Below are 47151 nucleotides of genomic sequence, written 5' to 3'. Positions count from 1 at the left end.
ACCGGGTTCAGGCTGCACCCCGGCACGAAGTTCGGGTTCTCCAGCAGCTTGAACTTGTCGATCGTGATGACCCACGCGGCGAGCAGACCGGCCGCGCCGGTGATCACCAGTAGCAGGGCGAACGCGCGGCTGCCTCCCGCGGTCCGCACCCTCGCGGCGCCGCCCGCGGTCCGTGTCATCAGCCGCGCAAACTGTGCGCGGGCAGGAGTACGTGGGCCGCGCTGAGCAGGATCTCCTCGTTACCCGCGAAGGCCGCCAGGCTCTCCGGCTCGACCGGCTTGCCGGGCTCGGCCTCGGGCCAGGCGCGGGTGGCGAACAGAAAGTAGGCGTAGCCCCGTTCACCGACCGCCGCGAGCCACTCGGGCGGCACGACGCACTGAGCGTTGAGGTACGGCATCGTGACGACGGCCTGGCCGGCCTCGACAAGAAGGGTGAGCGGCAGGCTCGGCTGCCGGGTCCCGTCGAGCAGCGAGTCGCCGACGGGCAGACCGTTGTTCCGCAGCAACTGCTCGATGGCGGCCGTGGCGGCCTCCGGGCCGCCTTCACCGTCGCCCAGGGAGTAGGCGAGGAGATAGGGCATGTCGCCGTCGGGCACTTCACCGCTGAAGGCAATGACGGCGAGCGTGCCGAGATCGGCGGCCCGGAAAGGGCGCGTATGGCTTGAGGTTGAGGTCACCGCGGAACCTTATCGACGCACCCGAACGGGCCCGGCCGATTTCTCACTCGAATGGCGGACGACCGACGGGCGACCACACGAATGGGGGACGCTCCTCGAACAACGCGAAGGGCCGACTCCGCGGGTACGGAATCAGCCCTTTCAGTCCGCGTGCGACGTCAATCGAGGAGACACGAGGTCACTTGTTGTCGCACACGTTCCCGAACGCCGGGTTCAACGCGCCGATGACGTTGACACTGAGGCCACAGGCGTTCACCGGAACGTCCACGGGGACCTGAATGACGTTGCCGGAGGCGACACCGGGGGAATTGGCCGCCGAGCCCTGTGCGCCGGCATCGGCGACGGCGCTGCCCGCGGCGGCACCCGCGGCCATTCCGGCGGTGGCGAAAATGAGAGCGGCCTTCTTGGCAAGGTTCATCGTCCGTCCTTTCCTTGGTGACTTGCTTCAGCCTAGGGATGAGTCCGCAGGCCTTTCGGGAAGACACGCGATGAAGTGAATCCATTTCCCTGAACCGACTGACTCCGGAGGGAACCGATCAGTTCCGGAGGGGAAGTCCGCCGAGGAGCCGCGCGGGGCCGCCGGCCGCGTTGAGCGCCTTCGTCGTGCCGCTCACGGCGTTGAGCACCGAACTCTTGTTCTCGGTGTCGAGCGCGTTCGACTGATGCTGCAGGGGCTGCACGTCCTTCAGGCTGAGCGAGCGCTGGCTGGCGATGGTCTCCAGTGCGCTGTTGAGACTGGTGGGCGTGAGGTCGGAGGCCTCGACGGCAAAGGCGGGCGCGGCGGCACCAGCGATGATCATGGACCCGGCAACGACAGCGGCAGCATTCAGGGACTTCATCGTGCTCCTTTCTTCGGTGACGGGTGCCACCGGAGGGAATTTCCGCTTTTTCCGGACTGACTAACGAGACCCGGACACGAAGGAAACCCTGTGCAGACGATTCCCGCACCCCACCCGGACGTCCGACCCGCAATGAACAGTGTGTGGTCGGCGGCTCCTCCAGGGCCGCGGCCCGGCGCGCCGCCCGGCTCGGGCTCCCCGCGCCAGGGCAGCCGGCGCACCCACTCGCGGAGGGCAGGGTGATTACGCATGGATGTTCCCTTCGATGGTGCGTCGGATCGTGTGCCCACCGTGAAAGCGGATGTCACCATCTGCAACCGGCGACACGCTCCATGTAACGGCCTGGTGTTCCTGCCACGGCGGTCGTCACTGACGAGGAGCCACGCAAGGGCCTTGGACCCGATTCCCCTGATCGGGACAACGCGGACCGGCCGCCCTCCCGTTGGGGAAGGCGGCCGGCAGAAGGGTTGGCGCTGACGTCAGCCGTTGGCGCAGGTGTTGCCGAACGCGGGGTTCAGCAGACCGATGACGTTCACAGTGTTCCCGCAGACGTTGACCGGAACGTGGATGGGCACCTGCAGGACGTTGCCCGACAGGACGCCAGGGGATTGGGCCGCCGAGCCGGTTGCGCCGCTGTCGGCGGCAGCGATGCCGGCGGTGCCCGCCACGGCAGCGGCGGCAACGGAGGTCAGGGCCAGGCCCTTCGCGATACGCGACATGGAGAAGTGCTCCTTGGAATCGTCACAACGTCCGGGCGAGATGCCCGGTGCTGAAATCAACGCGCAGGACACGCACGAGTTGCGCCTCCAAAGGAGTGATCTCACCATCACCGAACTCCACCATTCCGATACATTCATGAGATTTAACCGACAAACGCAGTGAGTGGCTGGAGCCGAAAACCTCCCGCAGCTCCTTGCCAAGGGGATGCAGAATCAGGCTCGGAATACCGACCTGGAATCCGACCTCGGCCATCCAGCGGGAGTCGGACACCGCGTAGGAACTGGCACGGTGTACCGGGCCACCTGGAGACCGGACGCCTCATCGCAGCCTTGGGGTTCGGGGCGGGCCGCGAGCAGCTCGGACTGTCGGCCGACGAACTGCGCAGGAGCCCGGCGGCGGTGGCCGACGGTTCTCGGGAGACCGGCCGAGACTTCGAGTCCTCGGTGCCGGGCCGCTTCATGTCGGCCACGCTCGTACGAGGGTTACGGCGGCGGCTGCGCGCGGGCCGGGCGGCGAGCGGGTCTCAGCGCCCGCGGACCGGCACGGGCGGGACGCGGCCATGCGCATCCAGGCCGGCGCCAAGAAGCGGAAGGACAAAGAAGACAGCACAATTGGGTGCCGGGCGCGGCGAAGCGTCCGGCACCCAGAGCGTCGTACTACCGGCGGGAGGCGACTCGACCCCGTCGGTACAGGACGGCTCCGCCGATCAGCAGCGCGGCGCCGGCGGCCGAGGCCCCGAGCACGTTCTCACTGCCGGTGTGCGCCAGGGTGGGCGGGTTCCCGGAGGGAGAAACGGGCAGGATCGGCTGCCGGAGGGTCCTCGACGGGGTGACAGGCGTCACCGGCGGGACGGTCGGAGGCGTCACCACCGGGACAGTCGGAGGCGTCACCGGCGGGACGGTCGGAGGTGTCACCGGCGGGACGGTCGGAGGCGTGGTGCTGGGAGGTGTCACCGGCGGGACGGTCGGAGGTGTCACCGGCGGGACAGTCGGAGGCGTCACCGGGGGGACAGTCGGAGGCGTCACCGGGGGGACGGTCGGAGGCGTGGTACTGGGAGGCGTCACCGGGGGGACGGTCGGAGGCGTGGTACTGGGAGGCGTCACCGGGGGGACAGTCGGAGGCGTGGTGCTGGGAGGCGTCACCGGCGGGGTGTTGACGTTGCCCCCAGGCTCGTTCCCGCACCTGTTGCCGAACGCCGGGTTCAGCAGGGCGATGACGTCGACCGCGTTGCCGCACGCGTTCACCGGAACGTCCACCGGGGCCTGGGCATGGTTGCCCGACAAGACGCCGGGCGAGCCCTGGGTCCTGCCGGACGCCAAGGAGCCGGAGGAGCCGCCCTGTGAACCCTTGCCGTTGGTGCAGGAGTTCCCGAAGGTCGGGTTGAGCGCGCCGATCACGTTGACAGTGTTGCCGCAGACGTTCACCGGCACGTGCACCGGAACCTGAACGCTGTTGCCCGACGCGACGCCGGGTGAGTCCATAGCGCTGGCGTCCGCGTTCGAGTCCGCGAACACGGGGGTGCCGTACAGGGACAGGATGCTCGTCGTGGCCGCGGCCACGACCATTCCCCTACTCAGGTTCTGTCGCAATCTCGTTGTCTTCCTGCTTGAAAGAAGTGAGGAAAGCCGGCCTTGGAGCCGAAAGAGCGACCCAAGGCCGACCGGGATACAGCCGGGAAGGCTGGTGCTGTCGCGTCAGCCGTTGGCGCAGCTGTTGCCGAACGCCGGGTTCAGCAGGGCGATGACGTCGACCGTGTTGCCGCACACGTTGACGGGGACGTGAATGGGGACCTGAATCACATTGCCCGAGAGGACACCCGGCGAGCCGACGGCGGAACCCTGGGCACCGGCGTCCGCGAAGGCCGGGGCACCCATCCCCAAGGCCATGATCGCGCCGGCGACAACAACAGCGCTCTTCTTGTGCTTCACGTAATTTCCCTTCTCTGCGGCCATGGCCCTATGACGGCCGAAACCGAGCGAGCACACCTTGAGCGGCTCGCACCACGACCTGCAGTCTGTAAACGATGGAGGACCGTCCGAAGAAACTAAAGAACGTGCGGCGCTTGGGAATTCACTCGAATCGCCCTGTACTCGAATCGGCACCGAGGTGCACACGAACACCCATACGGGAAGGAACGGTTCCCTTAAATACGTTCTGCGGGGCCGACGGGACCGAACGGCTGCTTGACGTCGCGCCCACCGACGGACGTGGTGCCGCGGCCGTCACCGATGCTCTCGCATCAACCCGTCGGTCCTGGACCGGTTTCGGTTATTCACCCGATCGGCCCCATTGGGCCATCGGGGTGAATGGGAGCAACCAAGGGCGTCCGCGGCGGTTGAACCAAGACGCTCCGATGGACGGGGTTTCTTCAGAATGGATCCAGCCAGTGATCAAGAAGGTTATGACCGCCGCCGCGGTCACCGTTTGCGCCGTCGGCGCTTCCGCTGCTGCCGCGCCTCAGGCGCTGGCGATCGGGAATGACGGTGGGACGACGTCCGTCAGCGGCTCCGGCGCCACCCAGTCGTTCGGCAACTCGGCGACCACGGGGAACATGAGCCCGCAGATGGGGCTCATCCAGGGCTCGCTGAACAAGCCCTGCGTCGGCCTGCCCGCGAAGGCCAACGTGGGCTCGCTCGTCGGCGTCGTCCCGATCGCCGTCCAGGACGTCCCGGTCCTGTCGGCCCCGCAGAACCAGCAGTGCGTCGAGAACTCCACCCAGGCCAAGGGCGACGAACCGCTGTCGCACATCCTGGACCAGATCCCGGTCCTGTCCGGCAACGGCGTCGGCAACAAGTAGCACTCTTTCCGCCGACGGGCCGCAGAACTCTCGGCGGCTCGTCGGCCCATCTTCTTTACGTGACCATTCACTTGCCGGGTCACGTCACGAGTCACGTGTCGAAGAGAAGGCCCCCACCGTGTCCGGCGAAACCCAACAACGGGGTTCCTGGTCGCGGCGCTGCACAGGCCACGAGGCAGGCACGTCCTGACCGATGCGGTGGCGATGGCGCGGATCGGCCGCACACTGCTCGGCGCCGCCCGGACCGGCCTGGGTTTCCACATCGAGACGCTGATGGACCTGGCGCCCGTCTGGCAAGCCGCGCGAGGAGAGTGCGCCGGTCCCGCCCCAGGAGCGGCCCCGGCCGAACGATCCGCCACGCGCCGTTCAGACCGACCACTACGTGTCGGTTCAGAGGAGCTCACTGGCGTGTCGGGTGGCGGGGCGAACGCCCCGCATGCTGGGCCAAATGGGGCACTACCCGCAACCCCTGGGCGGTCTGCCCAGTTGATGATCATGCAGCTCCCCAAAAGGAGTCCGCTTTCCGAAGGGAATGAACATGAAGAAGCTGTGGGCAACCGCGGCTATCGCCGCTTCTGTCGCCGGTATCTCGGCCGCGGCCGCCCCCCAGGCCCTGGCGATCGGCGACGACGGTGGGACGACGTCCGTCAGCGGCTACGGCGCCTCGCAGTCGTTCGGCAACTCGGCGACCTACGGCAGCATGAGCCCGCAGATGGCGCTCATCCAGGGCTCGCTGAACAAGCCCTGCGTCGGCCTGCCCGCGAAGGCCAACGTGGGCTCGCTCGTCGGCGTCGTCCCGATCGCCGTCCAGGACGTCCCGGTCCTGTCGGCCCCGCAGAACCAGCAGTGCGTCGAGAACTCCACCCAGGCCAAGGGCGACGAACCGCTGTCGCACATCCTGGACGACATCCCGGTCCTGTCGGGCAACGGCACGAACAACAGCTGATCCCAGCACCGCGAGAGCGGGCCGCCGAGCACCTCGGCGGCCCGCTCTTCGCGTACTCGCTGGCCCTCTTGGTGTAGTCGGCGAACCACCCTTCGCCGCTCACTTCCCCAATACCGCCTCGGAGCGAACGCACGGACGGACTCGGCACGGAAGACCGCCTCCGGCCGCCCAGAAGAACGGCTTGAGCTTGCGGGCGACGGGGAGCCGGCGCTGATGGCGTTCTCGGGACGCGCAGGGACTCCGGAGCCGGCCAGTACGGCGCATACGGTCACCAAGTCCTTACGGCCGCCGCTATCCCATGAGTCCGCTCGCCCGCTCCACCGAGTCCGCCAGGTCGTCCACCGCCTTGTCCTCCGCGGCGGACGCCACCCGGTGTGCGCGGTCGGCGAGTTCGTTCAGCGGGAGGGCGCCGGGGAGCGGGCTCCCGTTGTCGTCGCCCGTGCGCAGGTCGTCGGCGAAGTACGCGGCCACGGCGTCGACCTGGAGGCGGGTGGAGGAGGTCCACAGGTCCTTGTCGAGGGAGCCGGTCTCCAGTTGGCCGGACTCCTCGTGCGGGGCGCGGGTGTCGGGGTCGAGCCAGCGGACGCTCGCGGTGGCGAGGTGGCCGGAGGCGCCGGGCCTGGTGCGGACCGCGTAGAGGGCGGTGACCGTGTGGCCGGGGCCGATCTCGCCGCCGTCCACCCGGTCGTTGCGGAAGTCCTCGTCGGCGACCTGACGGTCGTCGTATCCGATCAGCCGGAACTGCTTGACGGTCTCCGGGTCGAAGGCGACCTGTGCCTTGGCATCGCGGGCCGTGAGGTCGATGTTCTGCGGGAGCTGCTCGCAGAAGACCTTGCGGGCGTCCTCGAGGGTCGAGACGTACGTCGTGTGGCCGTCGCCCTTGTCGGCGAGGCGCTCCATGAGGGCGTCGCCGTACTCACTGCCCACACCGACGCCGAAGAGGGTGATGCCGTGTTCGCGTCGGGCGGTGGAGATGTTCTCGAGGATGGCGTCCGCGTCGGTCTCGCCGGTGTTGGCGAGGGCGTCGGAGATCAGCACGACGCGGTTGGTGGCGCCCTCGCGCAGACCCTTGACGGCCGTGGCGTACCCGGTGCGCACGCCCGCGCCGAGGTTGGTCGACTCCGTCGGTTCCAGTCCCCTGATCACGTCGTAGATGCGGTCGCGGTGGTGGCCGAGGCGGGTCATCGGGAGCACGGTCCGGGCCTCGTCGCTGAAGGTGACCACGGCTATCGAGTCGTCGTCGCGCAGCCGGTCCGTCATCACGCCGAGGGCGTCCTTGGCGAGGTCGAGTCGGCCGGGCTCGCCCATGGAGCCGGAGATGTCGATGACGAAGGTGAGGGCGGCGGGCGGGCGTTCGCCGCTCTGGGCGGCGATGGGGGTCCCCCCTGTTCGAGCGGAGTCGAGAACTTGGGGGCGGGTGGCGAGGCCGACGCGGACCAGCGACCAGCCCTTCTCCCGGGTGCGGGCGCCGTCGACGGTGACCGAGAAGCCGTTGCCGTCGGGGCGCCGGTAGTCCTGCCGGAAGCTGTTGACGAACTCCTCGGGGCGGACGGTCGACGCGTCGGGCAGCCGGCCGTCGGCGAGGGCGCGGCGGGCGTAGCCGTAGGAGGCGGTGTCGACGTCGAGGGCGAAGGTGGAGAGGTAGTCGGAGGACGGCGCGAACTCGCGGCTCGCGTCGCCCGTCGGCGTGTCCTTCTGTTCACCCTGGGAGGTGCTGGAGGTCCGGTTCGGGGCGGGCTGCGGGAACCCGCGTCCGCCGGACTTGTTCGAACCGTCCGTCGAGGAGCCGTTGCTCTCGCCCGCGCCGCAGCCGGTGAGGAGCAGGCCGCCCGCGAGGATCAGGCCGATCAGGATGGCGAGCGGTCGCCGCCGTCGCCCGGTCCTCGGCCGCCGCCGCGGTCGCGGTCGCCCTGTGTGCTCGTCGTTCCCCGTCCGTGTCATCCGTGCCCCCTCGGTGAGTCGCCTGTCTGCCGACGTCCTTGGGCCGACGTCTGTGACTGTGACGCCCGAGGGAGCCCGGATGTGCGTTACGGAGCGTTGCGGATGGATCTCGAAGCGGCCACGAAGGGCGGTCGTCGAGACCGGTAGGTGACGCTCCGGAGATCTACGACACGATGTCCTTGCGCCGGAAACCCCGGAAGGCCAGGGCGAACAGGACGAGGGCGTACGTTATCGAAATCGCGGTGCCCTGGATCATGCCGCCCCACTCCGGGTTGGGCTGGATGGCATCGGCCCAGGCGAACTGCCAGTGCGCGGGCAGGAAGTCGCGCCAGTGGCCGAGGGCGGTGACCGCGTCCAGGACGTTCCCCACGATCGTCAGGCCGACCGCGCCGCCGACCGCGCCCAGGGGTGCGTCCGTCTTGGTGGACAGCCAGAACGCGAGCCCCGCCGTCACCAGTTGGGACACGAAGACGTACGCGATGACCACGAGGAGCCGCTGGGCCGCGGTGCCCGCGGAGAGCGCGCCACCGGTGGGGATCTCCAGCGGCCCCCAGCCGTATGCCGCCGTGCCCACCGCGATCGCGACGATCGGCAGCAGCACCATCGCGGCGAGGCTGAGGCCCAGCGCGACGGTGAGCTTGGACCACAGCAGCCGGGCCCGCGGCACGGGGGCCGCGAGCAGATAGCGCAGCGAGGACCAGCTCGCCTCCGAGGCGATCGTGTCCCCGCAGAACAGCGCGACGGGGATGACCAGGAGGAAGCCCGCGGAGACGAAGAGGTTCACGGCGGCGAAGTTGGCGCCCGACGCGGTCGCCGTGTCCATCAGGGTGACCTGCCCGTTGCGCGAGCCCGGGTCACCGCCGATCGCGAAGGCGACGACGAGCACGAGGGGCAGCGCCGCGAGGATCGCGCCCATGACGAGCGTGCGGCGCCTCTTCAACTGCCGCAGCAGCTCGACGCGGAGCGGCAGCGTGTGCCGCGCCCGGTACCCGTCCGCCGTCTCGGCCCGTTCGACGAGCGTGCTCATGCGGCACCTCCGATCAGGGTGAGGAACGCGTCCTCCAGCCGTCGGTGGGGGCCCACCGACCGCACAGGGACTTCCAGTCGTACGAGCTCCACGAGCAGGCGCTCGGCGCTGCCGCCCTCTTCGAGGCGGACCAGCAGCCCGCCCTCTGCGGCGACGGCCGAGGCCACGCCGGGCAGCGCTCCGACCTTCTCGACGACCGGCTCCTCCACGGGCGCGCCCGTACCGACGAGGAGGGTGTCGCCGGAGCCGACGATCTCGCTCACCGGGCCGGCCTGGATGAGCCGGCCGCGGTCCATGACCACCAGGTGGGTGCAGGACTGCTCGACCTCGGCCAGCAGGTGGCTGGAGACGATGACCGTGCGGCCCGCGGCGGCGTAGCGGATCATGACCTCGCGCATCTCGCGGATCTGGGGCGGGTCGAGACCGTTGGTCGGTTCGTCGAGGATGAGGAGGTCAGGGAGGCCCAGCATCGCCTGGGCGATGGCCAGGCGCTGGCGCATGCCCTGGGAGTAGGTACGGACCGCGCGGGCCAGCGCGTCGCCCAGGCCCGCGATCTCCAGCGCCTCCTCCATGTGGGCGTCCTCGGCCGGACGGCCCGTCGCCTGCCAGTACAGCTCCAGGTTCTCGCGGCCCGAGAGGTGCGGCAGGAAGCCCGCGCCCTCGACGAACGCCCCGACCCGGGAGAGCACCGGGGCGCCCGGCCGGATCGCGTGCCCGAATACGCGGATCTCGCCGCCGTCGGGCTTGATGAGGCCCATCAGCATGCGCAGCGTGGTCGTCTTGCCCGCGCCGTTCGGCCCCAGCAGGCCCAGGACCTGGCCCTTCTCCACACGGAACGACAGGTCCCGTACCGCGTACCGGTCCGCCGACTTCGCGTACCGCTTGCTCAGGTCGGTGATCTGGAGCGGGACCTCGGCGAGCTCGGGGTCGGGCGCGACCGGAGCCGTACGACGACGGCCGGTCAGCAGGAGTGCGGCGGCGGCCAGCGCGCCGGCCAGGGGCAGCCACCACACCCATGAGGGCAGCGCGGCGGCGGCGGTCTTCACGCCGGGTGCGGTGGGCACGTGCAGGTCGCTCTTCAGGGAGACCGTGTACGTCGCCGGGGCCGCCGGTGAGGCGTAGCCGAGGTCCGTCGAGGCGAGGACCAGGCGCAGCCGGTGGCCCTTCTGGACGTCGTGGTCGATCGCGGGCAGCACGATCTCGACGTCCTTGCCCGCCTTCGCGCCGGTGACCCGCACGGGCGCCACCAGCTGCGAGGGCAGTACCTGCTGGGTGCCGCCCGGCCCGACGTCGTACACCTTCCCGAAGAGGACCGCGTCGTCGGTGCTCGACCGGACGTGGACGGTCACGGTCGGCGACCCGGTGATCCGCAGGTCGCCGCGGAGTGCCGAGGAGTCGAACTGCGCGTACTGGCCCGGGAAGTCGAGGGACACCCCGAGCCCGAGCGCGGACAGCTGGGACAGGCCGCCGGTGCCGCCGATCCCAGGGAGGGCGGAGATCGCGGGCGGACTCGCGCCCGCGGGATTCTGGAAGGTCTCCTCGTGTCGGCCGTCGCTCAGCGCGATGGTGTGCTCGCCGCTCTCCAGGCCGGGGTAGAGGTCCCCGCTCGCGCCCCGCAACTGCGCGGCGCCGTCGGTGGAGTCGATGCCGCCGGTGCGGGTGACGCGGAAGGCGGGACCGGTGTCGGCGTTCTTGTCGTCCTTCAGATAGCGGTCGAACCAGGAGCCGACACGGGCCTCGACGCGGCTCGTCTCCGGGTTGCCGCCGTCGTGCCCGCCGGCGATCCAGTCGACGTCCACGGGCGCGCCGTTGGCCCTGATCGCCTTGGCCATCGCGTCGGCCTGGCCGAGCGGGAAGAGGGAGTCGGTCTGGCCCTGCAGGATGAGGGTGGGCACCTTGATGCGGTCGCCGACGGCGGACGGCGAGCGTTGCTCCAGCAGAGCGCGCGCCTGGGCGTCCGGCTTCCCCGACTCCGCCACCCGGTTGTACATCGCGCACAGCTGCGCCTCGAAGTGGCCGCAGCCGCCGCCGGAGTTGATGAATATGCCGGCCCAGAGCTTCTTGAACACGTCGTTCGGGAAGAGCGCGTCCGCCAGGTTCCAGTACGTGATCGAGGGGGCGATCGCGTCGACCCTCTTGTCGTACCCGGCGGCCAGCAGGGAGATCGCGCCCCCGTACGAGCCTCCGGCCACTCCCACGCGCGGGTCGCCGCTCTTGTCGAGCCGGACCTCGGGCCGCTTGGCCAGCCAGTCGATGAGCTTGGAGACGTCGGCGACCTCGCCCTTGGGATCGTTCAGCCCGATCTTGCCGGTGGAACGGCCGAAGCCGCGCGCCGACCAGGTCAGCACCGCGTACCCGTCGCGGGCGAGTTGCTCCGCCTCCCGCCGCATGTCGTCCTTGCTGCCGCCGAAGCCGTGCCCGAGGAGCACGGCGGGGCGGCGGCCGGAGCCCGCGGTGAAGAACGACGTGTCGATGTTCACCCCGGCGCCCGTGGTCATCACACGGTCGGTGCTGTGGACGGCCGGCCCGTCGTCCGAGGCGACGGCGGTCCACGTACCGGCGCCGGCGAGCACGACGACGGCGGCCGCGGCGGCGAACCACCGTCGGCGTCCTCGCTGTGCGGGCCCGCGCAGTCGGGGCAGTCGAAGATCCATGTGTCAACGGTACGGGCCCCCACCGACAACGAAGGCAGCCGCCGGTCTGAACCCGCGCCCCTCCTCCGGGCGTACGAGGCCCTCCCCGCATACCGCGCCCGTGGTACGTGCCCTTTCGGGCATCTTCACGAGCGCGGTGGTGACGTGGGACTTCGTGTGAACCCCGGAGGGCTCAGGCCTGGGCGTCCTCCGGGATCGACACCAGCCAGCGGGTCTCGCGGCGCGGGCGGAGGTAGAAGGCCCAGTAGAGGGTGGCGACGGCTGTGATGCCGCCGGTCCAGAGCAGGTAGGTCATCTCCTGCCGGCTCAGGATGTAGGCGAGGACCGCGATCAGGAGCACCGGCATCGCGGGCCACAGCGGCATGCGCCAGGCCGGGGTGTGGCGGTGCTGGCCGCGCCGGGCGAGCAGGGCGGCGACCGCGACGAGCAGGTACATGGCCGTCACCGAGACGCCCGTGACGCCGTACAGGGTGTCCAGGTTGACGAAGCAGAGGAGGGCGCCGGGGACGCCCACCACGAGGGTGGCGACCCAGGGGGAGCCGAAGCGGCCGAGGCGGGAAAGGCCCTGGTTGATCGGCTCGGGCCAGGCCTTGTCACGGGCGGAGGCGAACAGCACCCGGGAGTTCTGGATGACCATCACGATGCCCGCGTTGATGATCGCGAGGGCGACGCAGAGGCTGACGAAGGTGCCGACGGCGGAGTTGGACCAGGCGGTCACCATGCTGCTGATGTCGCCGCCGGTGAGGGCGGACAGGTCCGAGGCGCCCATGGTGATCGCGACGACCGGGACGAGGATGATCACGGTCGAGATGGCGAGGGTGGCCAGGACCGTACGGGCGACGTTGCGGCGCGGGTCCTCCAGTTCCTCGGAGAGGTAGACCGCGGTCGAGAAGCCCTGGGTGATGAAGAGGGCGATCGCGAGTCCCGAGACCACCAGCATGGCCGTCACGGTGTCCGTGTGGCCGCCGGAGCCCGCCACCTGCATCGAGGTGAGGCTGCCGAAGCCACGCTGGCTGTGCGTGAAGCCCAGCACCGCCACGACGGCCGCCGCGATGACCTCCAGGACGAGGAAGACGCCGGTGATCCAGGCGTTGGCCCGCAGGTCGAGCAGGCCCGCGAGGGTGGCCAGGAGCATCACGCCCGCGCCCGCCATCGACGGGTTGAGATGCACGATCGGCGCCAGGTAGTCCGCGGTGCCCATCGCGATCACCGGCGGCACGATCATGACGACGAGGAGGGAGAGCACGAAGACCAGCCAGCCCGCGAGTCGTCCGGCCATCGTCGACACCATGGCGTACTCGCCGCCCGCGCTGGGGATGAGGGTGCCCAGCTCCGAGTAGCAGAACGCCACGGCGATACAGAGGAGCGAGCCGATCGCGATGGTGAGCGCGGTCGCCGTGCCGAGGGACGAGAACAGGTCGGGCACGACCACGAAGAGCGTGGAGGCGGGCGTCACGCACGAGAGCGTCAGCAGGGTGCCGCCGACGATACCGATGGAACGCTTGAGCTTTTGGGGGCTCCCGGAGGCCGTGGGGGCGGCGTCCGGCAGGGCCTGCTCGACAGGGCGGAGCGTGTCGGTCATGAAGCGGTTCCGATCGACTTGTGCGTCAGAAGACGACTCTTGCGTCAGGTGATTCGGGCGGGAGCGCTATCGCCTCCGGCGGCTCGCGTCGTTCATCTCGTCGTCCGCTCCCGACGTTGATGGAACCTTGACGGAAACCGTTGCGTCAATGGCCGTTTACCTACGGAATCCGCACCGGTCAAGCGACGCAGGTCACATCACTTTCCCAGGCCCCGACGCCTACATGTTGCAATCATCAAGACCCATCGGAATGTGACCTTGCTTTCGAAGGCATGGACGCCAAACAGCCTCCGCTATCCGTTTCATCACCTCATGACGAGAACCGCAGTCGAGACCTCGAAATTCACCAGGATTGGTCCGCACTCCGGGACGCTTCGCGAACAGTGGAGCCGAGCATGGCGGTGCCCCGCCCCCCGGGACGGAGGGCGGGGCACCAGGAGGTCGCTCAGTGGTTGCGCGGGAAGCCCAGGTCCACGCCCGTCGGGGCGTCGGCCGGGTCGGGCCAGCGGGTGGTGACGACCTTGCCGCGGGTGTAGAAGTGCGTGCCGTCGTTGCCGTAGATGTGGTGGTCCCCGAAGAGGGAGTCCTTCCAGCCGCCGAAGGAGTGATAGCCGACGGGCACCGGGATCGGCACGTTCACGCCGACCATGCCCGCCTCGACCTCCAGCTGGAAGCGGCGGGCGGCGCCGCCGTCCCGGGTGAAGATCGCGGTGCCGTTGCCGAAGGGCGAGGCGTTGATGAGGGCGACACCCTCCTCGTAGGTGTCCACGCGCAGCACGCACAGCACCGGGCCGAAGATCTCGTCCTTGTACGCGTCCGAGGTCACCGGCACCCTGTCGAGCAGCGAGAGGCCGATCCAGTGGCCGTCCTCGTACCCCTCGACCGTGTACCCGGTGCCGTCGAGGACGACCTCGGAGCCCTGCGCCGCCGCGCCCGTGACGTAGGACGCCACCTTGTCGCGGTGCACGGCCGTGATCAGCGGACCCATCTCGGAGGTCGGGTCGTTGCCGGGGCCGATCTTGATCTTCTCGGCGCGCTCACGGATCTTCTCCACCAGCGCGTCGCCGACCGAGCCGACCGCGACGACGGCGGAGATGGCCATACAGCGCTCGCCGGCGGAGCCGTAGGCGGCCGACACGGCGGCGTCCGCGGCCGCGTCCAGGTCCGCGTCCGGGAGGACCAGCATGTGGTTCTTGGCGCCGCCCAGGGCCTGCACGCGCTTGCCGTTCGCGGAGGCCGTGGTGTGGATGTAGCGGGCGATCGGGGTCGAGCCGACGAAGGACACCGCCTTGACGTCCGGGTGCTCCAGGAGGCGGTCGACGGCCACCTTGTCACCGTGGACGACGTTGAAGACACCGTCGGGCAGACCGGCCTCGGCGAGCAGCTCGGCGACCTTCATGGCGGCCGACGGGTCCTTCTCGGACGGCTTCAGCACGAAGGTGTTGCCGCACGCGATGGCGATGGGGAACATCCACATCGGCACCATGGCCGGGAAGTTGAACGGCGTGATGCCCGCGACGACGCCCAGCGGCTGCCGGATCGACGCCACGTCGACCTTGGAGGCCACCTCGGTCGACAGCTCGCCCTTCAGCTGCACGGTGATCCCGCACGCCAGGTCGACGATCTCCAGACCACGCGCCACCTCGCCGAGCGCGTCCGAGTGCACCTTGCCGTGCTCGGCGGTGATCAGCTCGGCGATCGCGTCCCGGTTCGCGTCGAGCAGCGCCCGGAACTTGAAGAGGATCGTGGACCGCTTGGCCAGCGAGGACTGGCCCCAGGTCGCGTACGCGTCCTTGGCCGCGGCGACCGCGGCGTCCACCTCGTCGACGGTCGCGAAGGCGACCTGGGTGGTCACGGCGCCGGTCGCCGGGTCGGTGACCGGCCCGTACGTACCCGACGCACCCTCGACAGTCTTGCCACCGATCCAGTGGTTGACGGTCTTCGTCATGGCCAAAAACTCCTTCACAGATGGCGGCGTCGGGCGGCGACGTGCCGGTCGTACTCCTCACGTGCCTTGACCGCCGACGATCGGGTCGCGGTCTCGGCCACAGGTACATCCCACCAGGCTTGGGCCGGGGGCGCGCCCGACACTGTGTCTGCCGTTTCGGTCTCCACGTAGACACATGTGGGAGTGTCCGCGGCGCGCGCCTCGGCAAGGGCCGCCCGCAGGTCACGGACGGTCTTCGCACGCAGCACCCGCATGCCGAGGCTGGCCGCGTTGGCGGCGAGGTCGACGGGCAGCGGCGCCCCCGTGTACGCGCCGTCCTCGGAGCGGTAGCGGTACGCGGTGCCGTACCGCTCGCCGCCCACGGACTCGGAGAGGCCGCCGATGGAGGCGTATCCGTGGTTCTGGAGTATGAGGACCTTGATCGCGACGCCCTCCTGCACGGCGGTGACGATCTCGGTCGGCATCATCAGGTAGGTGCCGTCGCCGACCAGCGCCCACACGGGCCGGTCGGGGGCCGCCATCCGGACACCGATCGCGGCCGGGATCTCGTAGCCCATGCACGAGTAGCCGTACTCGACGTGGTACTGGTCGCGCGACCGGGCCCGCCAGAGTTTGTGCAGGTCACCGGGGAGCGATCCGGCCGCGTTGATCAGGATGTCGTCCTCGGTGACGACCTCGTCGAGGACACCGAGGACCTGCGGCTGGGTGGGCCGGATGTCGATGTCCTCGGCCTCGTACGCCGCGTCGACGCGGTACTCCCAGCGCTCCTTGTCGTCCGTGTACTCGGTGGCGTACGCGGGCTCCACGCGGTGCCCGTGCAGCAGCAGCGCCTCGGTGAGCGCCTCCAGGCCGGCCCGCGCGTCCGCGATCAGCGGGATCCCCGACAGCTTGTGACCGTCGTACGGCGCGATGTTGAGGTTCAGGAAGCGGACGTTCGAAGCGGTGAAGAGGGTGCCGGAGGCGGTGGTGAAATCGGTGTAGCGGGTGCCGACGCCGATCACCAGGTCGGCGGTACGGGCGAGCTCGTCCGCGGTCGCCGTACCGGTGTGGCCCACGCCGCCGACGTCCTGCGGGTGGTCCCACTTCAGTGATCCCTTGCCCGCCTGCGTGGAGGCGACGGGGATGCCGGTGGCGGCGGCGAGTTCGGCGAGCACGTCCTCGGCGCGGCTGTGGTGGACCCCGCCGCCCGCGACGATCAGCGGGCGCCGGGCCTCACGGATCGCCGTGACGGCGGCGGCCAGCTCGGAGGCGTCGGCCGCCGGACGGCGCACGGTCCAGGTCCGCTCCTGGAAGAACTCCTCCGGCCAGTCGTACGCCTCCGCCTGCACGTCCTGCGGCAGCGCGAGCGTGACGGCACCGGTCTCGACCGGGTCGGTGAGCACGCGCATGGCCTGCAGGGCGGCCGGGATCAGCGCCTCGGGCCGGGTGACGCGATCGAAGTACTTCGACACCGGGCGCAGACAGTCGTTGACCGACACATCGCCCGCGTAGGGGACTTCGAGCTGCTGGAGGACCGGGTCGGCGGGGCGGGTCGCGAAGATGTCGCCGGGCAGCAGGAGCACCGGGAGGTGGTTGATCGTCGCGAGCGCGGCGCCGGTGACGAGGTTGGTGGCGCCGGGTCCGATGGAGGTGGTCACGGCGTGCGCCGACAGCCGGTTGGACTGGCGGGCGAAGCCGACCGCCGCGTGCACCATCGACTGCTCGTTACGGCCCTGGTGGTAGGGCATCTCGTCGGCGTACTCGATCAGCGCCTGGCCGAGTCCGGCGACGTTGCCGTGACCGAAAATGCCCCAGGTCGCGCCGATCAGCCGACGCCGCTCGCCGTCCCGCTCCGTGTACTGGGCGGCCAGGAAGCGCACCAGCGCCTGTGCGACCGTCAGCCTCGTCGTTGAGGTCATCGGTATCCCTCTGTGCTCGCTGTGTTGTCTACGTGTTCCGGGTGGAAGCAGATCCGCCACTCCCTGTCCTCGTCCGGTCCGGCCATCACGTTCAGGTAGTACATGGTGTGGCCGGGCTGGGCGATGGACGGGCCGTGCCATCCGTCGGGGACGAGGACGGCATCGCCGGTGCGGACCTCGGCGAGGACGTCGGATCCACCCTCGCGCGAAGGGAATACGCGCTGATAGCCGAATCCGTTCGGGCCGTCGATCTCGAAGTAGTAGATCTCCTCCAGCTCCGACTCGACACCGGGCCGGTGCTCGTCGTGCTTGTGCGGCGGATACGAGGACCAGTTGCCGCCGGGGGTGATGACCTCGACGGCGATGAGCTTGTCGCACTCGAAGGCGTCGGCGGAGGCGAAATTGCGCACCTGGCGTGCGCAGTTGCCACTGCCTCGGTCTTCGACGGGGACCTCCGGCGCGGGGCCGTAGCGGGCGGGGAGTCGGCGCTCGCACTTCGCTCCTGCCAGGGCGAAGCGGCCTCCCGCACCGGAGGCGATCTGGGCCCGGGCGTCACGGGGCACGTACGCGAAGTCGGAGACCCCCGCGAACACGCTTTCCCTGCCCAGGATTTGGAACTCTTCGTCCTCTGTGCGCACCGTACAGGCGCCGTTGAGCGGAAGCACGATCCACTCGCTGTCGCCAGTGGTGAAGGTGTGTGTGCCGCCGGGTCCGAGTTCGACCACGCGCAGGCTGCTGTGGGTCCAGCCGGCGTACTTGGGGTCGATGTCGACGGCGTACAGCCCGCCGGCGGTGGCCCCCTTGGGCACGTACAGGCCGCTGCTCCGGGTCGCGTCCGTCGTCGAGTGCGTCCTGGGGTCCGTCATCGGGTCCTCACAGCAGTCCTACGGCGGTGTCCACCGCGGCGGTCACGTCCCCGTCGGCCGGGTAGAGCAGCGAGCGCCCTACGACCAGGCCCTGCACGGTGGGCAGTTGGAGCGCGCCGCGCCACTTCTCGTACGCACCCTCCTGGTCCTCGCCGACATCACCGCCGAGCAGTACGGCGGGCAGCGTGGAGGTCTCCATGACCCGGGCCATGTCGTCCGGGTTGTCGGTGACGGGGACCTTCAGCCAGGTGTACGCCGAGCTGCCGCCCAGGCCGCTGGCGATGGCGATGGACTTGATGACGGCCTCGGCGCTCAGGTCGTTGACCAGCCTGCCCTCCGGCGTGCGGCGGCTGAGGAACGGCTCGACGAAGACCGGGAGGTGACGCTCGGCCATCCCGTCGATCGCGCGGGCCGTGGACTCCAGGGTGTTGAGCGAGCCAGGATCGTCGTAGTCGATGCGCAGCAGCAGCTTGCCCGCGTCGAAACCGAGCCGTTCGATGTCCTGCGGACGGTGGCCGGTGAAGCGGTCGTCCAGCTCGTACGAGGCGCCCTGGAGGCCGCCGCGGTTCATCGAGCCGAGGACCACCTTGTGGTCGAGGGCGCCCAGGAGCAGCAGGTCGTCGAGGATGTCGGCGGTCGCGAGGACGCCGTCGACGCCGGGGCGGGAGAGCGCGAGGCAGAGCCGTTCCAGCAGGTCGGCGCGGTTCGCCATGGCGAACTTGCGGTCGCCGACGGCGAGCGCCCCGCGGGCCGGATGGTCCGCGGCGATGATCATCAGTCGCCCGTTGTCGCCCACGAGGGGGCGGCGGGGGCGGCGCGCGGCGGCCTCGGCGACGGCTTCGGGGCGGTGGGCGCGGAGCCGGACGAGCTCCGCCGCGTCGACGGCCCGGGGCGGGGCGGGAGTGGAGGACACGATGGCGTCGCCGCCCTCGTGTCCCACGCGTCCCGCCCTCATCGGACCGCTCCCGCCGTGAGCGCGTCCTCGACCTCTTCGGGGGTCGGCATCGCGGAGGAGCACTCCAGCCGGGAGGCGACGATGGCACCGGCCGCGATGGCGTCGCCGCCCTCGTGTCCCACGCGTCCCGCCCTCATCGGACCGCTCCCGCCGTCAGCGCGTCCTCGACCTCTTCGGGGGTCGGCATCGCGGAGGAGCACTCCAGCCGGGAGGCGACGATGGCACCGGCCGCGTTGGCGTGCCGCATGATCCGCTCCAGGTCCCAGCCGGCGAGCAGGCCGTGACAGAGGGAGCCGCCGAACGCGTCACCGGCGCCGAGGCCGTTGAGGACCGTCACCGGGAGGGGCGGGACCTCGGCCGACGTGCCGTCGCGGTGGACGGCGAGGACGCCCTTGGGGCCCTGTTTGACGACGGCGAGTTCGACGCCCGCCTTGAGGAGTGCCTCGGCCGCCGCGTGCGGTTCGCGGACGCCGGTGGCGATCTCGACCTCGTCGAGGTTGCCGACGGCGACGGTGGTGTGGCGCAGGGCCTCGGCGTAGAAGGCCCGGGCGGAGTCCTCGGAGCTCTTCCCCGCCGTGTCCTTCCAGAACATGGGCCGCCAGTCGAGGTCGAAGACCGTCGTGGCGGACTTGGCGCGGTGGGCGAGCGCGGCGAGCGTCGCCGTCCGGCTGGGCTCCTCGCTCAGGCCGGTCCCGGTCACCCAGAAGATGCGCGCCTCGCGGACCGCGTCCAGGTCAAGGTCGTGCGCGTCGATCTCCAGGTCCGGGGCCTTGGGCTGCCGGTAGAAGTACAGCGGGAAGTCGTCGGGCGGGAAGATCTCGCAGAACGTCACCGGGGTGGGCAGCCCGGCGACCGGGGTGACCCAGCGGTCGTCCACGCCGAAGCCGCGCAGCGCCTCGTGGAGGTACGCGCCGAAGGGGTCGTCACCGGTGCGCGTGATCACCGCCGTACGCCGTCCGAGCCGGGACGCGGCCACCGCGACGTTCGTCGCCGAGCCGCCCAGGAACTTCCCGAAGGACGTCACCTGCGCCAGCGGGACACCCGTCTGCAACGGGTAGAGGTCCACACCGATCCGCCCCATGGTGATCAGGTCGTACGCCATCGAGTTCCCTTCGCTTCGGCTCCCCCAAGGTCTAGCGCCGTGCGGGGAGCCCTGTCAACAGTTTGTCCGGACATTCGGACCAGGCCTTGACACCTCCCTCGTGCCGACCGAAGCTGACGCCCATGACGTCGTTGTCACCGCAGGCATCACCTCAGTCCTCACTGTCCCGCATCCGGATCGGTTCGGCTCCGGACTCCTGGGGCGTCTGGTTCCCCGACGACCCTCAGCAGGTCCCCTGGCAGCGCTTCCTCGACGAGGTCTCCCAGTCCGGGTACGAGTGGATCGAGCTGGGTCCCTACGGCTATCTGCCCACGGATCCGGCCCTGCTCAAGGAGGAGACCGCGCGGCGCGGGCTCACCGTGTCGGCCGGCACCGTCTTCACCGGGCTGCACCGGGGTCCCGAGGTGTGGGACGCGACCTGGGCGCACGTCTCGGACATCGCCGCGCTCACCCAGGCGATGGGCGCCGAGCACCTCGTCGTCATCCCGGCGTTCTGGCGGGACGACAAGACGGGCGAGGTGCTGGAGGACAGCACGCTGACGCCGACGCAGTGGCGCAATCTGACCGCTCAGACCGAGCGGCTAGCCCATGAGGTGCGGGAGCGCTACGGGCTGAAGATCGTCGTCCACCCGCACGCGGACACGCACATCGACAGCGAGGAGAACGTCACGCGTTTCCTCGACGCGACCGACTCCTCCCTGGTGTCGCTGTGCCTGGACACCGGCCACTACGCGTACTGCGGCGGCGACAACGTCAAGCTCATCGAGACCTACGGGGAGCGCATCGGCTACCTCCACCTCAAGCAGGTGGATCCGCTGGTCCTGGCCGAGGTGCGGGCGAACGAGGTGCCGTTCGGGCCCGCCGTGGCCAAGGGCGTGATGTGCGAACCGCCGTCCGGCGTACCGGCGCTCGAGCCCGTCCTCGCCGCCGCCCAGAAACTCGACGTCGAGCTCTTCGCCATCGTCGAGCAGGACATGTACCCGTGCCCGCCGGACAAGCCGCTGCCGATCGCCCAGCGCACCCGGGCGTTCCTGAGGTCCTGCGGAGCATGACGGCTTCACCGTGACCCCTTCATAGCGTCCCGCGGAGCCTGACCCTCCGCGGGGGGGCCGTGGGGCCCGTCGAGAGCTCGAGGCTCGGCGGGCCTTCCGGCGTCGCTGTGCCGCGTTGCACCATGGGTGTTCCCCAGGTGTGGGCGGCGGCGGGAGGGTCGATGGTGACGCGAATCGTCTCGCGGTCGGGGCACGGGCCGGGCGGTGCCTGGGAGACGGCCCTCGCACGGCCGCATCCACGACTGCGGCCCGGGGTGATCAGCTACCGCGGGATCCGGCTCGCGCTCGACCGGCCACGGCGCAGGCTGGAGGCACCGATCGGCGCGGCGACCCTGTTGCTGGGCTTCGAACAGCCCCTGCGCATCTCCCGCGTGGGCCATCCCCCCGTCACCCTCAGGTCGGTGTTCTCGGGACCGACCACCACCGCGGCCGTCGGCGAACACGACGGACGGCTGGCGGGCGTCGAAGTGCTGCTCGCCCCCTGGGCCGCGTTCACACTCTTCGGCACACCGCAGTACGAACTCGCCGACCGGACCCTGGATCCCGACGAGCTCCCGCATGCACTGGGCTCGCGGGAGGCGGGCCCGGGCGGGCGGCGTCTGCGGAGCGTCGGTGAACTCTCCGCCGCGCTGGCCGCGTTGCCGGGTTGGCCGGAACGATTCGAACTGCTGGACGACATCCTCGTGCGCTGGCACTCGGCGGGGACGCCCGGTTCGGCACGGGTGGTACGGGCGTGGGCGCAGTTGCAACGGACCTGGGGTGCGATACCGGTGGCTCAGCTCGCCGAGGACGTCGGCTGGAGCGTACGGCAGTTGGAGAATCGTTTCCGGGAGCAGATCGGGCTCGGCCCCAAGGCGGCGGCCCGGGTGCTGCGCCTGGAACGGGCCCGGCGGCTGCTCGCCGCGGGCCGCTCACAGGCCGAGACGGCGGCTGCCTGCGGGTTCTACGACCAGGCCCACCTCAGCGGCGAGTTCCGGGCGATGACGGGGTGCACACCGCGGGAGTTCACGGCGGCCCGCGGAGCTCAGCCGGTTCCACGGCCGGGTCCGCCGGGGGCCGATCGGATGGCCGGGGAGGCGACCAGTCTGGTGCTCTCCCCCGACCGGAGCGATCAAAGTGACCGGGGTGCGATTTTTTCCAAGACCGGTGGGCTCCGTTGATTGCAGGCTGAACTTCCGGCGGCTGATCCGACGGGGGGACCCGGGCGGCTTCCGAGGGGGTGCGGGGAGCTGGTGGGCCGGATCCAGCGCGGGTCCGGCCCACCGCTCGCGTACGCACGACGCACCCGGCCCGCAACCGGTCCCCCGACGCGCATACCTCTCGACGGTCCCCTCGGCGCGAATGCGTCACGCGTGTCACAAAAACCACCGCCCTGTCACACATGTCGCGAGTACGCGGATCTTGCGTCACACCCGTCCAACAGGCCCTTCCCTGCGGCCACTCTGTGTCGTTCAACGGGCGCAGGCTTTGTGATCGCCAGCGCAGCGCCCGGCTCCCCCGACGGCCACCCCCCGGCCGCCGCCGCGGTGCGCGCAGGGAGGTGCCACTCATGACCGACCGTAGGCTCTGGTCGTACAAGGAGATCGCGGCGCACATCAAGGTGCAGCCGGACACCGTGCGGTCGTACCGCAAGCACGGACTGCTGCCGCCGCCCGACCACGTGGAGAGCGGGAAGCCCTACTGGTACGCGGACACCGTCCGCGCCTGGGTCGCCTCCCGCCCCGGAAACCGCGGCCGAAGAGACTGACCCCACGCCCTGTGCCCGCTCGCCGCACCCCCTCGCCGCACTCCCTCGCTGCGCCCCGCCCCTCACTCGGGTGCGGGGCTCGGCCCCTGGTCCGGGCTCAGCTCCACGGTTCGATGACCGTCACCCCCGCCCCCGGCACCGCCCCCATCGCCGCCAGGGCCGCAGGGACCGCGTCCAGCGGGATGGTGGAGGTGACCAGGAGGTCGGGGCGGAGCACCCCGGCGCGGACCAGTTCGAGCATGCGGGGGTAGGCGTGTGCCTGCATGCCGTGGCTGCCCAGGAGTTCGAGTTCGAGGCCGATCACCCGGGCCATCGGAACCGCGGGGTCCTCGGGCAGCAGACCGACCTGGACGTGGCGCCCCCGGCGGCGCAGACCGTTCACCGAGGCCGCGCAGGTGACCGGGGAACCGAGCGCGTCGAGGGAGAGATGGGCGCCGCCGCCGGTCAGCTCCCGGATCGCCGCCGCCGTGTCCCCGACCCGCGAGGCGTCCACGGCCTCCACCGCACCGAACTTCCGCGCCAGGTCCAGGGCCTGGGGTGAGAGGTCCACGGCCACGACCCGCGCCCCGGCCGCCGCCGCGATCATCACTGCCGACAGTCCCACGCCTCCGCAGCCGTGCACCGCGACCCACTCCCCCGCCGCCACCCGGCCCTGCGCGACCACCGCGCGGAACGCCGTGGCGAACCGGCAGCCCAGCGACGCCGCCGTCGCGAAGGACATCTCGTCCGGCACCGCCACCAGGTTCACCTCGGCGTGGTCGAGTGCCACGTACTGGGCGAAGGAACCCCAGTGGGTGAACCCAGGCTGGGTCTGCCGCTCGCACACCTGCTGGTCACCCGCCACGCAGGAGGGACACGCTCCGCAGGCGCAGACGAACGGGACGGTGACCCGGTCGCCGGGGCGCCAGCCGGTCACCCGCGCACCGACCGCCTCGACGGTCCCCGCGAGTTCGTGGCCCGGCACATGCGGCAGCGTGATGTCCGGGTCGTGCCCCATCCAGCCGTGCCAGTCGCTGCGGCACAGCCCGGTGGCCTCGACCCGCACCACCACCCCGTGCTCCGCGGGCGCCGGGTCCGCCACCTCGCGCACCTCGGCCGGCTCCTCGTACCGCTCGAACACCACTGCCCGCATCCGTCTCGCCCCTCCGCCCGAAGATCACCCTTCCGGAGCGAACGCTATCCGCGCGCCTCGACCTTGTCCCGCTCCCGATCGTCCTCCCGGTCGTCCGCCTGGTCGTCCACCTGCCAGGTGCTGTCCGGCTCCGCCTCGCCCTCGCTCAGTCCGAACCGGTCGTGGAAGCGCCGCAGCGGCCCCGGTGCCCACCAGGTCGCGCGGCCCGTGAGGCGCATGACCGCCGGGACCAGCAGACTGCGGACGACCATCGCGTCCATCAGCACGGCGAGCGCGATGCCCAGGCCGAGCATCTTGGTGTTGGTCACGCGTGAGGTGCCGATCGCGACCATCACCACGGCGAGGATGACCGCGGCCGCGGTGATCAGTCCGCCGGTGCGCTGGAGACCGAAGCGGACCGCCTCCCGGTGGTCGCCCGTGTGGTCGTACTCCTCCTTGATCCGGGAGAGCAGGAAGACTCCGTAGTCCATGGAAAGGCCGAAGGCGACGCAGAACATGAGGACGGGGAGCGTCGTCTCTATCGATCCCGGGCTGGTGAAGCCGAGCAGGCCCGACAGATGGCCGTCCTGGAAGACCCAGACCACCGCGCCGAACATCGCCGTCAGGCTGAGCGCGTTGAGCAGCACCGCCTGGATCGGGATCAGCACGCTGCCGGTGAGAAGGAAGACCAGGAGCAGGGTGACGATCGCGATGAAGGCCGCGGCCCAGGGGAGCCGGTCGGCTATCGCGTGCTTGGAGTCGACCAGGACCGCCGCCGTGCCGGTCACCGCCGTGTCGAACGGGGCCTGTGTCGCGCGCAGTTCGCGCACCAGCCGCTGGGCTCCGTCGCCGACGGCCTCGCCCTTCGGCAGCACCGTGAAGTAGGCCGAGTCACCCTGCGCCAGAGGCCCGTCCACCCGCAGCACCTCGGGCAGCGCGGCGATCCGGTCCTTGTAGGCCGTGTACTGGGCCTCGCTCGCCCGCCCCTCCGCGAGCACCTCCAGGGCACCACCGGGGCTGCCCGGGAAGCCGTCCCGTATGTGCTGCTGGACGACGTGGGACTCGGCACCCGAGGGCAGCTGGCGGTCGTCCGCAGTGCCGAACTTCACGCCCAGGAAGGGCAGTCCGAGCACGATCAGCCCGACGGCGGTGGCGGCGGCGAAGACCGGCGCCCTGCGCATGACGAGGGAGGCCATGCGTCCCCAGGCGGCCCCGTCCGCGCTCGCCGTCGGCCTGCCGCGCCGGAACAGGCGGCGCAGATCCAGCGAGTTCACCCGGTGGCCGAGCAGCACCAGCGCCGCCGGAAGGAGAACCAGCGCGGCGGCTGCGGCCAACAGCACCACGGCGATGCCCGCGTAGGCGAAGGAGCGCAGGAAGTACTGCGGGAAGAGCAGCATCGCGGCCAGGGAGACGGCGACCGTCAGGGAGGAGAAGAGGACCGTGCGGCCCGCGGTGCGCAGGGTCGTGGCGATGGCCGTGATGGCGTCTTCCCTGCTCGAACCCGGTGGAGAGCTCGGGGAGGACGCGGCGCCCTTGGCCAGTTCCTCGCGGAATCTGCGAACGATGAACAGGGCGTAGTCGATGGCGAGGCCGAGTCCCAGGGCCGTGGTGAGGTTCATCGCGAAGACCGAGACGTCGGTGAACTCGGTGAGGCCGCGCAGTACCGCGTTCGTGCCCAGGATCGCGACGATGCCCACGCCGAGCGGAAGCAGGGCCGCGATCGCGCTTCCGAAGACCATCACCAGCAGCACGAGGGTCACCGGCAGGGCGATCATCTCGGCCCGGGTCAGGTCCTCGCGGATGGTCGTCTGCATCTCGTGCTGGACCGCGACCGGGCCACCGACCCTGACCTCGACCGGCCCGTGCGTCCCTCGGTAGAAGGGCGCCAGGCGGTCCAGGGTCTCGCTCGCCGTCTTCTCGTCGCCCGTTATCCGCGCGGCGATCAGCGCCTCGTGGCCGTCCTTCGCCTTCAGCGCCGGTGCGCCCGACGCCCAGTACGAACCGACCCCCGTGACGCCCCGCTCGGCGGCGAGCCGCGCCGCGAGCCGCTTCGCCTCGGCCGCGACCGAGGGAGCGTCGACCGTGGCGCGCCCCGAGCCGACCAGGAGCAGCAGATTGGGCTGCGAGGCGGGGAACTCCCGCTCCAGCGCCTTGGTCGCGTACGTCGACTCGGCGGTCGGGTCCTGCCAGCCGCCGCTGCCCAGCCGGTCGGCGACCCCACTGCCGGCGACCACGGCGAGCGCGGTGAGCAGCAGCGCGACGAACAGGGAGAGCCGGGGGCGCGCGGTCACGAACCGGGTCCAGCCACCGACCCTCGCACCGCGACCGGTTCGCGGGCCACCGCCCACCCGTCGGCCACCGCCCACCCGTCGGCCGTCGCCCACCCGTCGGCCGTCGCCCACCCGTCGGCCGTCGCCCGCCCGCGGTTCGTCGCCCGCCCGCGGACCGCTCTTCCCCGGCGGACTTCCGCTCTCCGGCAGGCCTCCGCCCGCCCGCGGTTCGTCGCCCGCGCTCGCGTCGGCGCTCGCGCCCCTCCCGCGCCCCGCGCCGCTCCCGTGGCCGTCATCCGCGCTGTTGACTTCGGTCATCGTGCGGTGTCCCCTTCACCGTGACCCCCTGTCCGCGCGGCGGCGTCCGTCCAGCCATCCGGTCGTGTGCGCAGGCAGCAGGGGTCGACCATTGCCATAGAATGGCAAACACGAGAGATCGCTCGCGTTTCACCAGAATGCGAGCGACCACTCGTGTTTGTCAATCACGTTCGGAGAGCTGGGGATAACTCGTGCCCGACAAGCCCGAGACGCAGCGCACCGTCGACGCGCAGACCGTCGACGAGCGCCCCCGCCGTCGGCAGGCCCGCGGCGAGCGCAGGATCGCCCAGCTGCTGGAGGCCGCCGCCTCCGTCTTCTGCACCACCGGCTACACCGCCGCCAGCACCAACGCCATCGCCCGCGAGGCAGGCGTCTCACCGGGCACGCTGTACCAGTTCTTCCCGAACAAAGAGGCCATCGCGATCGAGCTGGGCGACCGGCTCATGCACGAGATGCGCGACACCTACGGCGAGGCACTGGCCCCGGTCGACCCCACGACCCCGCTGGAGGAGGCCGTGGGCGCCGCGGTCGACCGGTTCATCGCCTTCAACTGCGATCACCCTGTGTTCTTCGCACTGATGCACGGCCCCGACATCCCGGGCCGGATCGCCGAGGAGCACGACGCCCTGCACGCGACCCTGATCTCACGGACAGAGGGGCTGCTCTCCTCCCTCATGACCGACGCGCCCGCCACCGAGGTCACGCGCATCGCGCACGTGTGCCTGGGCATCTACAAGGCCGGCCTGGAGCTGGTCCTCTCGAACGAGGGTGCCGAGCGCGAGGCGTACATCCGAGAGTTGAAGGACGTCCTGCTCCGCTACCTGGAGCCGCTGATCCGCGACAGGACACCCACCCCGACGGACCTCACCCCCGGTCCCGCGGAGTTCACGGCTCCAACCCCCTGACCACGCACGGCCCCAACCCCCGACCACGCGCAGCCCCAACCCAATGACCATGCACGACCCAACCCCCCGACCGCACACGGCGACCCGGCCGTCGAGCACGGCCGCCCGCGCCCCGGTCATGGCGGAGTACCCCATACTGCGACATAGCGGACATCTGCCATAAGGTTCGGATAAATCAGACCGAGCCCAAGGGGCAAGCCGTGACCCAGAATCAGCCGCCCGGCGCGCCCCGGGCCCGCATTCCCGGACCCCAGCAGCCCCCGCCGTCGTACCCCCAGATCCGCACCGGACTGTGGCGACGCTGCCTGGGCGTCGGGCTCGCGCTCTGGACGCTGACGGCGATCGTCACGTACACGACGAGGAACACCACGCCGCTGCCGACCCTGATCCTGCTCGGCAGTTTCCTGGCACCCGTCGTCTTCACGCTCTGGGCGTACGAGCGCCACGGCCGCGACCTCGGCGTCCAGGTGATCCTCAGCTGCTTCCTGACCGGCGGGACCCTCGGGGTGCTGGGCGCGTCGGTGATGGAGAACCACCTGCTCCACCCCTCGCTGTCGAGGTGCGTCGGCGTCGGACTGACCGAGGAGGCGGCGAAGCTGGCCGCGCTGGCGTTCGTCCTGCGCCGCCACCCCCGGCTCCGGGGACTGCGGGCCGGCCTCGGGCTCGGCGCGAGCGTCGGCTTCGGCTTCGCGGCGATGGAGAGCGCGGGGTACGCGTTCAACGCCGCCCTCTCCCTCAAGGGACTGGATCTGCGCGCCCTGCTGGAGACGGAGATCCTGCGCGGGCCGCTCACCCCCTTCGGGCACGGCCTGTGGACGGCGATCACGGGAGCGGTGCTGCTCACGTACCGCAACCCGCAAGGGCGCTTCCAGTACGCCGGCCCGGTGGCGGGCAGCTACGTCGGTGTGTCGCTGCTGCACGCCCTGTGGGACTCGACACACGGCATCGCGCTCTGGCTGGTCGCACGGCTGACCACGACAGGGCTCGACCGGACGCTGTTCGGGCTGGGGTACCTGCAGGGGCCCACCGACGAGCAGAAACATCTCTTCACGCTGTTCTCCGTGGGCGGCCTGATCATCGTCGGGCTCGCGGGGGTCGGCTGGGTACGTTCGCTGACACGCCGCGACTTCGCTTGGAGAAATACCCCCTAGGGGTATAGTGTCGGGTACCTGAGCAAGCCACCCGAACCCCACACGCCTCGACGAGGAGTACGCCATGACCGCGCAGACCGACACCCCGGGTTCCGTCACGACCGTCTACCAGGTGAGCGGAATGAGCTGCGGGCACTGTGAGGGCTCCGTCTCCGGCGAGATCTCCGAGATCCCCGGTGTGACCTCGGTGAAGGCCGTCGCCGCCACCGGCGAGGTGACCGTGGTCTCCGCGGCGCCGCTCGACGAGGAGGCCGTGCGCGCCGCCGTCGACGAGGCGGGCTTCGAGCTCGCCGTCCAGGTCTGAGTCACCGGCCCTCGCACTCACCGGTCGCTCCCCCGCGCCTTCCAGTTCCCCGTACCACCCGCATCACCCCGCACCACTCAGCTCTCCACACCGGGCCGTACCGACCAGCTGATACTGGCTCCGTACGGCCCGGCTCATTCCCTGGAGCCCGACCATGACCACCGCAGCACCCGAGCCGGCCATAGCCGTGACGACCCCGACCACCGCGACAGCCGCGCCGTCGGAGGTGGAGCTCACCATCGGCGGAATGACCTGCGCCTCCTGCGCGGCCCGCGTCGAGAAGAAGCTCAACCGCATGGACGGCGTCACCGCCACGGTCAACTTCGCGACGGAGAAGGCGAAGGTCTCGTACCCGGTGGGGGTACAGGTCGCCGACCTCGTCGCCACCGTCGTGAAGACGGGATACACGGCCGAGGAACCCCCGCCGCCACGCCTCGAAACGCCGGAACGGGCCACCGACGCCGGCGCCGCCGACGAGGACCACGAACTCGCCTCCCTGCGCGAACGGCTCGTCGTCTCGGCCCTGCTCGCCCTCCCCGTCGTCCTGATGTCGATGGTCCCGGCGCTGCAGTTCGACAACTGGCAGTGGCTCTCGCTGACCCTCGCCGCACCCGTCGTGGTCTGGGGTGCACTGCCCTTCCACCGGGCCGCGTTCACCAACGCGCGCCACGGCGCGGCCACCATGGACACCCTCGTCTCGGTCGGCACGCTCGCCGCGTTCGGCTGGTCCCTGTGGGCGCTGTTCTGGGGGCACGCGGGCATGCCGGGCATGCGGCACGGCTTCGACCTCACCGTCTCGCGTACGGAGGGGTCGTCGACGATCTATCTCGAAGTCGCCGCGGGTGTCGTCGCGTTCATCCTGCTCGGCCGTTACCTGGAGGCCCGCTCCAAGCGGCGGGCCGGAGCCGCGCTGCGGGCGCTGATGGAGCTGGGGGCCAAGGACGTCGCGGTGCTACGGGACGGCCGTGAGGTCCGTATCCCGGTCGCGCGGCTGGCGACGGGCGACCGTTTCGTCGTGCGGCCCGGCGAGAAGATCGCCACCGACGGGACGGTGGTGGAGGGTTCCTCCGCCGTCGACGCCTCCATGCTGACGGGCGAGTCGGTGCCGGTGGACGTGACGGTGGGTTCCGCCGTCACCGGCGCGACCGTGAACGCCGGCGGACGGCTCGTCGTCGAGGCGACCCGGGTCGGCACCGACACCCAACTCGCGCGGATGGCCCGGCTCGTCGAGGACGCGCAGAACGGCAAGGCCGAGGTGCAGCGCCTCGCCGACCGGATCTCCGGGATCTTCGTGCCGGTGGTGCTGGTGATCGCGCTCGGCACCTTCGGAGTGTGGCTCGGCGTCACCGGCGACACCGTCGCCGCCTTCACCGCGGCCGTCGCGGTGCTGATCATCGCCTGCCCCTGCGCCCTCGGCCTCGCGACCCCGACCGCCCTGATGGTCGGCACCGGCCGCGGCGCCCAGCTCGGCATCCTCATCAAGGGCCCCGAGGTCCTGGAGTCCACGCGCCGCGTCGACACGGTCGTCCTGGACAAGACCGGCACGGTGACGACGGGACGGATGACACTGCGGGAGGTGTACGTCGTCGCCGACACCGACGAGAAGGAGCTCCTGCGGCTCGCAGGCGCCCTGGAACACGCCTCCGAGCATCCGGTGGCCCAGGCAATCGCCGCGGGCGCTCAGGAGCGGGCTGGTGACCTTCCCCCGGTGGAGCACTTCGAGAACGTCCCCGGGCTCGGCGTACGCGGGCGCGTGGAGGGTCACGACGTCCAGGTGGGGCGGCTCCACGAAGGCGAGCTCCCGGAGGCGCTGGCCCGCGCCAAGGCCGAGGCACAGGCGGAGGGACGTACGGCCGTCGTGGTCGCCCGCGACGGGGTGGCACTCGGCGTCCTGACCGTCGCCGACGCGATCAAGGAGACCAGCGCCGAGGCGGTGCGCGCGCTGCGCGGCCTGGGGCTCACACCGGTCCTGCTCACCGGGGACAACCGGGCGGTCGCCCAGTCCGTGGCGCGTGCCGTCGGCATCGACCCCGGGGAGGTGATCGCCGAGGTGCTGCCCGAGGACAAGGTCGCCGTCGTCAGGCGCCTCCAGAGCGAGGGGCGGACCGTGGCGATGGTGGGCGACGGGGTGAACGACGCGGCGGCGCTCGCCACCGCCGACCTGGGCCTCGCGATGGGGACGGGCACGGACGCGGCGATCGAGGCGAGCGACCTGACGCTGGTCCGGGGGGATCTGCGAGTGGCCGCGGACGCGATCCGGCTGTCGCGCAAGACCCTCTCCACCATCAAGGGGAACCTGGTGTGGGCGTTCGGATACAACGTGGCGGCACTGCCGCTCGCCGCGGCCGGGCTCCTCAACCCGATGATCGCGGGGGCCGCGATGGCCTTCTCGTCGGTGTTCGTGGTGACGAACAGCCTTCGACTCAGGACATTCTCATGACGACGGAGTAAGAGTCCCCCTAGAGTCCAACGGGAGCCTCACATAAGCTCTTCACAAGGCTCGCGCATCTTCCTTACGCTTGGGCCTCGATTGCCATATCAGTCTCTTGCATATCTTCAGGACATATGCAAGAGACGCAGATCACAGTGATGCGAACGTAACCATCGAAGGGGTTCGTGAGTCTAAGTTGGCGATGCCGGAGACGTCTTGGGGGGCGTCTCTGACATCTGGGGATGTCTTGGGGGACGTTCCCGGAACTGCGTTGCCGGGGCACGTGCAGCGGGGAGCTTTGAGCGGCCCTCCCGTCGGTACGGGTCCCGGCAGACCGCAACCCAGCAGTACATGAGCACCGCAGTAGTACAGAGAGTTTTGCTCGTTTTGCCCACGGCAGGGCCGGTCAGCCCGGCCGGCCGGGAGCAACGCGACAGCACGCTCGCAGCGATTCAGGCGCTGTCCCACAGACGCCCGGCCGGATCCCGTGGGGGGAATCCGCACCGGGACAAGGAAAGCGCCCTGACTGCCGGCCCGTGGGGGGACCGGTAGCAGGGCGCTTTCCGTTTTTCTTGTAAGTGACCTGCGCCTAGCGGGCCTCGACCGGGACGAAGTCGCGCAGGACCTCGCCCGTGTAGATCTGGCGCGGGCGGCCGATGCGGGAGCCGGGCTCCTTGATCATCTCGTGCCACTGGGCGATCCAGCCCGGGAGGCGGCCGAGGGCGAACAGGACCGTGAACATCTCGGTCGGGAAGCCCATCGCGCGGTAGATCAGACCGGTGTAGAAGTCCACGTTCGGGTAGAGGCTGCGCGAGACGAAGTAGTCGTCGGAGAGCGCGTGCTCCTCCAGCTTGAGCGCGATGTCCAGCAGCTCGTCGGACTTGCCGAGCGCCGAGAGGACGTCGTGCGCAGCCGCCTTGATGATCTTCGCCCGAGGGTCGAAGTTCTTGTAGACGCGGTGGCCGAAGCCCATCAGACGGACGCCGTCCTCCTTGTTCTTCACCTTGCGGATGAAGGAGTCGACGTCGCCGCCGGAGGCCTGGATGCCCTCCAGCATCTCCAGCACGGACTGGTTGGCGCCACCGTGCAGGGGGCCCCACAGCGCGCTGATGCCGGCGGAGATCGACGCGAACATGTTCGCCTGCGACGAGCCCACCAGGCGCACGGTGGAGGTCGAACAGTTCTGCTCGTGGTCGGCGTGCAGGATGAGCAGCTTGTCGAGCGCGGCGACGACGACCGGGTCGAGCTCGTAATCCTGGGCGGGGACCGAGAAGGTCATGCGCAGGAAGTTCTCGACGTACCCGAGGTCGTTGCGCGGGTAGACGAAGGGGTGACCGATCGACTTCTTGTAGGCGTACGCCGCGATCGTCGGAAGCTTGGCAAGAAGGCGGATCGTCGAAAGGTGACGCTGCTTCTCGTCGAACGGGTTGTGGCTGTCCTGGTAGAACGTCGACAGGGCACTGACCACCGACGACAGCATCGCCATCGGGTGGGCGTCGCGCGGGAAGCCCTGGAAGAAGCGCTTGACGTCCTCGTGCAGCAGGGTGTGCTGCGTGATCTCGTTCTTGAAGGTGGAGAGCTCGTCCACGTTCGGCAGCTCGCCGTTGATCAGCAGAGAGGCCACCTCAAGGAAGGTGGAGCGCTCGGCCAGCTGTTCGATCGGGTAGCCGCGGTACCGGAGGATGCCCTGCTCACCGTCGAGGTAGGTGATCGCGGATTTATACGCGGCGGTGTTGCCGTACCCGCTGTCCAGCGTCACCAGCCCGGTCTGGGCGCGGAGCTTCCCGATGTCGAAGCCCTTGTCGCCGACGGTGCTGTCGATCACCGGGTAGGTGTACTCGCCATCGCCGTACCGCAGTACTACAGAGTTGTCGCTCACGTCATCCCTCACCGACGTTGTGCCTCTTCTTCGAGGTGCCCTGACTGTCTCTACCATCCCCCATTTGGCCCTGGAGAGTGCACTCGGGGTCGACCATTGGGCCTATTGGCGGCACTCAGTGCCGCCAACCTTCTCATCCTGCCCCCCTTCGCCCTGGTTCCGGAAGTGCTGTGTGACCTTTGCGACTCATTTGATCGATCATTTTTTGTGACGCCTGGGGTGGGGGTGGGTCCCCCACCCCCCGGAGCTCCGCCCCGGACCCCGCGGGGCGTCATTTCGGCTGCGGGTGGGTGGGGCCGGTCGCCCGGTTCCCCGTCCCCCTAAGAGCCTTGGGGCGCCCGGTGTTCGAGGGCCGGGCCGTCACGTGGTGAGGCGGTGATCGAGGGATGTGTGGCGGCGGCCCGCCGACACCGTGCGGACCGCCTGGCCGATCGCCTTGCGGGAGCCGACCAGGACGACGAGCTTCTTGGCCCGGGTGACCGCCGTGTAGAGCAGATTGCGCTGGAGCATCATCCACGCGCCGGTGGTGACCGGGATCACCACCGCGGGGTACTCACTGCCCTGGGAGCGGTGGATCGTCACCGCGTACGCGTGGGCCAGCTCGTCGAGTTCGTCGAAGTCGTAGGGGACCTCCTCGTCCTCGTCCGTCAGCACCGTCAGACGCTGCTCCTCGGAGTCGAGCGAGGTGACCACGCCCACGGTGCCGTTGAAGACGCCGTTCTCCCCTTTTTCGTAGTTGTTGCGGATTTGGGTCACCTTGTCGCCGACCCGGAAGACCCGGCCGCCGAAGCGTTTTTCGGGCAGGTCGGGGCGGCCTGGCGTGATCGCCTGCTGCAACAGGCCGTTGAGGGTGCCCGCGCCCGCCGGGCCGCGGTGCATGGGCGCCAGCACCTGGATGTCCCGGCGCGGGTCGAGCCCGAACCTGGCCGGAATCCGCCGTGCCGCCACATCCACGGTGAGCCGCCCGGCCTCCTCGGTCTCGTCCTCGACGAAGAGGAAGAAGTCCTTCATGCCGTCGGTGACGGGGTGCTGCCCGGAGTTGATCCGGTGCGCGTTCGTCACCACTCCGGACTGCTGGGCCTGGCGGAAGACCTGGGTCAGACGGACGGAGGGGATGGGGCTCCGGTCGGCGAGCAGGTCGCGCAGGACCTCGCCCGCGCCGACGCTGGGGAGTTGGTCGACGTCCCCGACGAACAGCAGGTGGGCGCCCGGCGGGACCGCCTTGACCAGCTTGTTGGCCAGGAGGAGGTCGAGCATGGAGGCCTCGTCCACGACCACCAGGTCGGCGTCCAGCGGTCGGTCCTTGTCGTACGCCGCGTCCCCGCCCGGCTTGAGCTCCAGAAGCCGGTGCACAGTGGAGGCATCCGCTCCGGTCAGCTCGGCAAGTCGCTTGGCGGCACGGCCCGTCGGCGCCGCGAGCACGACCTTCGCCCGCTTGGCGCGCGCCAGCTCCACGATCGAGCGGACCGTGAACGACTTGCCGCAGCCGGGGCCTCCGGTGAGCACCGCGACCTTCTTGGTGAGCGCCAGCCGGACGGCCTCCTCCTGACCGGGCGCCAACTCCGCGCCCGTACGCCCCTTCAGCCAGGTCAGCGCCTTGTCCCAGGCCACGTCGTGGAAACCGGGCATCCGGTCCTCGGTGGTGCGCAGGAGGCGCAACAGCTGTGCCGAGAGGGAGAGTTCGGCGCGGTGGAAGGGGACCAGGTAGATGGCCGTGACGGTGTCCGGGCCGCCGTCGGGACCTGGGACCTTCTCGCGTACGACGCCCGGCTCCCGTACGCCACCGGGTTCGTCCTCGTCCTCGGTCGGCTCCGACAGTTCCGCCAGGCATTCGATGACCAGGCCCGTGTCCACCTGGAGCAGCTTCACCGCGTCGGCGATCAGCTGCTCCTCGGGGAGGAAGCAGTGGCCCTGGTCGGCGGACTGCGACAGGGCGTACTGCAGGCCCGCCTTGACGCGCTCGGGGCTGTCGTGCGGGATGCCGACGGACTGGGCGATCTTGTCGGCGGTGAGGAAGCCGATGCCCCAGACGTCGGCGGCCAGGCGGTAGGGCTGGTTCTTGACGACCGAGATCGACGCGTCGCCGTACTTCTTGTAGATGCGCACCGCGATCGACGTCGACACCTCGACGGTCTGGAGGAAGAGCATGACCTCCTTGATCGCCTTCTGCTCCTCCCAGGCGTCGGCGATCTTCTTGGTGCGCTTGGGACCGAGGCCCGGGACCTCGATGAGGCGCTTGGGCTCCTCCTCGATGATCTGGAGCGTGTCCAGCCCGAAGTGCCGGGTGATGCGGTCGGCGAAGATCGGGCCGATTCCCTTGACCAGGCCGGAGCCTAGGTAGCGGCGGATGCCCTGGACGGTGGCGGGCAGGACGGTCGTGTAGTTCTCCACCGTGAACTGCTTGCCGTACTGCGGGTGGGAGCCCCAACGGCCCTCCATCCGGAGCGACTCGCCCACCTGGGCACCGAGGAGTGCGCCCACGACGGTGAGCAGATCACCGGCGCCGCGGCCGGTGTCCACCCTCGCGACCGTGTACCCGTTCTCCTCGTTGGCGTACGTGATCCGCTCGAGCACGCCCTCGACGACCGCCAGTTGCACCTGCCGGTTCCCCGCCTGATTGGACATGATCCGAAGGTACCTGTGACGACTGACAGCCGGGGCGCCGCGGCGGACAGAGGCGGGCGGACCCGCACCTCGCCCCGCTCATCTGAGCGCCGTTCATCACGATCCGGTCTCGGCATGTGGTTGAGGTCTTGATTAATGCTCGTGTAATCGATTCCAATCCTCCGTGTAATCGATTCCACGAGGAGGTGGAGCGGCGATGGCGAGCATCAAGGACGTTGCCGCCGAGGCCGGCGTATCCGTCGCCACGGTCTCGCGCGTCCTGAACGATCATCCGTCGGTCAGCGAAGACGCACGCACCCGCGTGCTGGCCGCCGTACAGACCCTGGGCTACCGCCCGAACGCCGTCGCCCGCTCCCTGCGCACCGACCAGACCCGCACCCTCGGCCTGGTCATCAGCGACGTACTCAACCCGTACTTCACCGAGCTGGCCCGCTCCGTCGAGGAGGAGGCCCGCGCCCTCGGCTACAGCGTGATCATCGGCAACGCCGACGAACGGCCGGACCTCCAGGACCACCACGTACGGACCCTGCTGGACCGGCGGATCGACGGACTGCTCGTCTCCCCCGCCGACGGCGGCTCCGCCGGGATGCTGGACGCCGCGCGCGCGGGGACGCCGATGGTCTTCGTGGACCGATGGATCCCGGGCGTGGACGTGCCCGTCGTACGGGCGGACGGCCGGACGGCGGTCCGGGATCTCGTGGCCCATCTGCACGCGCTCGGACACCGCCGGCTCGCGATCATCGCGGGACCCGGGGCGACCACCACCGGCAGCGAGCGCGTCGAGGCCTTCCGGGAGGCCATGGCCGAGCACGGGCTGCCGCTCCCGGACGCCTACATAGGCCAGGGCGACTTCCAGGCCGAGAGCGGACGGCGGGTCACCGAGGGCTTCCTCGACCTGTCCGAGCCGCCCGAGGTCGTCTTCGCCGCCGACAACCTGATGGCGCTCGGCGCACTGGACGCGATCCGCGCGCGCGGACTGCGGGTTCCCGAGGACATCGCGCTCGCGGCGTTCGACGACATCCCGTGGTTCGTGCACACCGATCCGCCGATCACCGCGGTCGCCCAGCCGACCGGCGAGCTGGGGCGGGCCGCTGTACGCGCGCTCGTCGACCGGATCGAGGGCCGCCCCCCGCAGTCGGTCACCCTCGCCGCCCGTCTCGTCGTCCGCCGCTCGTGCGGCGAACCGGCCCCCACCCCGCACTCCCCCGTAACGAACAGGAGTAAGCCGTGAGCAACCAGGACGAGTTGCTGCGCATCGAGGGCATCCGAAAGACCTTCCCCGGCGTGGTCGCGCTCGACAGCGTCGACTTCGATCTGCGCCGCGGCGAGGTGCATGTGCTGCTCGGCGAGAACGGTGCCGGCAAGAGCACGCTCATCAAGATGCTCTCGGGCGCCTACCAGCCCGACTCCGGGCGCGTCCTCGTCGAGGGCGAGGAGGTGCGCATCCACGGTGCGCAGGACTCCGAGCGCCTCGGGATCGCGACCATCTACCAGGAGTTCAACCTCGTTCCCGATCTGACGGTCGCCGAGAACATCTTCCTGGGACGGCAGCCGCGCCGCTACGGGTTGATCGACCGGAAGACGATGGAGGCCGAGGCCGCCGAACTGCTGGAGCGGGTCGGGGTCAGCGTCTCCCCGCGCGCGCGGGTGCGTGAACTCGGTATCGCACGTCTCCAGATGGTCGAGATCGCGAAGGCGCTGAGCCTGAACGCCCGCGTTCTGATCATGGACGAGCCGACCGCGGTGCTCACCTCCGAAGAGGTCGAAAAACTCTTCGCCATCGTGCGCCAGCTGCGCGAGGACGGTGTCGGCATCGTCTTCATCACGCACCACTTGGAGGAGATCGCCGCCCTGGGGGACCGGGTCACCGTCATCCGGGACGGCAAGAGCGTCGGGCAGGTCCCCGCCTCCACCACCGAGGACGAGCTCGTGCGGCTCATGGTGGGGCGGTCGATCGAGCAGCAGTATCCACGCGTGCGGGCCACTGGTGACGACGGCTCCGGGGCCGCCCTGCTGACCGTCGAGGGGCTGACCCGTGACGGGGTCTTCCACGACGTGAGTTTCGAGGTGCGGGCCGGTGAGGTCGTCGGTATCGCGGGGCTCGTGGGGGCCGGTCGTACGGAGGTCGTACGAGCGGTCTTCGGGGCCGATCCGTACGACAAGGGGGCCGTCAAGGTCGCCGGTTCCGAGCTGCGGCGGCACGACGTGAACGCGGCGATGGCGGCCGGGATCGGGCTCATCCCCGAGGACCGCAAGGGCCAGGGGCTGCTCCTGGACGCCTCCGTCGAGGAGAACCTCGGCCTGGTCACCATGCGGGCGGCGACCCATGGCGGGCTCGTCGACCTCAAGGGCCAGCGGGAGGCCGCCGCGCGGATCGCCGAGCAGCTCGGCGTCCGGATGGCCGGCCTCGGCCAGCATGTGCGCACCCTCTCCGGCGGCAACCAGCAGAAGGTCGTCATCGGCAAGTGGCTGCTGGCCGACACCAAGGTGCTGATCCTCGACGAGCCGACCCGTGGCATCGACGTCGGCGCCAAGGTCGAGATCTACCAGCTCGTCAACGAACTGACGGCCGCCGGCGCGGCCGTCCTGATGATCTCCAGCGATCTGCCCGAGGTGCTCGGTATGAGCGACCGGGTGCTGGTGATGGCCCAGGGCCGGATCGCGGGCGAACTGTCCGCCGACGAGGCGACCCAGGACTCCGTGATGGCACTCGCCGTCAGCACACCGACCACCAACTCTGTTACCGCTGTGGAGGGCTCCCGTGGCCACTGACACGCTCAAGAGCACTACGGGCGCGAGTGGCGCCTCGGCGGTCCGCCGCCTTCTGCTCGACAACGGGGCGCTCACCGCGCTCATCGCCCTCGTCATCGCGATGTCGGCGCTGTCCGGCGACTTCCTGACGACGGACAACCTGCTCAACATCGGCGTCCAGGCGGCCGTGACCGCCATCCTCGCCTTCGGTGTGACCTTCGTGATCGTCTCGGCGGGCATCGACCTGTCGGTCGGCTCGGTCGCCGCGCTGTCCGCCACCGTCCTCGCCTGGATGGCGACTTCCCAGGGCGTCCCGGTATGGATCGCGGTGATCCTCGCGGTCGCGACCGGCATAGCGTGCGGCCTGGTCAACGGCGTCCTGATCTCCTACGGGAAGCTGCCGCCGTTCATCGCGACGCTCGCCATGCTGTCGGTGGGCCGCGGTCTGTCCCTGGTGATCTCGCAGGGCTCGCCGATCGCCTTCCCCGACTCGGTCTCGCACCTCGGTGACACCCTCGGCGGCTGGCTGCCGGTCCCTGTGCTGGTGATGGTCGTCATGGGCCTGATCACCGCCCTGATCCTGGGCCGTACGTACATCGGCCGCTCCATGTACGCGATCGGCGGCAACGAGGAGGCCGCGCGCCTCTCGGGCCTGCGGGTGAAGAGGCAGAAGCTCGCGATCTACGCGCTGTCGGGTCTCTTCGCGGCCGCCGCGGGCATCGTGCTCGCCTCCCGCCTGTCCTCGGCGCAGCCGCAGGCCGCGCAGGGCTACGAGCTGGACGCGATCGCCGCGGTCGTCATCGGCGGCGCCTCCCTGGCGGGCGGCACCGGCAAGGCGTCCGGCACGCTGATCGGCGCCCTGATCCTCGCGGTGCTCCGCAACGGTCTGAACCTGCTCTCCGTCTCCGCCTTCTGGCAGCAGGTCGTCATCGGTGTCGTGATCGCGCTGGCGGTGCTGCTGGACACGGTGCGGCGCAAGGCCGGGACGACTCCGGTGGCCGCCGGGGCGGGTGCGCCGGGCGGCAGGGGCAAGCAGGCGGCGACGTACATCATCGCGGCCGTGGTCGCGGCGGCCGTCGTCGGTGCGATGTCCTTCCTGCACAACGGCTCCTCGTCGGCGACCAAGAAGGTGGGCCTGTCCCTCTCCACCCTGAACAACCCGTTCTTCGTGCAGATCAAGTCGGGTGCCCAGCAGGAGGCGAAGAAGCTCGGCGTGGACCTGACCGTCACGGACGCGCAGAACGACGCCTCGCAGCAGGCCAACCAACTCCAGAACTTCACCAGTTCGGGTCTCGGCTCGATCATCGTCAATCCGGTGGACTCGGACGCGGCGGGCCCGGCGGTCCGCTCCGCGAACAAGGCGGGCATCCCCGTCGTCGGCGTGGACCGGGGCGTGAACAAGGCCGACACGGCCGCGCTGGTCGCCTCCGACAACATCGCGGGCGGCAAGCTGGGCGGCAAGGGCAAGATCGTGATCCTGCAGGGTCTGGCCGGAACGTCCGCGAGCCGTGAGCGCGGCGCGGGCTTCGCCGAGGGTCTGAAGGCCTACCCGGGCATCGAGGTCGTCGCCCGGCAGCCCGCGGACTTCGACCGCACCAAGGGCCTCGACGTGATGACGAACCTGCTTCAGGCGCACCCCGACATCCAGGGTGTCTTCGCGGAGAACGACGAGATGGCTCTCGGCGCGATCAAGGCGCTCGGCTCCAAGGCCGGCACGTCGGTCTCGGTCATCGGCTTCGACGGCGAACCGGACGGCCTGAAGGCGGTCAAGGACGGCACGATGTACGCGTCCGTGGCCCAGCAGCCGACGGAGCTCGGCCGGATCGCGGTGGAGAACGCGCTCAACGCCGCCGAGGGCAAGAAGGTCGAGAAGACGGTGATGGTGCCGGTGAAGGTGGTAACGAAGGAGAATGTGGCCGGCTTCGGCGGATGACCTGAGCGGGCCGCCCGGCGGCGCGCCGCGGACGACCTCCGCGCGCCGCCGGGCGGCCCGCCCTGTTGCTTCGACTCACCTTCATGACTCACCTTCATAGGGAGAAAGTTCATGTACGACTACGACCTGCTGGTCGTGGGATCGGCCAACGCCGACCTGGTGATCGGGGTCGAGCGGCGGCCCGCGGCCGGCGAGACGGTGCTCGGCTCCGACCTGGTCGTCCACCCGGGCGGCAAGGGCGCCAACCAGGCGGTCGCCGCCGCCCGCCTCGGAGCCCGTACGGCGCTGCTGGCCCGGGTCGGCGACGACGCGCACGGGCGGCTGCTGCTCGACTCGCAGCGGGCGGCCGGGGTCGACACGGCGGGCGTGCTCGTCGGCGGGGCGCCGACCGGGGTCGCGCTGATCACGGTGGATCCCTCCGGGGACAACAGCATCGTGGTCTCGCCGGGTGCCAACGGCCGCCTCACACCCGAGGACGTACGGTCCGCCGGAAACCTCCTGGCGTCCTCCCGGGTGGTCTCGGCACAGCTGGAGATCCCGCTGGAGACGGTCGTGGAGGTCGTACGGAATCTCGCTCCCGGCAGCCGATTCGTACTGAACCCGTCGCCGCCGCGCGCGCTGCCCGCCGAGGTGCTCGCGGCCTGCGATCCGCTGATCGTGAACGAGCACGAGGCGCGGGTGATCGTCGGCACGGATCTCGGGGACTCCCCGGAGGACTGGGCGTCCGCCCTGCTCGCCCTCGGCCCGCGCTCTGTGGTGATCACGCTGGGCGCGCGGGGCGCGCTGGTGGCTTCCGCCGAGGGCGCCGCGCGGGTGCCGTCGGTGAAGGTGGAGACGGTGGACACGACGGGCGCGGGGGACGCGTTCACGGCGGCACTGGCGTGGCGGCTGGGGCTCGAAGAGCCGCTCGCCGAGGCGGCCGCGTACGCCGCCCGCGTCGGTGCGGCGGCGGTCACCCGCGCCGGCGCGCAGGAGTCCTTCCCGACGGCCGAAGAGGTCGCGTCGCTATGAAGAAGGCCGGAATCCTGAACCGCCATCTGTCGGGCGCGCTGGCCGAGCTGGGCCACGGGGACGGGGTGCTCGTCTGCGATGCGGGGATGCCCATCCCCGCCGGTCCGCGCGTCGTGGACCTGGCCTTCCGGGCCGGGGTGCCGTCCTTCGCCGAGGTGCTCGACGGGCTGCTGGAGGAACTCGTGGTGGAGGGTGCCACGGCCGCGCGCGAGGTCCGCGGGGCGAACCCGGAGGTGACGGCCCTGCTGGACGCCCGTTTCCCCACGCTGTCGACGGTCTCCCACGAGGAACTGAAATCGCTGTCGGCGGGCGCGAAGCTGATCGTCCGCACGGGAGAGGCGCGGCCGTACGCGAATGTGCTGCTGCGGTGCGGGGTGTTCTTCTGACCCGACGCCCGACAGGTCGGCACGGTGCCCGACAGGTCGGCACGGTGCCCGACAGGATCGGCACAGTGCCCGACAGGATCGGCACAGTGCCCGACATGCTTCGAGGGGCCCGGTCCGTCGACCAGGCCCCTCGGTTTTCCCCTCCAACATCAGAACCCCCGCGATCCCCCCGGATCCCCCTCCAGAAGTCCTGATGCCAAGTACGACACGCGGGGCGGGGGAAGGGTTGCACGGCCTTCCGGGATTTTTTCGGGATGCCTCCACGCATGCGTGAATCCGGTTCCTCTTTCGAGGACGACGTACTCGGCGAACTGGGCGACGGCAAGCTCCAGGAGATCGCGGGGCTGCTGGGGACCGACACGGCGGGCGCCCAGGAGGTGGTCGGGACCACGGTCTCGGCACTCGCCGGCCCCGTACAGGAGGAGGCTGCGGCGGCGCCCGAGGAGGAGGTCCCGCTCCAGGGCGTGTCCACCCTGGGCGGGTTCGCCACCGGCGGCCTCATGGCCGGGGTGCTGGCCAAGGTGAGCAAGCCGGTCGCGAACGCCGTCGCCAAGAAGACGGGCATCCCGGCGGCCACGGTCACCCGTGTCATCGAGATGCTCGTCCCGGTCGTACTGACGGTCCTCAGCAAGCGGGCGGCACGCAAGAAGTGACGGCGGCCGGCCGACCGGCTACCCGGCGTGCTCCACGAACCGTGCCGCCGTCTCCGCCAGCACCTCCCGCCCGTCCCGCGCCCACAACCCGTCGTTGAACAGCTCGACCTCGATCGGCCCGGAGTAGCCCGCCGCCTCGACGTACCCCCGCCACTCCCGCATGTCGATCGAACCGTCGCCGATCTGACCGCGACCGTTGAGCACGCCTTCGGGCAACGGAGTCGTCCAGTCGGCGAGCTGGAAGGTGTGGATACGGCCGCCGGCACCCGCGCGGGCGATCTGGGCGGGAGCCGTGTCGTCCCACCAGATGTGGTACGTGTCGACGGTGACGCCCACCTGGTCCGCGGGAAAGCGTTCCGCCAGGTCCAGGGCCTGGGCGAGGGTGGAGACGACACAGCGGTCCGCGGCGTACATGGGGTGGAGGGGCTCGATGGCCAGCCGCACGCCCCGCTCGGCGGCGTACGGGCCCAGCTCCCCCAACGCGTCGGCGATCCGCTCCCGCGCGCCGTGCAGGTCCTTCGAGCCGGCCGGCAGCCCCCCGGAGACCAGGACCAGGGTGTCCGTACCGAGGGCCGCGGCCTCGTCGATGGCCGCGCGGTTGTCGTCCAGGGCGCGGGCCCGCTCCCGCGGGTCGATCGCCGTGAAGAAGCCACCGCGGCAGAGGGTGGTGACGGCCAGACCCGCGTCGCGGACGAGTTTGGCGGTGGCGTCGAGGCCGTACGACTGGACGGGTTCACGCCAGAGGCCGACGCCCGGAATTCCCAGCTCCAGGCAGGACTCGACCAGTTCGGGCATCGATAGTTGCCTGACCGTCATCTGGTTGATGGAGAAGCGGGCGAGGCTCATGGGGTCACTCCGTACAGGGCCAGCAGGGTCTTCATGCGCGTCTCGGCGAGTTCCGGGCTCGGGAACAGGCCCAGGGTGTCCGCCAGCTCGTACGCCCGCGTGAAGTGCGGCAGCGAGCGGGCCGACTGGAGGCCGCCGACCATCGTGAAGTGGGACTGGTGGCCGGCCAGCCAGGCCAGGAAGACGACGCCCGTCTTGTAGAAGCGGGTCGGGGCCTGGAAGAGATGGCGGGAGAGCTCGACGGTCGGATCGAGGAGTTCACGGAAGCCCTTGACGTCACCGGTGTCGAGGACCCGTACCGCCTCCGCCGCGAGCGGGCCCAGCGGGTCGAAGATGCCGAGCAGGGCGTGGCTGAAGCCCTGTTCGTCGCCCGCGATCAGCTCGGGGTAGTTGAAGTCGTCGCCCGTGTAGCAGCGCACGCCCTGCGGGAGGCGGCGGCGTAGGTCGACCTCCCGTTGGGCGTCGAGGAGGGAGACCTTGATGCCGTCGACCTTGTCCGGGTGGGCCGCGATGACCTCCAGGAAGACGTCCGTCGCCGCGTCCAGGTCACCCGACCCCCAGTAGCCCTCAAGGGCCGGGTCGAACATGGGGCCGAGCCAGTGCAGGATCACGGGCTCGGACGCCTGGCGGAGCAGATGCCCGTAGACCTCCAGGTAGTCCTCGGGCCCCTTCGCGGTCGCCGCCAGCGCCCGGGAGGCCATGAGGATGGCCTGCGCCCCCGACTCCTCGACGAGGGCGAGCTGCTCCTCATAGGCCGTTCGCACCTCCTCCGACGAGGCCGGCCCGGCGAGCTGATCGGTGCCGACACCGCACGCGATACGGCCCCCGACCGCCTTCGCCTCCGCCGCCGACCGGCGGATGAGTTCCGCCGCGCCGGCCCAGTCCAGGCCCATCCCGCGCTGCGCGGTGTCCATCGCCTCGGCGACGCCGAGCCCGTGGGACCACAGGTGGCGGCGGAAGGCGAGGGTGGCGTCCCAGTCGACGGCGGCGGGCGAGTCGGGCGAGACGTCCGCGTACGGGTCGGCGACGACATGCGCGGCCGAGAAGACCGTACGGGAGGTGAAGGGTGCACCGGTGGTGAGGGCGAGTGGGACGGCACGCGGCTCATAGGCCCTCAACGCGCCGTTCTTGTCCGGCAGCCGAAGGGTCACAGCGAGATCTCCGGCACGTCGAGACGGCGGCCCTCGGCCGAGGACTTCAGCCCCAGTTCGGCGAGCTGGACGCCGCGGGCGCCGGCGAGGAGGTCCCAGTGGTAGGGGGCGTCGGCGTACACATGCCGCAGGAACAGCTCCCACTGCGCCTTGAAGCCGTTGTCGAACTCGGCGTTGTCGGGGATCTCCTGCCACTGGTCGCGGAAGGAGTAGGTGGCCGGGATGTCGGGGTTCCAGACCGGCTTGGGGGTCGCGGAGCGGTGCTGGACGCGGCAGTTGCGCAGGCCTGCCACCGCCGAGCCCTCCGTGCCGTCCACCTGGAACTCGACGAGCTCGTCGCGGTTGACGCGGACGGCCCAGGAGGAGTTGATCTGGGCGATCGCGCCGCCTTCGAGTTCGAAGATGCCGTACGCGGCGTCGTCGGCCGTGGCGTCGTAGGGCTTGTCCTGCTCGTCCCAGCGCTGCGGGATGTGGGTGGCGGTGAGCGCCTGGACGGAGGTGACCCGGCCGAACAGCTCGTGGAGCACGTACTCCCAGTGCGGGAACATGTCGACGACGATGCCGCCGCCGTCCTCCGCGCGATAGTTCCAGGAGGGCCGCTGGGCGCTCTGCCAGTCGCCCTCGAAGACCCAGTAGCCGAACTCCCCGCGGATGGACAGGATCCGTCCGAAGAAGCCCCCGTCGATGAGCCGCTTGAGTTTCAGCAGCCCCGGGAGGAAGAGCTTGTCCTGCACGACCCCGTGCTTGATGCCTTTCTCGTGGGCGAGGCGGGCCAGCTCCAGGGCGCCGTCGAGGCCGGTGGCGGTGGGCTTCTCGGTGTAGATGTGCTTGCCCGCGGCGATGGCCTTCTTGATGGCCTCCTCGCGGGCGGAAGTCACCTGGGCGTCGAAGTAGAGGTCCACGGTCGGGTCGGCGAGGACCTCGTCCACGTCCGTCGACCAGTGCTCCAGGCCGTGCTGCTCGGCGAGCGCCTTCAGCGCGTGCTCGCGGCGGCCGACGAGAACCGGCTCGGGCCACAGCACCGTGCCGTCGCCGAGGTCGAGGCCGCCCTGGTCGCGCAGGGCGAGAATCGAGCGGACGAGGTGCTGGCGGTAGCCCATGCGCCCCGTCACGCCGTTCATGGCGATTCGCACCGTCTTGCGTGTCACGTGATTCCCTTCGTACGCGGGTTCCGCGCCGCGTACGCCCCACTGGTGAACGTGACAGCAAGCGCTTTCTACTCAAGAAGAAGTTAGCCTCTGTCGAGCCGATTGGACAAGACCATACGGACGACGAGATGTTCGACCGTCCGGACGGCTGGACGTAGGGGGCGTGGCACGGTCGGATGGAGCACTACGAGCAGTACGAGCAGTACGAGCAGTACGAGCAGTACGAGCACGACGGGTACGACGGGTACGGCAGGCCAAAGAGCACAGCGAGCACGAGAAGCACGATGAGGTGCTACGAGATGCGTGACCGGAGGACGACGAGATGACCGTGACCCTGGCGGACGTGGCGGCGCGGGCGCAGGTCTCGCCCGCGACCGTGTCCCGGGTGCTGAACGGGAACTATCCCGTCGCGGCGTCCACGCGCGAGCGGGTACTGCGCGCGGTGGACGACCTGGACTACGTGCTGAACGGGCCCGCGAGTTCGCTGGCCGCCGCCACCTCCGACCTGGTCGGCATCCTGGTGAACGACATCGCCGACCCCTTCTTCGGGATCATGGCGGCCGCGATCCAGTCGGAGATCGGCGGCCCCGGAGGGCGTGCGGGCGGCGAACGGCTCGGGGTCGTGTGCAACACCGGCGGCTCCCCGGAGCGTGAGCTGACCTACCTCACGCTCCTTCAGCGCCAGCGCGCCGCCGCGGTCGTCCTGACGGGCGGTGCCGTCGAGGACGCGCCGCACGCGGCGGCGGTCGCGGCGAAGCTGCGCAAGCTCGGGGACGCGGGGACCCAGGTGGTCCTGTGCGGACGGCCGCCCGCGCCCGACGCCCCCGAGGCGATCGCGCTCACCTTCGACAACCGGGGCGGCGGCCAGCAGCTCACCGAGCACCTGATCGGGCTCGGCCACCGCCGGCTCGGCTACATCGCGGGCCCTGAGGAGCGGACGACGACCCGGCACCGACTGGAGGGGCACCGCGCCGCGCTGGCCGCGCACGACATCGAGGACGATCCGCGCCGCACGGTGCACGGACGCTACGACCGTCGCGCCGGCTACGAGGCGACGCTCGAACTCCTGCGCCGCGACCCGTCGTTGACGGCTGTCGTCGCCGCCAACGACACCGTCGCCCTCGGCGCGTGCGCCGCGCTGCGCGAGGCGGGCCTGCGTATCCCCGACGACGTGTCCGTCGCCGGCTTCGACGACCTCCCCTTCAGCATCGACGCGGTACCCGCGCTGACGACGGTGCGGTTGCCGCTGTCGGAGGCGGGGGCCCGGGCCGGCCGCATCGCGATGGGCCGCGAGGAGCCGCCGCCGGGCGGGATCGCGACGGTGCGGGGGGAATTGATGGTGCGGGGCTCTACGGGGGTGCCGCGGGCCTGAACGGGGGTTTTCGCCCCCGCCGCCCCTACCCGTCCCATCCCTACCTGGGGGCTCCGCCCCCAGACCCCCGCGGTGCGTTCTTCGGGTGCGTCTCAACCTGAGCGCGGCTGAGGACACGGTGTTCACCGAGGCCGAGCGGGCGCCCTTGGAACTGGC

Annotated in this window: 42 protein-coding genes and 1 pseudogene; 17 read left to right on the top strand and 26 right to left on the bottom strand. The window is 70.5% G+C overall.

Going from position 1 to position 47151, the window contains the following annotated elements:
- Positions 1–178 precede the first annotated feature (178 nt).
- The 9 genes and pseudogenes from ABZ656_RS25815 to ABZ656_RS25775 form a co-directional block, all read right to left on the bottom strand.
- Positions 179–676 carry a DUF5949 family protein gene (locus tag ABZ656_RS25815; RefSeq protein ID WP_101405099.1) on the bottom strand — a complete coding sequence of 166 codons (498 nt, stop codon included), beginning with the start codon at positions 674–676 and terminating at the stop codon, positions 179–181.
- 178 nt (positions 677–854) lie between these two features.
- Positions 855–1094 carry a chaplin gene (locus tag ABZ656_RS25810; protein WP_054231821.1) on the bottom strand — a complete coding sequence of 80 codons (240 nt, stop codon included), beginning with the start codon at positions 1092–1094 and terminating at the stop codon, positions 855–857.
- 118 nt (positions 1095–1212) lie between these two features.
- A complete protein-coding gene (locus ABZ656_RS25805) occupies positions 1213–1515 on the bottom strand; it encodes a hypothetical protein (protein ID WP_101405098.1) in 303 nt (100 codons plus the stop codon).
- Positions 1516–1994: 479 nt separating this feature from the next.
- The gene (locus ABZ656_RS25800; protein WP_060900577.1) at positions 1995–2234 is read right to left on the bottom strand and encodes a chaplin; all 240 of its coding nucleotides are present in this window, start codon (positions 2232–2234) and stop codon (positions 1995–1997) included.
- 22 nt (positions 2235–2256) lie between these two features.
- Positions 2257–2487, bottom strand: coding sequence for a hypothetical protein (locus ABZ656_RS25795; protein ID WP_129592300.1), 231 nt, complete (start codon positions 2485–2487; stop codon positions 2257–2259).
- Positions 2488–2891: 404 nt separating this feature from the next.
- Positions 2892–2978: a hypothetical protein gene (locus ABZ656_RS25790; protein ID WP_360270764.1), complete on the bottom strand. Its 87-nt coding sequence runs from the start codon at positions 2976–2978 to the stop codon at positions 2892–2894.
- Between the two features lie 4 nt (positions 2979–2982).
- Entirely contained in the window at positions 2983–3417 is a 435-nt protein-coding gene (locus tag ABZ656_RS25785; RefSeq protein WP_360270766.1) for a hypothetical protein, read from the bottom strand.
- Positions 3418–3467: 50 nt separating this feature from the next.
- Positions 3468–3716: pseudogene (locus ABZ656_RS25780) on the bottom strand (chaplin); the annotation flags it as partial.
- A gap of 213 nt (positions 3717–3929) precedes the next feature.
- Positions 3930–4187 carry a chaplin gene (locus ABZ656_RS25775; protein ID WP_101405096.1) on the bottom strand — a complete coding sequence of 86 codons (258 nt, stop codon included), beginning with the start codon at positions 4185–4187 and terminating at the stop codon, positions 3930–3932.
- 434 nt (positions 4188–4621) lie between these two features.
- Between ABZ656_RS25775 and ABZ656_RS25770 the strand changes: the two genes are divergently transcribed.
- Together ABZ656_RS25770 and ABZ656_RS25765 are read left to right on the top strand one after the other, a co-directional pair.
- A complete protein-coding gene (locus tag ABZ656_RS25770; RefSeq protein ID WP_101405095.1) occupies positions 4622–5032 on the top strand; it encodes a rodlin in 411 nt (136 codons plus the stop codon).
- Positions 5033–5570: 538 nt separating this feature from the next.
- Positions 5571–5978, top strand: coding sequence for a rodlin (locus tag ABZ656_RS25765; protein WP_101408119.1), 408 nt, complete (start codon positions 5571–5573; stop codon positions 5976–5978).
- 291 nt (positions 5979–6269) lie between these two features.
- On the opposite strand, the gene ABZ656_RS25760 is transcribed toward ABZ656_RS25765, so the two are convergent.
- From ABZ656_RS25760 to iolC, 10 genes are all read right to left on the bottom strand, one after another.
- Complete coding sequence (locus ABZ656_RS25760) at positions 6270–7919, bottom strand: VWA domain-containing protein (RefSeq protein WP_101405094.1); 1650 nt, start codon at positions 7917–7919, stop codon at positions 6270–6272.
- A 163-nt stretch (positions 7920–8082) separates the two neighbouring features.
- A complete protein-coding gene (locus ABZ656_RS25755) occupies positions 8083–8946 on the bottom strand; it encodes an ABC transporter permease (protein ID WP_360270760.1) in 864 nt (287 codons plus the stop codon).
- Complete coding sequence (locus tag ABZ656_RS25750; protein ID WP_360270758.1) at positions 8943–11600, bottom strand: alpha/beta fold hydrolase; 2658 nt, start codon at positions 11598–11600, stop codon at positions 8943–8945. The genes ABZ656_RS25755 and ABZ656_RS25750 overlap by 4 nt, the downstream gene beginning before the upstream one ends.
- Positions 11601–11772: 172 nt before the next feature.
- A complete protein-coding gene (locus ABZ656_RS25745; protein WP_360270756.1) occupies positions 11773–13182 on the bottom strand; it encodes an APC family permease in 1410 nt (469 codons plus the stop codon).
- Positions 13183–13627: 445 nt separating this feature from the next.
- Positions 13628–15130: a CoA-acylating methylmalonate-semialdehyde dehydrogenase gene (mmsA, locus tag ABZ656_RS25740; RefSeq protein ID WP_067370451.1), complete on the bottom strand. Its 1503-nt coding sequence runs from the start codon at positions 15128–15130 to the stop codon at positions 13628–13630.
- 14 nt (positions 15131–15144) lie between these two features.
- Positions 15145–17028 carry a 3D-(3,5/4)-trihydroxycyclohexane-1,2-dione acylhydrolase (decyclizing) gene (gene iolD, locus ABZ656_RS25735; RefSeq protein ID WP_101405090.1) on the bottom strand — a complete coding sequence of 628 codons (1884 nt, stop codon included), beginning with the start codon at positions 17026–17028 and terminating at the stop codon, positions 15145–15147.
- On the bottom strand, positions 17025–17894 hold the full coding sequence (gene iolB / locus ABZ656_RS25730) for a 5-deoxy-glucuronate isomerase (RefSeq protein WP_360270753.1): 870 nt from the start codon (positions 17892–17894) through the stop codon (positions 17025–17027). The genes iolD and iolB overlap by 4 nt, the downstream gene beginning before the upstream one ends.
- A 7-nt stretch (positions 17895–17901) precedes the next feature.
- Entirely contained in the window at positions 17902–18849 is a 948-nt protein-coding gene (locus ABZ656_RS25725; protein ID WP_360270751.1) for a deoxyribose-phosphate aldolase, read from the bottom strand.
- Entirely contained in the window at positions 18846–18986 is a 141-nt protein-coding gene (locus ABZ656_RS25720) for a hypothetical protein (protein ID WP_360270749.1), read from the bottom strand. Before ABZ656_RS25720 ends, ABZ656_RS25725 begins: the two co-directional genes overlap by 4 nt.
- Positions 18983–19951 carry a 5-dehydro-2-deoxygluconokinase gene (gene iolC, locus ABZ656_RS25715; protein WP_101405088.1) on the bottom strand — a complete coding sequence of 323 codons (969 nt, stop codon included), beginning with the start codon at positions 19949–19951 and terminating at the stop codon, positions 18983–18985. Before iolC ends, ABZ656_RS25720 begins: the two co-directional genes overlap by 4 nt.
- A 122-nt stretch (positions 19952–20073) precedes the next feature.
- Here iolC and ABZ656_RS25710 point away from each other — a divergent pair, with 122 nt between their 5' ends.
- The 3 genes from ABZ656_RS25710 (at position 20074) to ABZ656_RS25700 (ending at position 22750) form a co-directional block, all read left to right on the top strand.
- Entirely contained in the window at positions 20074–21003 is a 930-nt protein-coding gene (locus ABZ656_RS25710) for a sugar phosphate isomerase/epimerase (RefSeq protein ID WP_101405087.1), read from the top strand.
- A 161-nt stretch (positions 21004–21164) separates the two neighbouring features.
- Positions 21165–22163, top strand: coding sequence for a helix-turn-helix domain-containing protein (locus ABZ656_RS25705; RefSeq protein WP_101405086.1), 999 nt, complete (start codon positions 21165–21167; stop codon positions 22161–22163).
- Between the two features lie 389 nt (positions 22164–22552).
- Entirely contained in the window at positions 22553–22750 is a 198-nt protein-coding gene (locus tag ABZ656_RS25700; protein WP_054231835.1) for a MerR family transcriptional regulator, read from the top strand.
- 97 nt (positions 22751–22847) lie between these two features.
- Here ABZ656_RS25700 and ABZ656_RS25695 read toward each other — a convergent pair whose 3' ends face one another.
- Entirely contained in the window at positions 22848–23882 is a 1035-nt protein-coding gene (locus tag ABZ656_RS25695; protein WP_360270746.1) for a zinc-dependent alcohol dehydrogenase family protein, read from the bottom strand.
- Between the two features lie 44 nt (positions 23883–23926).
- Positions 23927–26449 (bottom strand): MMPL family transporter, encoded by a 2523-nt coding sequence (locus tag ABZ656_RS25690; protein ID WP_360270744.1) that lies wholly within the window; start codon positions 26447–26449, stop codon positions 23927–23929.
- Positions 26450–26640: 191 nt separating this feature from the next.
- Here ABZ656_RS25690 and ABZ656_RS25685 point away from each other — a divergent pair, with 191 nt between their 5' ends.
- The 4 genes from ABZ656_RS25685 to ABZ656_RS25670 all read left to right on the top strand — a co-directional run bounded on the left by ABZ656_RS25685 (position 26641) and on the right by ABZ656_RS25670 (position 31249).
- Positions 26641–27354: a TetR/AcrR family transcriptional regulator gene (locus ABZ656_RS25685; protein WP_360270742.1), complete on the top strand. Its 714-nt coding sequence runs from the start codon at positions 26641–26643 to the stop codon at positions 27352–27354.
- A gap of 200 nt (positions 27355–27554) precedes the next feature.
- Positions 27555–28505 (top strand): PrsW family glutamic-type intramembrane protease, encoded by a 951-nt coding sequence (locus tag ABZ656_RS25680; protein ID WP_360270740.1) that lies wholly within the window; start codon positions 27555–27557, stop codon positions 28503–28505.
- A gap of 64 nt (positions 28506–28569) precedes the next feature.
- Positions 28570–28809, top strand: coding sequence for a heavy-metal-associated domain-containing protein (locus ABZ656_RS25675; RefSeq protein ID WP_101405082.1), 240 nt, complete (start codon positions 28570–28572; stop codon positions 28807–28809).
- A gap of 154 nt (positions 28810–28963) precedes the next feature.
- Positions 28964–31249: a heavy metal translocating P-type ATPase gene (locus tag ABZ656_RS25670; RefSeq protein WP_360270738.1), complete on the top strand. Its 2286-nt coding sequence runs from the start codon at positions 28964–28966 to the stop codon at positions 31247–31249.
- Positions 31250–31829: 580 nt separating this feature from the next.
- On the opposite strand, the gene ABZ656_RS25665 is transcribed toward ABZ656_RS25670, so the two are convergent.
- Complete coding sequence (locus ABZ656_RS25665; RefSeq protein ID WP_067370471.1) at positions 31830–33119, bottom strand: citrate synthase; 1290 nt, start codon at positions 33117–33119, stop codon at positions 31830–31832.
- Between the two features lie 360 nt (positions 33120–33479).
- On the bottom strand, positions 33480–35744 hold the full coding sequence (locus ABZ656_RS25660) for an ATP-dependent RecD-like DNA helicase (RefSeq protein ID WP_360270735.1): 2265 nt from the start codon (positions 35742–35744) through the stop codon (positions 33480–33482).
- A gap of 196 nt (positions 35745–35940) precedes the next feature.
- On the opposite strand from ABZ656_RS25660, the gene ABZ656_RS25655 reads away from it, so the two are divergent.
- From ABZ656_RS25655 to ABZ656_RS25630, 6 genes are all read left to right on the top strand, one after another.
- Positions 35941–36975 carry a LacI family DNA-binding transcriptional regulator gene (locus ABZ656_RS25655; protein WP_101405079.1) on the top strand — a complete coding sequence of 345 codons (1035 nt, stop codon included), beginning with the start codon at positions 35941–35943 and terminating at the stop codon, positions 36973–36975.
- Positions 36972–38516 carry a sugar ABC transporter ATP-binding protein gene (locus tag ABZ656_RS25650; protein WP_101405078.1) on the top strand — a complete coding sequence of 515 codons (1545 nt, stop codon included), beginning with the start codon at positions 36972–36974 and terminating at the stop codon, positions 38514–38516. The genes ABZ656_RS25655 and ABZ656_RS25650 overlap by 4 nt, the downstream gene beginning before the upstream one ends.
- Positions 38506–40428 (top strand): substrate-binding domain-containing protein, encoded by a 1923-nt coding sequence (locus ABZ656_RS25645; RefSeq protein ID WP_360270733.1) that lies wholly within the window; start codon positions 38506–38508, stop codon positions 40426–40428. The genes ABZ656_RS25650 and ABZ656_RS25645 overlap by 11 nt, the downstream gene beginning before the upstream one ends.
- 111 nt (positions 40429–40539) lie before the next feature.
- Positions 40540–41439: a ribokinase gene (locus ABZ656_RS25640; protein WP_101405076.1), complete on the top strand. Its 900-nt coding sequence runs from the start codon at positions 40540–40542 to the stop codon at positions 41437–41439.
- Positions 41436–41825, top strand: coding sequence for a D-ribose pyranase (rbsD, locus tag ABZ656_RS25635; RefSeq protein ID WP_101405075.1), 390 nt, complete (start codon positions 41436–41438; stop codon positions 41823–41825). The genes ABZ656_RS25640 and rbsD overlap by 4 nt, the downstream gene beginning before the upstream one ends.
- A 266-nt stretch (positions 41826–42091) precedes the next feature.
- Positions 42092–42478 (top strand): DUF937 domain-containing protein, encoded by a 387-nt coding sequence (locus ABZ656_RS25630; RefSeq protein ID WP_360270730.1) that lies wholly within the window; start codon positions 42092–42094, stop codon positions 42476–42478.
- 18 nt (positions 42479–42496) lie between these two features.
- On the opposite strand, the gene ABZ656_RS25625 is transcribed toward ABZ656_RS25630, so the two are convergent.
- From ABZ656_RS25625 to ABZ656_RS25615, 3 genes are read right to left on the bottom strand one after another with little or no spacing between them, the layout of a single operon-like run.
- Positions 42497–43324, bottom strand: coding sequence for a sugar phosphate isomerase/epimerase family protein (locus ABZ656_RS25625; protein WP_360270728.1), 828 nt, complete (start codon positions 43322–43324; stop codon positions 42497–42499).
- Positions 43321–44475, bottom strand: a complete 1155-nt coding sequence (locus ABZ656_RS25620) for a dihydrodipicolinate synthase family protein (RefSeq protein ID WP_101405066.1) — start codon at positions 44473–44475, stop codon at positions 43321–43323. Before ABZ656_RS25620 ends, ABZ656_RS25625 begins: the two co-directional genes overlap by 4 nt.
- The gene (locus ABZ656_RS25615; protein ID WP_101405065.1) at positions 44472–45623 is read right to left on the bottom strand and encodes a Gfo/Idh/MocA family oxidoreductase; all 1152 of its coding nucleotides are present in this window, start codon (positions 45621–45623) and stop codon (positions 44472–44474) included. Before ABZ656_RS25615 ends, ABZ656_RS25620 begins: the two co-directional genes overlap by 4 nt.
- Positions 45624–45799: 176 nt before the next feature.
- Between ABZ656_RS25615 and ABZ656_RS25610 the strand changes: the two genes are divergently transcribed.
- Positions 45800–45949: a hypothetical protein gene (locus ABZ656_RS25610; protein ID WP_360270726.1), complete on the top strand. Its 150-nt coding sequence runs from the start codon at positions 45800–45802 to the stop codon at positions 45947–45949.
- Positions 45946–46995 (top strand): LacI family DNA-binding transcriptional regulator, encoded by a 1050-nt coding sequence (locus ABZ656_RS25605; protein ID WP_067370505.1) that lies wholly within the window; start codon positions 45946–45948, stop codon positions 46993–46995. The genes ABZ656_RS25610 and ABZ656_RS25605 overlap by 4 nt, the downstream gene beginning before the upstream one ends.
- Positions 46996–47151: the final 156 nt, after the last annotated feature.

The organism is Streptomyces sp. NPDC007095, from assembly GCF_040634475.1.
Lineage (GTDB): Bacteria > Actinomycetota > Actinomycetes > Streptomycetales > Streptomycetaceae > Streptomyces.
Note: the sequence above shows the minus strand (reverse complement) of the source record. Positions and strands in the feature narration are given on the sequence as shown.

What these genes read in the sequence shown, in the direction of transcription:
- ABZ656_RS25810 (WP_054231821.1), bottom strand. Translation starts at nt 1,094, where the DNA reads ATGAACCTTGCCAAGAAGGCCGCTCTCATTTTCGCCACCGCCGGAATG.
- ABZ656_RS25805 (WP_101405098.1), bottom strand. Translation starts at nt 1,515, where the DNA reads ATGAAGTCCCTGAATGCTGCCGCTGTCGTTGCCGGGTCCATGATCATC.
- ABZ656_RS25800 (WP_060900577.1), bottom strand. Translation starts at nt 2,234, where the DNA reads ATGTCGCGTATCGCGAAGGGCCTGGCCCTGACCTCCGTTGCCGCCGCT.
- ABZ656_RS25795 (WP_129592300.1), bottom strand. Translation starts at nt 2,487, where the DNA reads ATGGCCGAGGTCGGATTCCAGGTCGGTATTCCGAGCCTGATTCTGCAT.
- ABZ656_RS25775 (WP_101405096.1), bottom strand. Translation starts at nt 4,187, where the DNA reads ATGGCCGCAGAGAAGGGAAATTACGTGAAGCACAAGAAGAGCGCTGTT.
- ABZ656_RS25765 (WP_101408119.1), top strand. Translation starts at nt 5,571, where the DNA reads ATGAAGAAGCTGTGGGCAACCGCGGCTATCGCCGCTTCTGTCGCCGGT.
- ABZ656_RS25760 (WP_101405094.1), bottom strand. Translation starts at nt 7,919, where the DNA reads ATGACACGGACGGGGAACGACGAGCACACAGGGCGACCGCGACCGCGG.
- ABZ656_RS25755 (WP_360270760.1), bottom strand. Translation starts at nt 8,946, where the DNA reads ATGAGCACGCTCGTCGAACGGGCCGAGACGGCGGACGGGTACCGGGCG.
- ABZ656_RS25750 (WP_360270758.1), bottom strand. Translation starts at nt 11,600, where the DNA reads ATGGATCTTCGACTGCCCCGACTGCGCGGGCCCGCACAGCGAGGACGC.
- ABZ656_RS25745 (WP_360270756.1), bottom strand. Translation starts at nt 13,182, where the DNA reads ATGACCGACACGCTCCGCCCTGTCGAGCAGGCCCTGCCGGACGCCGCC.
- mmsA (WP_067370451.1), bottom strand. Translation starts at nt 15,130, where the DNA reads ATGACGAAGACCGTCAACCACTGGATCGGTGGCAAGACTGTCGAGGGT.
- iolD (WP_101405090.1), bottom strand. Translation starts at nt 17,028, where the DNA reads ATGACCTCAACGACGAGGCTGACGGTCGCACAGGCGCTGGTGCGCTTC.
- iolB (WP_360270753.1), bottom strand. Translation starts at nt 17,894, where the DNA reads ATGACGGACCCCAGGACGCACTCGACGACGGACGCGACCCGGAGCAGC.
- ABZ656_RS25725 (WP_360270751.1), bottom strand. Translation starts at nt 18,849, where the DNA reads ATGAGGGCGGGACGCGTGGGACACGAGGGCGGCGACGCCATCGTGTCC.
- ABZ656_RS25720 (WP_360270749.1), bottom strand. Translation starts at nt 18,986, where the DNA reads ATGAGGGCGGGACGCGTGGGACACGAGGGCGGCGACGCCATCGCGGCC.
- iolC (WP_101405088.1), bottom strand. Translation starts at nt 19,951, where the DNA reads ATGGCGTACGACCTGATCACCATGGGGCGGATCGGTGTGGACCTCTAC.
- ABZ656_RS25710 (WP_101405087.1), top strand. Translation starts at nt 20,074, where the DNA reads ATGACGTCGTTGTCACCGCAGGCATCACCTCAGTCCTCACTGTCCCGC.
- ABZ656_RS25705 (WP_101405086.1), top strand. Translation starts at nt 21,165, where the DNA reads ATGGTGACGCGAATCGTCTCGCGGTCGGGGCACGGGCCGGGCGGTGCC.
- ABZ656_RS25700 (WP_054231835.1), top strand. Translation starts at nt 22,553, where the DNA reads ATGACCGACCGTAGGCTCTGGTCGTACAAGGAGATCGCGGCGCACATC.
- ABZ656_RS25695 (WP_360270746.1), bottom strand. Translation starts at nt 23,882, where the DNA reads ATGCGGGCAGTGGTGTTCGAGCGGTACGAGGAGCCGGCCGAGGTGCGC.
- ABZ656_RS25690 (WP_360270744.1), bottom strand. Translation starts at nt 26,449, where the DNA reads ATGACCGAAGTCAACAGCGCGGATGACGGCCACGGGAGCGGCGCGGGG.
- ABZ656_RS25675 (WP_101405082.1), top strand. Translation starts at nt 28,570, where the DNA reads ATGACCGCGCAGACCGACACCCCGGGTTCCGTCACGACCGTCTACCAG.
- ABZ656_RS25670 (WP_360270738.1), top strand. Translation starts at nt 28,964, where the DNA reads ATGACCACCGCAGCACCCGAGCCGGCCATAGCCGTGACGACCCCGACC.
- ABZ656_RS25660 (WP_360270735.1), bottom strand. Translation starts at nt 35,744, where the DNA reads ATGTCCAATCAGGCGGGGAACCGGCAGGTGCAACTGGCGGTCGTCGAG.
- ABZ656_RS25655 (WP_101405079.1), top strand. Translation starts at nt 35,941, where the DNA reads ATGGCGAGCATCAAGGACGTTGCCGCCGAGGCCGGCGTATCCGTCGCC.
- ABZ656_RS25640 (WP_101405076.1), top strand. Translation starts at nt 40,540, where the DNA reads ATGTACGACTACGACCTGCTGGTCGTGGGATCGGCCAACGCCGACCTG.
- rbsD (WP_101405075.1), top strand. Translation starts at nt 41,436, where the DNA reads ATGAAGAAGGCCGGAATCCTGAACCGCCATCTGTCGGGCGCGCTGGCC.
- ABZ656_RS25630 (WP_360270730.1), top strand. Translation starts at nt 42,092, where the DNA reads ATGCGTGAATCCGGTTCCTCTTTCGAGGACGACGTACTCGGCGAACTG.
- ABZ656_RS25625 (WP_360270728.1), bottom strand. Translation starts at nt 43,324, where the DNA reads ATGAGCCTCGCCCGCTTCTCCATCAACCAGATGACGGTCAGGCAACTA.
- ABZ656_RS25610 (WP_360270726.1), top strand. Translation starts at nt 45,800, where the DNA reads ATGGAGCACTACGAGCAGTACGAGCAGTACGAGCAGTACGAGCAGTAC.
- ABZ656_RS25605 (WP_067370505.1), top strand. Translation starts at nt 45,946, where the DNA reads ATGACCGTGACCCTGGCGGACGTGGCGGCGCGGGCGCAGGTCTCGCCC.